This is a genomic window from Martelella limonii (genome assembly GCF_013344475.1).
GTDB classification, from domain to species: Bacteria; Pseudomonadota; Alphaproteobacteria; order Rhizobiales; family Rhizobiaceae; genus Martelella; species Martelella limonii.
In genome coordinates this window covers 173,015-229,034 of record NZ_JABUOU010000008.1, presented here as the reverse complement: position 1 = coordinate 229,034, position 56,020 = coordinate 173,015, and the positions used below count along the sequence as shown (strand labels likewise).

Below are 56,020 nucleotides of genomic sequence, written 5' to 3'. Positions count from 1 at the left end.
CGCGCGAGAACAATGCGCCCCCGGAATGGGAACTCTACGATTGCGACAAGGATCCGATGGAGCTCTTCAACGTCGCAAACGACCCCGCCTATGCTGGGATCTTCAAGGCGATGCTCGAAAAGCTCGACGCCAAGCAGGCCGATATCGGCGATGTGCCGGAGCATGACAGCAAAGAGGTGCTCAAGGGCCTCGTTATCGCGTCCTGAGCCATGAGACCATGGCCGGAACAGCCTGTCCCGGCCTCATGAAAACACATGAGCCGGTCGCGCATTTGCGACCGGGGCGGCTGCATGTTGCCCCTAGCGACTGGCCATCTTTGCAAGGCGGTCTCTTCGGCGCGGTCTCATTCGCGCTACCACAGACCGCAATATGGAGGAGGCGCCCGTGCGGCTTATCTTCGTTCTGTTCGACTCGCTCAACCGCCTCGCCCTTGGCTCCTATGGCGGTGATATCCAAACGCCGAATTTCGACCGGCTCGCCGCCCGCAGCGTGACCTTCGACCGTAATTACGTCGGAAGCCTACCCTGCATCCCGGCGCGACGCGACCTGCAGACCGGCCGGGCAAATTTCTTCCACCGCAGCTGGGGCCCGATGGAACCCTATGACGTTTCCTTCTGCGACCTGCTGCGGGAGAAGGGCATATATACCCATCTCGTGACGGACCATTTCCACTATTTTCAGGATGGCGGAACCGGCTACCACACGAAATACAACAGCTGGGAATTCATCCGTGGCCAGGAATATGACGCCTGGAAGGGGATCGCCGAGCCGCCGCTCGATACCTTCCGGCGGGATTATGACGCGCGCCATTACGATCCGGCGAAAAAGCCCGGCCGGGTCCAGCATATGATCAACAATGTGCATCAGATGCGCGAGGAGGATTTTCCGATCGCGCAATGCTTCGCCTCGGCCTTCGATTTCCTCGACAAAAACCGCGCCGCCGACAACTGGATGCTGCAGCTCGAACTGTTCGATCCGCACGAGCCCTTCCGCGCCCCGGAGCGCTTCCGCCGCGATGGTGACAGCGACTGGCAGGGCGCGGTGTTTAACTGGCCGGACTACAAGCGCGTCAACGAAACCGACGATGAAGTGGCGGAGATCCGGGCGAACTATGCAGCTCTTTTGCGCATGTGCGACGACTATCTCGGCCGCCTTCTCGATTATATGGACGAACAAGACATGTGGAAGGATACCGCGATCGTGCTCGGCACGGATCACGGGTTTCTTCTCGGCGAACATGGCTGGTGGGGCAAGGGCCGGATGCCCTATTACGAGGAGATCGTCCATACGCCACTGATGCTCTGCCATCCTCAGATGCCGGAGCGGGCCGGTGACCGGGTTAGTTCACTGACCCAGACCACGGACATCATGCCGACCATCCTTGAGCTCTTCGGCATCGGGGCGCCATCTCCCGTCACCGGTCGCTCCCTTCTTGCCGATCCCGAGCCCGACCGGGTGGTTGCCTTCGGCCTGTTTGCAGGGCCCGTGGGCGTGACCGACGGGCGTTACGTCATGCTGCATTATCCGCCGGACGTCCTCGCCGACGGGCTCCACGAATACACGCTGATGCCCCAGCACATGACCGGGCCGTTCAACGACGAGGAGATCGGCACGGCCACGCTCTCGCCGCCGTTCGACTTCTGTCGAAACATGCCGTTGCTGAAGATCGAAGCGCTTTCAACCGCAAGGCGTCCGCCGAACATCAATGGTACGTTCGAGGATCAGGGCTTCCTGTTGTTCGACCTCGAAAAGGATCCGCAGCAGCAGAAACCGATCCGGAATGCCGCTGTCGAGGCGCGCCTTTATGCCGGCTTGCGGGACTATATGCTGGCCCATGACGCGCCGGCGGAGGCCTATGCCTGGCAGGGGTTGGAGGCCGCAGAGGACAGCCGCGCACGGATCTCGAACATCGGGAGGCCGATGTGACATGATGGCTGAGCTCCACAGGCTGAATCGCGCAGGAAAAGTGATCAAGTCAGGTTATCGCAGGACGCTTTGTTGTGATTGGATCGCATGTGGTCCTGTTGATAGACGTCAATCCAACCAAAGCGCCGACTCAAATCCCCGGCATCTCTCCGCTCTGCAGTGATCTGGCGGGTCCATCAAGAATTGTGTTGCGTCATATCGTCGTTGAACCTGAACCTGTCGATGAAAACCAGTGATCTCCCGTGTCCATACTGTCTGATCTGAATTCTCCGGTGCTCCGCTCCACGCTGCGCGCCACCAATGCCTGGATGCACCTTCTCTCGCCGGTGTTGCGGCTGCGGCTTCTGGTGCGCCGGAGCGAGATATGGCTGGTGGCGATCGCCACCGTCATCGGCGTTGCCGCAGGGCTCGCCCAGGCCGCCATTTCGACCGCGGCCCATGGATTGCAGCGATTGCTTTTCGGACTCGGGCCGGACGAGCGGCTGAGCGCAGCAACGGGCACCTTCGGCCTCTGGGCGCTCGGCGTGCCGCTGGTCGGCGGCCTGTTGCTGGTGCCCGTGGCCTATCTGGTCAAGCGCAAAGGGCGGCGCATGGTTGACCCGATCGAGGCCAATGCGCTGCATGGCGGTCATCTTTCCTTCAAGGACAGCCTTGTCATCACGTTGCAGACCATCATCTCCAACGGTTTCGGCGCGTCTGTAGGGCTGGAGGCGGCCTATGCCCAGATGGGCGGGGCCTTCGGCTCCAAGCTCAGCGCATTTCTGCATGCGCGGCGATCGGACATGCGGCTGCTCCTCGGCTGCGGCGCGGGCGCGGCTATCGCGGCGGCGTTTCAGGCGCCGATCGCCGGCGCTTTCTATGCCTTCGAGCTGGTGATCGGGACCTACACCATCGCCGCGCTCGCGCCCGTCATGGTTGCCTGCATCGCCGCGACCTTCATTTCCGGTTGGCTCACCGACAGTCACGGGAGCCAGCTCGGCGGCTTGCCCAGCATCGACCTCGACATGTTCGTTGCGCTGATGGGGCTTGCCGTGGTGACGGCGATCTGCAGCGTTGCGCTGATGCTGCTGGTCAGTCAAACCGAGAAGTTGTTCGGAAAGCTTAGGATTCCGTCACTCGTCAGACCCATTTTCGGCGGCGCAGTTCTTGCCTTTGCCGTGGCGTTTGCGCCCTTCGTGCTGTCATCCGGTCATGGCGCGATGCAGTCTCTGCTCGAGGACCCGCCGACCTCTCTATGGCTGCTTCTGTTCATGATTGTCGTCAAGATGCTGGCCTCGGCGGTCTCGCTCGGCAGCGGATTTCGCGGCGGCCTGTTCTTTGCTTCCCTGTTCGTCGGCGCACTGATCGGTCTTGCCTATTTCATGGTGCTGGACCGGATCGCGCCGGGCATGATCGCCGACAACCGGATTGCCGCCTTTGCCGGTATGACCGGGCTTGCCGCCGCCGTGGTCGGCGGGCCGCTGACCATGGTATTCCTGACGCTCGAGGATTCCGGTTCCCTGTCGCTGGCGATCACGATGCTGGCGGTGGCCGCCGTATCGTCCGTGCTGATCCGCCAGTTCTTCGGCTATTCCTTCGCGACCTGGCGTTTCCACCAGCGCGGCGAGACCATCCGCAGCGCGCATGATATCGGGCTGATCCGCTCGCTCACGGTCGGGCGGATGATGCGCCGCGACATCCGCACCGCGCGCGTTGGTCTGACGGTCCGCACCTTCCGGCGGGACTTCCCGCTCGGTTCCGCAAAGCAGGTGGTCGTGGTTGATGACGACGGTGCCTATGTGGGTATGGCGCTGATGCCGGAGATATATGCGCTCGATGAGGAAATGCTCGATCAGCCGCTCGAAGACTTCCTCGCCCTGAAGGAGACCGCGCTGACGCCCGAAATGACGGCGCGTCAGGCCGCACAGCAGTTCGAGGACCAGGCCTCCGATGCTCTGGTGGTTGTGACCGACCGGCGTTCCAACCATGTGCTCGGGATATTGAGCGAAAGCTACGTGTTGCGCCGCTATGCCGAGGAATTGGACAAGGTCCGAATGGATATGAGCGGCGTCATCAGGAGACCCGCGCGTTCCGCTGGGCGGCGCTGAGATCAGCGCGTTGACGATCTGGCCGATTAGGGCCTAAGGTCCAGGTCGATCCTCGCCGCTCAACTGGGTCCGGTCCGCACCGGCCCGGCATCGCTGGTCGAGAGCCATTTGCGCAGGTGCCGGCCAAGGATGTCGGCCTTCAGTTTCGGTTCGATGCCGTGCTGCACGAGGTTGTGGAACTCGTGGGGGTCGGCCTGCTGGTCATAGACCTCCATCAGGCCTGCGCTTTCATAGAAGCAGGACTTCCAGCGCCCGTCGAACACCATCACGCCATGCTCGGGCCGGAAGCCGGACTGTGAATCGTTGAACTCCGAAATACAGGTCGCACACAGGCTCGCTCCGCTTCGGATTCAGGTTCTGAGGCTGTCTGACCGCAGGACGGGATGGCGGGTTGTACAGACAGGGCGTTGGAACGGCATGCCGATCGGTGTGGCTCCGGTGATTGATCGGTGAACGCCTTTTTGCGGAAAGGCTTATGGCCAAGTTGGATGAGCCGGGAACGCGCGGGGAGCCGCTCCACTGGCAACGTTTACACTCTACACGTTGGCAGCCGAGCTTATTGCGACAATGTGCCTGTGGTTCCAATCCCTTCAAGACCCTGAAACAGATCATGAGAGTGGACCATGTAGCTGGAGCACAGCGGACGCCCTGCAGTCTGCTTTCCGTTTTCCTATGCCGTTGGTATCTCGAACCTGTTCCTCAGCCGGAAAAGCTCGGCCGTGAAACTGCGGACGAGGCTGGACTTCTGGATGTCGGCGGGAAAGAGAAGGTAGACGCGGAACATCACCTCGGGCTTGAAGGGGCGGAGCGCGATGGTAAGGGTTTCCGTGTCGCCGATCACCAGTGGGTTGACCAGGCCCACGGCATCTCCCTCCTGCGCCAGCGCGCAGATGGTGGCGGCGTTCGGGGTTTCGATCACATATCTCGGCTCGTGGCCTGCGTTCTTCATGGTCTCGTCAAAACGCTTTCTCGCCCGATCCTCCGGGCTGAGGCCGATCAGCGGCCATTCCGCGATCAGATCGGGGGTGACTGCTTTGTGAATGGTCAGCGGATGGGACTTCGGCATGGCGACAAGGCCTGGAAAGCTGCCAAACAACTGGCTGTCGATTCCCGATCGGTCGATTTCGTCCGCCGCGAGCCCGAGATCGTATTGCCCGTCGGTGATGCCGTTCCTGATCGCCGACGACCAAGTGATGTGGAAGGTGATCCTCACGCCAGGATGCTGGTTTCTGAAGGCGCGGATCGCCGCGGGCGCGAGGATGGCACCGGCTGCCGCCAGTGAGGCGATCTTCAGCGTGCCGGCGCCGTAGTCGCGGATACTAGCTGCCGTTGCCTGCAGCCGGTCAAGTCCCTTGAAGCTGATCTCCACCTCCCGAGAGAACAGAGTTCCCTCGGGCGTCGCGATCAACCGACCGCGCACCCGGTCGAACAGCGGAAACCGCACCGCCGCTTCCAGCTCGGCGATCAGACGCGAGACGGCCGGCTGGGTGACGCCCATCAACTCGGCGGCTCTGACGGTCGAACCTGAGATCATGACGGCGTTGAAGGCTTCAAGCTGACGAAAATTCATACCTATAAGGTTTCCGTATAGAATTATGCGCTTTGATCAGTATTTCTGTTGCGATCAAAAGGCAATGATGGCTCCGAAATTTCAGGAGTTCACATGCGCGACGCAACAAGAAGCGTTCATCATCCGAAGATCAGCGAAGAGGGGTATGCCGCCCTCGGCGTTCCGACCCACCGGACCTCCACGATCGTCTTTCCGGATGCGGAGGCCTACGCGACCCGCTCCCAGCGGGATCTCGACGGCTATTCCTACGGCCTGCACGGCACGCCGACCCAGCGCGTGCTGGAGGCGCAGCTTACCGCACTCGAAAACGGGTTGAAGACGGTCATTCTGCCATCCGGTCAGGCTGCGATTGCGGTTGTGCTGCTGTCGTCCTTGAAGCCCGGCGACCATGTTCTGGTGGCCGACAACGCCTATCCGCCCGTCATCGGGCTTTGCCGCAATTTCCTCGAGCCGCGCGGCATCGAATGGTCCGTGTTCGAGCCGGGAATTGGAGCGGGTATCGAGGAGTTCATCCGAGAGAGCACTCGGCTGATCTGGATGGAATCGCCCGGTTCCACGACCATGGAAATCGAGGATGTGCCGGCGATCACGGCGATCGCAAAAACGCGCGGCATCCTGACCGGCATCGACAATACCTGGGCGACGCCGCTTCTGTTCAAGCCGCTCGACCATGGCGTCGACTTCTCGATGCAGGCACTGACCAAATATCCGGGCGGCCACTCCGACCTGCTGATGGGCTCGGTCAGCGTCAACGATCTGGGACTGCGCAAGGCTTTGCGCGACACCATGCGCATGCTCGGCTTCGGCGTTTCGCCTGACGCGGTGCAGTTGGTACTGCGCGGGATGGAAACCATGGCCGTGCGTCTCGCCCATGTCGGGCGCGTGGCCGGCGAGATCGCGACGGAGCTGGAAGGCCGTGATGTTGGGCCGGTGCTGTTTCCGGCCCTTGCCTCTAGCCCCGGACATGCCATCTGGAAACGCGACTTTGCCGGCGCGAGCGGCGTGTTCTCGGTCGTCCTGCCGGCCGATCATGAAGCGCGCCTCGATGCCGCGCTCAATGGCCTGCGCTATTTCGCGATCGGCGCCTCCTGGGGCGGCACCCGCAGCCTGATCGCGCCGATGAGCGTCAAGACATCGCGGCAGATGCCGCACCCCCACAAGGACCGCATCATTCTGCGCGTCAATATCGGCGTGGAAGATCCCTCCGATCTCAGGGAAGACCTCGACGGATTCTTCACTGCGCTCGCGGGCTGACAAGACAAATGCAGCATATAAAATCCAACAAGGAGACGGGAACATGACCTGCAAGACCACATTGACTGCAATGGCGATGATCGCCGCGCTAACTGCACCGGCATTGGCGCAATCGACCTCGACGCTTGAGACCGTGAAGGAGCGGGGGCGGCTGATCTGCGGCTCCAGCCAGGGCACGCCCGGCTTCGGCGCGCCGGATGACAATGGCTATTGGCGCGGCCTCGATGTTGAGACCTGCCGGGCCGTCGCCGTTGCCGTACTTGACGACAAGGATGCGGTCGATTTCGTGCCGCTGTCCGGCCAGCAGCGCATTCCGGCCCTTCAGACGGGCGAGATCGATATGCTGCCGCGCACGCTCACCTGGACGCTGCAGCGCGACGCCAACGGCATCAACTTCACGACGCCGAATTACTATGAATTCACCGGATTCATGATGCCGAGATCGCTCGGCATCACCAGGGTTGAGGACATGGCGGGCGCTTCGGTCTGCGTGCAAACCGGCTCTACCACCGAGGTGGTTGTCAACGATGTCTCGACCAAGAACGATCTCGATCTTCAACCCGTCGTCTTCGACAACACCACCGCCGGCCGTCAGGCCTTCTTCTCCGGCCGCTGCGATGCGCTGATCACCGATGCCGGCGCGCTCGCCTCCGTACGCGCGACGATGGCCGACAATCCGGAAGACTACGTCATCTTTCCGGCAACGCCCTATATGGATGCCCTGACGCCCGCCGTCCGCCATGGCGACGACCAGTGGCTCGATATCGTCACCTGGTCGATCCAGGCGATGATCGCCGCCGAGGCATTCGGGCTTAACAGCTCGAATATCGACGACTATCTCGACAGCGACGATCCGCGCATCCGCCGCTTCCTGGGCACGGATCCGGGCAATGGCGTGGCCCTCGGTCTCAGCGATGACTTCGCCTACCGGATCGTGAAATCTGTAGGGAATTACGCCGAGGTCTATGATCGCAATGTCGGCATGGACAGCCCGCTGAAGCTGGAGCGCGGTTACAATGCACTGTTCAATGACGGCGGGCTGATGTTTCCGCTGGCCTTTCAGTAAAGCCGGTCATGCTGTCGCTCTGGTATTCACAACGGGCCCGTTCCTGGGCTATGCAGATCGCCCTTCTGGGCGGTCTGGTGCTGTTCGTCTGGTGGCTTGCGGGCAATACGCATGAGAACCTTATGGAACGCGGCATCCGCACCGGCTTCGACTATCTCTGGCGGCCGGCACGCTTTCCAATTTCCGAAAGCATTGTTCGCTACGATGCATCGGACAGCTTCTTCTGGGCCTATGTCGTCGGTCTCGCCAATACGCTGTGGCTGTCGTTCCTGTCGATCCTGTTTGCAACGTTGCTCGGGCTGGTGGTCGGGCTTTCGCGCCGCTCGGCCCATCCGTTGCTGTCGCGTTTTGCCGGCACCTATGTCACCGTGCTGCGCAACGTTCCGCTGATCGTCCAGCTTCTCTTCTGGTATGCGATTGCCACGTCGCTGTTTCCGGTTCCGCGCGAGGCGCTCAACCCGCTGCCCGGCGTGTTCCTGTCCATTCGCGGCATCTATGCTCCGGCCCTGACGCTCGGACCGGGCGCCAGCATTCTGCTGATCGTCGCGGCGATTCTTCTGGTCATTGCGTTCGTCGGCGGTTTCAAGCTTTCGGCGGGAAACCGCCTGCCGGTAAAAGCCGCGAGCGTCGGCCTTTCTCTCTGCATCTGGGCGGCAGCCGTCGTCTGGCTTTCGGGACGGTTCGGCCATCCGATCGGCCTTGAGGCTCCGGCCCTGAAGGGTCTCAATTTCAGGGGCGGCATGGTGCTTTCGCCTGAATTCGCCGCGATCATCACCGGCCTGACGATCTACACGTCGGCCTTTATCGGCGAAATCATCCGCGGCGGCATCGACGCCGTCGAAAAGGGGCAGTGGGAAGGCGGCAGGGCGCTGGGGCTCAGCGAACGCCAGATCATGTTCAGGATCATCCTGCCGCAGGCGCTCAGGATCATTGTGCCGCCCATGACCTCGCAATATCTCTCGACCGTGAAGAACACCACGCTTGCCGTCGCGGTCGGCTATCCCGAACTCGGCCTCGTGGTCAACACCGTGATCAACCAGACCGGCCAGGCCATCGAGAGCATCCTGATCATGCTGGCCGTCTTCCTCAGTATTTCGCTCTCTGTTTCCGCTTTCATGAACTGGTACAATGCGCGCGTCGCGCTGGTGGTGCGCTGATGACCGATATAGCTTTCAAGATCGCTGATGCACCGCAGAAACCGCCCAGGGCAAGGCGCAAGCCGCTTCTGAAGCTGTTGTTCGGCGACCTGCTGTCGGCATTCCTCACGGTTCTGGCCGTCCTCATCATTCTCGGCCTCATCCCGGCCTTCAACTGGGCCGTTCTCGATGCCCACTGGGTTGGCGGACCGGCCGCATGCCAGGGGGGCGGGGCCTGCTGGACCTTTATCGGCGCCAAGGCGCGGCTGATCCTGTTCGGCCTCTATCCGCCGCAGGAGCAATGGCGGGCCACCATCGTGATTGTGCTGATCGTCGCCATGGTGCTCGTCTCACTGTCGCCCAAATTGTGGAACGCGCGGCTGCTGCTGGTCTGGGCCGCCGCGATTGCCGCCATGCTGGTGCTGATGGGCGGCGGGGTGCTGGGGCTCGATTACGTGCCGACGTCGAAATGGGGCGGCCTGCCGGTGACACTGCTTCTGGCGGTGCTCTCGCTCGGCCTTGCCTTTCCGCTGGCCGTGCTGCTTGCGCTGGGGCGGCGGGGAAAATTGCCTGTGGCGCGCGCGATCAGCATTTTCGTGATCGAGCTTGTGCGCGGTCTTCCTCTGGTCGGTCTGCTTTTCGTCGCGGCGATCCTGCTGCCGCTGCTCCTGCCGCCGGAATGGACGGTGGACAAGCTGGGGCGGACGCTCGCTGCGCTGACGATCTTCGCGGCTGCCTATCTGGCAGAGGTCATTCGCGGCGGGCTGCAGGGGCTGGATGACGGGCAGGTCGAGGCCGCCGAGGCGCTCGGCATTCCCTACTGGAAAATGATCTGGCACATCGTTTTGCCGCAGGCGATCCAGAACGTGATCCCGCCGCTGACGAACACCGCCATCGTGATGATCAAGAACACCTCGCTGGTGCTGATCGTCGGCGTTTTCGACATGTTGAGCGCGGCCCGCAGCGCCAGCACGGACCCGGCATGGCCCGCGCCATCGACGGAGGCCTATCTGTTCGTCGCCGCGATCTATTTCATCATCTGCTTTTCCATATCCATCTACTCGCGCCATCTAGAACGGGGCGTAGCCGCAAGGAACCACGGATGAAACCTGCGATCGAAATCGATAATATCGACAAATTCTATGGCGATTTTCACGTGCTCAAGGGCGTGTCGATGACGGTTGCGCCCGGTGAGAAGGTCGTCGTCTGTGGCCCATCGGGCTCGGGCAAGTCGACGCTGATCCGCTGCATCAACCGCCTCGAGGAGCATCAGGCGGGCCGGATCGTCGTCAACGGCGTCGAGCTTGGCGACGATCTGCGCAATCTCGATGCGGTCCGCCGCGATGCCGGCATGGTGTTCCAGCACTTCAACCTGTTTCCGCATCTGACGGTGCTCGAAAACTGCGCTCTGCCGCAGATTCTGTCGCGGCGCACGCCGCGCGCGAAAGCGGAGACGGCGGCGGAAACCTTCCTGAAGCGCGTCCGCATTCTCGACCAGGCGCCCAAATTTCCCGGGCAGCTTTCCGGCGGGCAAAAGCAACGCGTCGCCATAGCGCGGGCGCTGTGCATGCGCCCGCGTATCATGCTGTTCGATGAACCGACATCGGCGCTCGATCCGAAGATGATCCGGGAGGTGCTCGACGTGATGGTGGAACTCGCCGATGACGGCATGACCATGGTGGTCGTGACCCACGAAATGGGCTTTGCCCGCCAGGTCGCCGATCGCGTCGTCTATATGGAAGCCGGCGAAATGGTCGAAACCGCCGCTCCCGATCAATTCTTCGATGCGCCGAAAGACGCTAGAACACGCCGCTTTCTTTCCAGCATCCGCACGATGACCAACTGAAGGGTCGCGTCGCGAGCCGATATCTTTGTGCGAGGCAGTTTGACGCGGTGACCTGCCCCCCGCATAGTCCCGCTTTTGATGTAGAGTTTGCTCAATCATATGGAGCAGATTTATGCGAAAGAGCCGTTTCACCGAGGCTCAGATTATTGGGATGATCAAGGAACAGAAGGGCGGTCTTCCTACATCCGAGATTTGCCGCAAGCACGGCCTCAGCCCTGCAAGTATTTATAAGTTCAAGGTCAAATATGGTGGCATGGAGGTTTCCGAGGCGGCCCGGCTCAAAGCTTTGGAAGACGAGAACGCCAAGCTCAAGCGGCTACTGGCTGACACGATGCTCGACAATGTCGTGCTGAAGGACCTCCTGGGAAACAATTGACGACATTGAACAAGCGGCGAGATGCCGCGCTGCGTGCGATGCGGGATCACGACATCTCGCAACGCCGCGGCCGCTTCTGGCCGATTGAGCGGGTTCCCGACCCGCCCGTCGGCGAAGCTCAGCGTCGTTTGGCTTCGGCGTGAAGCCTTGCGGGCCGCACTGAACGACGATGGCAATCAGCGGGCCGTCAGCCGCTTTCGCCTTCCACCAACGTCATCGGCCATATCCGGCGGTTGACGATATCGGGGTATAAGTCGCAATAGGCGGGCATTGAGCCAAGCAGGGTTTCCGCAAGGGCAATGCCGAGATCGCGCAGCGACAGGTCGAATGAGGTCAGGCTCGGGGACAGGAAATTCGTCTGCGGGCTGTGCCGGCCGATGATAGCGAGGTCTCTGCCGGGCTTCAGGCCGACCTCCGAGAGCCCCCGGTAAAGACCCATGACAATCGCCTCGTTGACGAGCACGATGGCCGTCGGCGGCTCCTCGCATGCCTTGATGTCGCGCGCGATCTGATAGCCGCCATCCTCGTTTGGCGGCCCCTTGAAAATATAGGCGTCGGGCAGGGGCAGGCCATGATGGGCCAGCGTCTCGCGGATCCGGTCGACGAAGATATAGGCGAGGTTGTAATCGCCGTGCGGCCAGATGATGCCGATGCGCCGATGTCCGTTTGCGACGAGGCGGTTGATCGCCGTCTCGGCCATGCCCTCGAAATCGAGGTCGATCCAGGGCTGGCCGACATCGGTCAGGCTCCGTCCGAGCGGGATGAAGGGGATCTTGCGGCGCGCCTGAGAACGGCGGTGCAAAAGTCTGCCACGGAAGCGGCGGAATAATTCGTCCGCGGGCGGAGTAAAATCCGGCCACCTATCTTCCTTCTGCATTGAGTGCAGGAGGGACAGAGGATTTACACCGTGGAACTTTATCTGAGGGTTCGCCTGGCTGTCTCGGAAGGGATGAGCCGGCGTCAGGCTGCAAAGCATTTCAACATATCGCGCGACAGCGTGGCCAAGATGGTGGCCTATTCGACGCCGCCTGGTTATCAGCGGCAATCACCGATCCGGCGGCCGAAGCTGGATGCGTTTGTCTCGACTATCGAGCATTGGCTTGATGAGGATCTGAAGGTGCCGCGCAAGCAACGCCATACGGCCAAGCGGGTGTTCGACCGTCTGCGTGACGAGTGCGGGTTCACCGGCGGCTACACGATCATCAAGGATTATATCCGGGAGCGGGATCAGCGTCGCCAGGAAGTGTTTGTGCCTCTGTCGCATCCGGCCGGCCACGCGCAGGCCGATTTCGGCGAGGCGACGGTGGTGATTGGCGGCGTCGAGCAGAAGGCGCGCTTCTTCGTGCTCGATCTTCCGCATAGTGATGCTTGCTATGTCCGGGCCTATCCGGCGGCGGTGGCCGAGGCCTGGGTCGATGGCCACATCCATGCGTTTGCCTTCTTCGAGGCCGTGCCGCAATCGATCGTCTATGACAACGACCGTTGCTTGGTGGCAAAGATCCTGCCCGACGGCACACGCAAGCGGGCGACGTTGTTCAGCGGCTTCCTGTCTCATTACCTGATCCGGGATCGCTATGGCCGTCCGGGGAAGGGCAACGACACGGATGAGATCGAATAGCCCCTTCGACAGAAATTGTGGTATTTTCTTCAGGCCCACGGGCGACCACGTGGTGAACGGTCGGGCATGAGGTTCAAGCCCTGCGGCGGCAGCCAGATCATCGTTGCTCCTCATTTGTGGCGTCCGTGGGTTTTGAGCGGGCCCCTCGTCGTCGCCATCCGTCGGTCATTCGCCGATATGCGCCTTCGGCCTGCTGAGCGCGGTTGCGCTCCTCCCGGCGACGTTGCGTGATGTTGTAGTCGTAGCCGGCACCCTTCTGGCCGCGTCTCGGCGGATGTCCGGCGCGCAGTTCGAGGTCACGAAGTTTCTTGGCATGTAGCGAGGGGCGAACCCAGCTGTAGTCTTCACCTTTGGTCAGCAGGTGCCAGATGATCACTGCCAGCTTACGGGCAACCGCCACTGCGGCAATGTGATTGCCGCGTTTGCTCCGCACGCGCTCGTAGAAGGCACGCAACGGCCCTGGACTTCGCACGGTCTGCCAGGCCGCTTCGACAAGTAGATGGCGGGCATTTGCGCGTCCGCGTTTGGTGATCCGACCATGATGGGCGGGGCCATCACCAGATTGATGGACGCTTGGATTGAGACCGATATAGGCAACCAGCTTGTCGGGGTTGTCAAAACGTTCGATTTTGCCGATCGCCGCCATCAGTCCGACAGCAACCACCATGTCGATGCCCGGGATCGTCATCAATCGTGTCACGTTCGGATCGGACAAGGCGGCGCGTGCAATGTCACGTTCCACTCCCTTGAGTGCATCGGACTGACGGTCGTATTCCTCGACGTGCCGTTCGATGGCCTCCCGCTCGTCGTCCGGTAGATACTGGGCCCGCAGCCAGATCCGACCCTTGCCGCCGAAGAGATCGGCAAATGGGCAGGGTGGAATCAGGTTCGCGTGCAGGATCGACTGGACGATCGATTTTAGACGGGTCCGTTGCCGGACAAGTTGCGTGCGGCGCGTCACCTGACGTCGGCGAGCCAAGGTTGCCGCGTCCGGAATCCAGACCTCCGGCAAGAAGCCGGCGGCGTAGAGTTGCGCCAGGACGCGCGCGTCGATCGCGTCAGTCTTGATCTTCGCCTTGGCGATCAGATGGACCTGCAACGGATTTGCCACGGCCACCCTTGCCACGCGCGGAGCGAGAATCTCCACAACTGCGGTCGCATTGCCGGTCGCTTCCACCACGACATGATCCGACGGCAGAAGTGTTCTGGCAAAGTCTTCCAGATGCTCCCGCGTCATGCCGATCCGGCCAAGTCGCTTGGTTTCTCCATCTTCAAGGGCCACCGCTTCGGCGAAGACGCGGTGGATATCCATGCCGATGATGCGCATATCTACCTCTTTTGCTATGTCATCCCTTTTCTCAGGAGCTGGCGGGCTACACGGCAACTACGGATCCGCGCTCGCAGCGCATTCGGGTAAGCCGCAGGGGCGACCATATAAAGGCTCGGGCTCGCAGCCCATGTCTTTCGCTCGGCCTGCCCGCACTCGCGTGCTCCCGACGCCCCACATCCCGAATGGTCTCACCATAGCGCCTGCCACCGAAGTGCGACAAAGATATCGAGGCGTCAGCGTGATCATGCCAGATAAGGGGAATGTCGAAGGTCTTGTCGGCTATGCCCGACGTAACTTCATGGTGCCGATCCCGCAGTTTCCGACGTGGGATGCCTTTAACGCCTTTCTGGAAGAGCAATGCCGCAAGCGTCAGCGCGACAAGCTGCGCGGCGAGAGCGAGACGATCGGCGAGCGGCTTCAGCGCGATCTGGCTGCCATGCGCCCCTTGCCGGCATCGCCCTTCGACGCCTGCGACCAGGCCAGCGCCATTGTGACGGCTCAGTCGCTGGTGCGCTACAAGACGAACGACTATTCCGTGCCGGTTGCCTACGGCCACCAGGATGTTTGGGTTCGGGGCTATGTCAATGAGGTGGTGATCGGCTGCCGCGGCGAGATCATTGCTCGTCATCCCAGAAGCTGGGAACGGGAAGATGTCATCTTCGATCCCGTTCATTACCTGCCGCTGATCGAGCAGAAGATCAATTCTCTGGATCAGGCAGCTCCGTTGCAGGGCTGGGATCTGCCGGACGAGTTCGCGACGCTGCGCCGGCTGATGGAAGGCCGCATGGCCAAGCATGGCCGGCGGGAATACGTGCAGGTGCTCCGTCTTCTGGAGAGCTTCGACTTTGCGGACCTGCATGCGGCGGTGAAGCAGGCGATCCAGCTCGGCGCGATCGGCTTTGATGCAGTCAAGCATCTGATCCTGTGCCGGGTCGAGCGCCGGCCACCGCGACTGGACCTGTCGATCTATCCCTACCTGCCGAGGGCGACGGTCGAGAAGACCTCGGCGAAAGCCTACATGCGCCTTTTGTCGTCTGATGCGGGAGAAGCGGCATGAGCACAGAAGCACCAGAGATCCTGCTCGCACACTATCTCAAGACCCTGAAGCTGCCGACCTTCCAGCGCGAGCACCAGAAGCTGGCTCGGCTGTGTGCCACCGAAAGCATTGATCATGTCGGTTTCCTGTTCCGGCTTGCCGAGCGGGAGATGATCGAACGGGACCGCCGCAAGGTCGAACGTCGGATCAAGGCGGCCAAATTCCCCGTCGTCAAAAGCCTCGACAGCTTCGACTTCGCCGCCATCCCCAAGCTCAACAGGATGCAGGTGCTGGAACTGGCCCGCTGCGAATGGATAGAGCGGCGCGAGAATGTCATTGCTCTTGGTCCCAGCGGCACTGGCAAGACGCACATAGCGCTCGCCCTTGGCCTGGCCGCCTGCCAGAAGGGCCTGACCGTCGGCTTCACCACAGCAGCGGCCATGGTCAGCGAGATGATGGAGGCCCGTGACGAACGGCGCCTCTTGCGTTTCCAGAAGCAGATGGCCGCCTACAAGCTGCTGATCATCGACGAACTCGGCTTCGTGCCGTTGTCAAAGACCGGCGCGGAGCTGCTGTTCGAGTTGATCTCGCAACGTTATGAGCGGGGCGCCACCCTGATCACCAGCAATCTGCCCTTTGACGAATGGACGGAAACCCTGGGATCGGAGCGGCTCACCGGCGCTCTGCTCGACCGTGTCACCCATCACGTCAACATTCTCGAAATGAACGGCGACAGCTACCGTCTCGCCCAAAGCCGCGCCCGAAAGGCCGACTGAAACCCTTCAGAAAGTCGCAACGCAGGCATGAGACCCCCGCTCGGCTACGCCCTCCCGCGGGTCTCATGTCTGCGTCCAAAGTGGCCGACTTTTGCTCCGCCCCGTGGCCGGTTTTTACGCAGCCGTTGACAGAGGAAGGCACCTTCCAGTTCCTGCCATGGGCGCAGATGGGTGGTGCTACCTATGACAACATCAATACCGAAGGCGCGGTAGAAGCGCTGGCGACGTGGAAAGAGATCATGGACGAGAAGCTCGCTTCTCCCGATACCCTGACCAACAGCCAGTGGAACGCGACGGCGACATTCAACGCCGGCAATGCCGCGATGGCCATTTCCGGTCCGTGGGAAATCGACCGCATGCTTGCGGACGCCGATTTCGACTGGGGCGTGGCGCTGCTGCCCGTTCCGGAAGAAGGCGCCGAGCGGTCTTCGGCCATGGGTGACTATAACTGGGCAATCTTCTCCAGTACCAAGCATCCCGAGGAAGCCTTCGAGGTGCTGGAATATTTCGTCTCTCAGGACGATACGATGTTCGAGAATTATGGCCAGATCCCGGCCCGTTCCGACATCGCGATCCCGCCGACGGGCAATGCCCTGAAGGATGCCGCCCTGGCGACCTTCGTCGAGCAGCTGAAATATGCCCAGCCGCGCGGTCCGCACCCGCAATGGCCGAAGATCTCCAAGGCGATCCAGGACGCCATCCAGGCCACGCTGACGGGACAGATGGATCCTCAGGCTGCGCTGGATCAGGCCGCCGAGAAGATCTCGTCCGTTCCTGACCGGTAATCTTTGTCTGCCCGGCGGCCCTGGTCCTTGTGATGAGCCGCCGGCCCCTTCCCTCCCGGAGAAATCATCCGCGCCGCTCCGGCGGCCGGATGGTTTTGCGGGCAACGCCGGAGGAGATATGAAACGCTTCCTTTCCAGCCTGACCGATGGTCGTGGCTTCGACATCACGCTGGTGGCCGTGCCGCTCGCCTTCCTGTTCCTGCTGTCCGGACTGCCGCTGCTCTACAATGTGCTGATGAGCTTTCAGGAAGTCGACATGTTCAGCATGGGGCAGATCATGCGGCCATTTGTCGGATTCCGGAATTATGTCGATCTGTTTCGTCAGCCGGAAACGCTTGGAATCCTGCTCAATACGGCGATCTTCGTTGTTGCCTCCATCGCCGGTCAATTCATCCTGGGCTTCGGACTTGCCCTGTTCTTCAGCACGCATTTCCCGGGCGCTTCGTGGCTGCGCGGGCTGTTTCTGGTATCCTGGGTGATGCCCGGCCTGGTGGTGGGGGCGATCTGGAACTGGATCCTGTCGGGGGATTACGGCGTCCTGAATTTTCTTCTGACGGCGACCGGCATTACGGACGGCAATATCTATTGGCGCTCGGACCCGTCATACTCGCTCTGGGCGGTCATACTCGCCAACATATGGCTGGGAACATCCTTCAACATGATCCTCCTTTCTGTCGGATTGTCCTCGATCCCGCGCGATCTCTACGAGGCGTCCGAGCTTGACGGCGCCAATATCTTCCAGCGTTTCTGGACCATCACCCTGCCGATGATGCGCTCGACCATCGGAGCCGTTGTCTCGCTCGGCCTGATTTTCACCCTGCAGCAGTTCGATCTTTTTGCCGCCATCACGGACGGTGGACCCAACAACTCCTCCAATGTCGCCCAGTACTGGGCCTGGGACCTGTCGTTCCGCCAGTATGACTTTGCCAAGGGGGCAACCGTTTCGGTCATCATGATCGTGTTCGTGATGTTCGCGTCTCTGGTCTATGTCCGCTCCACACGCCATGAGGTGAGAGGATGAGCGATACGTCACGCAACCGGCTGATGCTCTTCGTCGCCATCATACTGGCAGTCATCTACCTTTTTCCCCTGTTCTGGATGTATGTCACCAGCCTGAAGACCGGTTCGGCGATGTTCGCGACGCCACCGCGCCTGCTGCCGTCCGATCCACAGTGGTCGACCTATGGCGAAGTCTGGCAGAGCCGCAACATGGCGCGCTACCTTTGGAACTCGCTGGTGATTGCCACCGGCTCGGTTGCCCTGATCTCGGTGCTTGGCGTGGGCTGCGCCTATGTACTCGCCCGCTATCGCAGCGGCTGGGTCGACGCCGGCCTGTTTCTTATCCTGCTGTTGCAGGTGCTTCCAGCCTCGCTGATGATCACGCCGATCTTCGTCGGGTTCTCGCAGGTCGGCCTGCTCGACTTCCCGCGCTTCGCCGTGATCCTTGCGATTGCGGCAAAGAGCATGCCGTTCTTCGTCGTCCTCGTCCGCGCAACCTTCATGAGCGTGCCGATCGAGCTAGAGGAGGCGGCGATGGTCGACGGAAACTCCCGGATCGGCGCGTTTTTCAGGATCGTCCTGCCGCTGGCGCGCAATGGCATTCTCGTGAGCGGCATCCTGATCTTCATGCAGGCCTTCGGCGAGTTCGTCTATTCGAAGTCGATGATCCAGGCAGCGGAGCTTCAGCCCGCCAGCGTCGGGCTCAACAGCTTCATGGGCCCGAACACCACCGAGTGGAACAAGATCATGGCCTATTCGACGATCTATGTAACGCCAATCCTCGCCATTTTCGTTCTTCTGCAACGCCGTATTGTGTCCGGCCTCACCTCTGGAGCCCTCAAATGACCTATCACATCCAGTTCGAAGGCGTGAATAAGCATTATGGCGCCTATCACGCCCTGAAAAACATTGAACTCGGCATCCCCAAGGGCACTTTCGTCGCCCTGGTCGGCCCGTCCGGATGCGGCAAGTCGACCCTGCTTCGCTCGCTTGCCGGACTTGAAAAGATCACGAGCGGAAACCTGACCATTGCCGGCGAAACCATGAACAACGTGCCGCCGCGCAAGCGTGATCTGGCCATGGTGTTCCAGTCCTACGCCCTTTATCCGCATATGACGGTCGAGGAAAACCTGACCTACAGCCTGCGTATTCGCGGTATTTCCAGGGCCGAGGCGAAGAAGGCCGCCGAAGAGGTTGCGACGACGACCGGGCTGTCGGAGCTTCTCGGCCGCTATCCGCGCGAATTGTCGGGCGGGCAGCGCCAGCGCGTGGCGATGAGCCGGGCGATCATCCGCCATCCCAAGGCCTTCCTGTTCGATGAGCCGCTCTCCAATCTAGATGCCGCGCTCAGGGTCCAGATGCGCAAGGAAATCCGCGCGCTGCACGACAGGCTGGGCGCGACATCGGTTTATGTGACGCACGACCAGATCGAGGCGATGACCATGGCCGATCATGTGGTCGTCATGCGCGCCGGTATCATCGAGCAGCAGGGCGCGCCGCTTGAGCTGTACGACCGGCCGGTCAACAGGTTCGTTGCAGGTTTCATCGGCTCGCCGGCGATGAATTTCATTGCCGCCATGGTCGGGCCGGGCGGGAAATCGCTGGCGCTTGCCCTCGGCGGTTCCCAGACGATCGCCGTCGATACCGGTCTGCCCGAGGGCCAGTCCGTCACGGTCGGCCTTCGACCGGAGCATCTTCGGATCGTTCCAGCCGGTGAGGCGATGCTGACCTTCCCCGTGGCCACCGTCGAGAGCACCGGCTCCAACACCTATCTCGCCGCTGATGGCGCGGAGGACTTCACCCTTGTCCTGAATGGTCGCACCGATGTGCAGCCGGGCGACAGCGTCGGCGTTGCCTTCGATCTCTGCCAGCTTCACGTCTTCGACGCAAAGACGGAAATACGGCTGCCGCTCTCTGGCGGCTGACCGTTTTTAAGAACCGAACCGCCTCACGAGATGGCTTGGGGCGCAATGCTCCAAGGTGATGGCTTGAGCCGGCAGTCATCGCCACTGTCCCGTCTCAGCACACATCAACACATCAATGGTCTCTATAAAGCTGAGGTCATTAACCGACGTGGCCCTTGGCGAAACTTCGAGGCAGTCGAATTTGCCACGCTCGAATGGGTGGATTGGTTCAACAACCGCCGTCTGCTCGAGCCAATCGGGAATATGCCACCGGCAGAAGCAGAGGCACACTTCTACGCAGCTCTGGAAACTGAAGTCCAAGCCGCGTAACTATTGAAACCAAGCCTCCGGTAAACTCGGAGCGGTTCGTTCGCGGACGGCGCGGGAACCGAGCTGCGGAATACGGATTCGCGGCAGTTCTTCTTCACTTTCCTCCAGGCCCAGCGTGAGGACGCGATTGGAGTATTCGTCAGACAAGGGCCGGACGGCAGACTGCGCGCGACCGGATATCCTGCCCAGCATTCAGGAGACCGCGCTCGATCAGCCTGCCATCTCTATTGAACGGAACCGGATTGACGAAATCGAGATAGGTGCCGGGCTCGATCAGCGCGATGAACATCTCTGCGGAAGACGGATCCCTGATGACCGCCTCCACCTTGGCGACGGCGAAATAGCCGCGCGTGTCGCGCACCTTGCTCGGTTCGTAATAGACGAGCCAGTCATCGACACACGCCTCCACCCGCGCTCGATACTGTGCCGGGAACTGATAGCGCTCGGCCGGACTGTCATCATAGATCGAATCCGAACGGTGGATCAAAACGCCGTAGGTCGTGATTGACGTTAGCAGAGAGCCTGCCTTCGAGAAACGTGTAATCGTTCACATTTCTAAGCGTGTAAAATTTGTTTTTCTTACTATATGCGCCTAAAGATAGAATGAAGGAAACAAACTTGGCCCTCCAACGTACAGCCTATTTATGCTACACAAAGTGCTACGCATTCTGCAACTCATCATTCACTTATCTTATTGAATATAAATGATATGTTATCATTCTTAATTTTTTAAGAAGGACTCTCTGTCCGCCATTCCCCGATTTCAAGGTTATGATTTTATTAATTGTTTTCTTTCCAGGGTTGGTTGGCTTTCCGTTGATCTATAGAAAATCGCTCGCGCGAAGCCCTCGCGCTTTGCCGCCGGCTTCTTGCCATTGATCGATCAGGTGTCATTGTCTATATAATAGCTATTATATAGAGAGGCGGCCGCTATGCAGAGTGTCAAGATTACAACGGTTGGCGCATCGTCCGGCGTCATCCTCACCAAGGAAATAATGGCCCATCTGAAGGTCAAGAAGGGTGATACCCTCTATCTGACGGAAACAGCGGATGGCGGCTATCGCCTGACGCCCTATAATCCGGAGTTCGTCCGCCAGATGGAACTCGCCGATGAAATCATGCATGACGACCGCGAGGTATTGCGCGCGCTGGCCAAATGACGGGTGCCGCAATGAAGAACTGGCGATGGGTGGAACCGGCTGTCATATATGCGGTTCACGACAGGCAATTGTCGGAACATGGCGGCTCCGAGGGCATCCGAAACGCTGACGGGATAGAAAGCGCCTTGGCCCGTCCGCAGAATGTGGCTGCATATGGCACCCCGGACGCGTCAGACCTTGCCGCGGCCTATGCCTTCGGTCTCGCCAAGAACCATGGTTTCATGGATGGCAACAAGCGCACGGCCTGGATCGCGGCGCGTCTTTTCCTTGCCGATAACGGATACCGGCTTCGCTTCCAGCCCGTCGATGCGGTTCAATTGATGGAAGGCGTGGCTGGCGGCGCGATTGGGGAAGACGAACTCGCGCGCTGGTTCAGGGAGCGGCTGGTCGAAGCCTGACGGGAAATCAGGTTATTGCCGGACTTCGGGCGATGCAAATTACGCCGCGCGCAGCAAGGGCTTCGTAATGTTCTTCGATAAGGGCTGTTGTCGAAGGGATGGCAGAAGGCCTGCTGTCGTCCTAGAGTGACCTTGTTGCCGATCCGCTTCACGACCTTGCTACAGATGATAGTTCCTAACGAGTTGATGTTCGCGAAAACCCAGGAGGCTAGCAATGCATTACACGATGGATAAGACGATCTCTGGCATGCCGTTTAATCTGGTTGTCGAAAGAACCCGGGAGGCGCTTGCGCGGCACGGCTTTGGCGTCCTGACAGAAATCGACGTCGCCAGCACCATGAAGAAGAAGCTCGATGTTGACGTTGCCGATTACCTTATTCTGGGAGCCTGCAACCCGAAAATGGCTCATCAGGCCATGCAGATCGAGCCGAAGGTCGGGGCCATGCTTCCCTGCAACGTCATTGTTCGTTCCCTGGGAGATGGCGAGGTGATGATCAGTGCGGTAGATCCAGTCGCCTCGATGCAGGCAATCGACAACGACCGTCTGAAGGACGTCGCTGGAACAGTGCGCTCTATGCTTCACGATGCTGTCGCGGATGTCCAGACGTGAACCGGGCCTAGGGGCTGCCTGACTTTGCCTCCGCACCCGCGGCGCGTTCATATTGGCCGCATCGGGACTGCAGGCTCGTATCCAGCCGATCCTGCCCTGGTCGTGCCTTGCCTTCCAAGACCGCCCGCACCATCGCGATGCCGTGCATCGGGATGGTGCGGGCGGTCTGCGATAAAGTGTCGAACGCTGCGGTTGCTTCACGACCTCACACGGTCGTTCCTGCGTGTGCGCCGATGCGCGGAAGATCAGCGATGCCACTGTGACCGCCTGCCGGATTTCTGTCGCTGACATTCGCATCCTGCTTCGGTGACGTTGGGCCAGAAAATACGATCGCGGTGACGGCATTTGGATCGAGATCAAGCGGACCGCCGCAGATAGCGGTAGAGTGCAATGGCCTAATCTGGAACATCATGGTGTCCTTGGGGCCGGGGGAGACGCAATGAAGCTTCATATCCGAGAGATACTCCGCCGCAAGCACTCCCGGATATTGATCGGATTTGCCGCAACGGGCCTTGTCGCGGGTGGCCTTCTGTCCTGGAGCGAAAATCCGGGTGAAGCTGGTTGGGTCTGGTCTGCGGCCACAGTTCCCGTCCTGCTCGCTCTGTTCGTTCAGATCGCCGTCTCCCTTCGTAGAGGCGATATCGGTCTCGATATCGTAGCAGCACTGTCGATGTCCGCCGCCTTGGCGTTCGGAGAGCCGCTGGCGGCGAATGTCGTGGCGATGATGTATGCGGGCGGGCAGCTTCTTGAGGACTTCGCGCAGGGTCGCGCCAAGAAGGAGATGACGGCGCTGATGGGCCGCGTGGCGCAGACTGCCATGCGCTACAATGGCGACGTGCTGCAACAGGTGCCGATCGCTGATATCAAAGCGGGGGATCGGCTTCTCATTCGTCAGGGCGACGTTCTGCCCGTCGATGGTCGCGTGGCAACCGATGTCGCCGTGCTCGACCTCTCGGCGCTGACAGGCGAATCTCTTCCACAGAACATCATGAAAGGCGGCGAAGCGCTGAGCGGCGCGGCCTCCGCCGGAGCCGCATTCGAGCTTGTCGCAATCCGCCCGGCTGCCGAGAGCACCTATGCGGGCATCGTGCGCCTCGTTGAGGCCGCTCAATCGAGCAAGGCGCCGATGGTGCGCATGGCTGACCGCTATGCGATCGGCTTTCTTGCGCTGACGGTCACAATCGCCGCCGTCACCTGGCTCGTGACACAAGATACCATCCGCGTTCTCTCCGTGCTCGTCGTCGCCACGCCCTGTCCGCTCATCCTCGCCGTTCCTGTCGCGCTGATTTCGGGCATGTCGCGCACGGCCCGGATGGGGGTTCTTGTCAAGGGCGGTGGCGTGCTGGAGGCGCTGTCGCAGGTCCAGACCGTGATTCTCGACAAAACCGGGACCGTGACCCATGGGCAGGCAACAATCACCGAGATCAGGACGCGCGCCGGATTTGCAGAGGCGGATATCCTGAAGGCCGCAGCCAGTCTCGACCAGGCATCAGGCCATGTCGTTGCCACGGCGCTGATCAAGGCCGCCCAGTCCAAAGGCCTTGCCCTATCTGCACCGGTGCAGGTGGTGGAAACGCCCGGGACCGGGATCGAGGGCATTGTGGATGGCCGAAAGGTCGCCGTCGGCGGCAACAGCTTTGTGGCAGAACGGAGCGGCAATGTACGGGCAGACGATCTGCTGCAGGACATCGACCCGGCCGCCATGACGGTGGCGGTTGGCATTGACGGCAACGTGGCCGGCATCATCGTGCTGCAGGACCAGGTCCGCCTTGATGCAAAACCGATGCTGGACGCGTTGCGGCGCGCGGGCGTGAAACGGCTGGTGCTGGCCTCGGGCGACCGAAGCGATATCGCCGAAAAAGTCGGCAAGCAACTCGGCTTCGATCTCGTGCTCGGGGATCTCTCGCCGGATGCCAAGGTTGCTGCCGTGCGCAGCGAGGTCGCCAACGGCCCTGTCATGATGGTGGGCGACGGCGTCAATGACGCGCCGGCGCTTGCTGCGGCCGATGTCGGCGTTGCCATGGGCGCTCACGGAACGGCTTCATCGTCGGAAGCGGCGGGGATCGTGCTGCTGGTGGACGAACTGGCACCGCTGGTGAGGGCCATGGCGGTTGCGCGCCGCAGCCGGATGATCGCGGCGCAAAGTGTTGTCGCGGGCCTTGGACTGTCGGTTGCCGCCATGGGCTTTGCCAGCCTCGGCTTCCTGCCCCCTGTTCAGGGTGCCCTGACGCAGGAGGCAATCGACGTCGCGGTTATCCTGAACGCCCTAAGGGCACTGCGATGAACAAGCGATGCTCAAGGCACATCGCGCTGAGATCGCCTGAACAGGATGGCATCTTGTCAGGGCTGGTGATCAGGGATTTCAAGAGCACGAATGCCCTTTCTCATTCGCGGAAACGTCTTTCCAAAACCTGCCTTGGGTTTTCGCAGACATTGCTGACCTTTAAGATCAGGCCTCCGAGGGCACCGGGGATGAAACCCGACAGCGCCGGGGCCTCTTCGAGAGGAAAAGGCGGCTGGGTTCGCAGTGACAATTACCTGTCTAGCCGAGAAGAAGACGGATCATGCCGCTCTTTATCTCGGAAAGATCCGCCTTTCCTTCACCCGAACGATCAAAGAATGAGTTGTCTTTCAGGATGCTGCGAAAGGTACGCGACAGCAGGCGGGCATCCACCGTTTTTTCTATCGTTCCCTCCTGCTGCCCTCTGTTGATCAGGTCGGCCAGTCGTCCTGTCAGCCTGCTTTCCGCAGCGAGAACGTCGTCATGATCAAAGAACGCCAGAGCGCCGGAAAATGACGGCTCGCCGTCCGGGCCGAATTGGTTGTCGATCGCCCATTCGATCATTGCCCGCGAGGCCTCCCCTGGCGGCATCGCTGCTGCAAATGTCTCAAGCTTCGAAAGGGCTGTTTCCAGACCTGACACGATCACCTTGATTGCCAACGCCTCCTTGCTGGCGAAGTGGCTGTAGAAGGTCGGCTTCGAGATGCCCACAACGCCAATGATGTCATCGATGGTGGTGCGCTCATAACCTTTTGTCGCCAACAGTTGTCCTCCTGCCGTGACAAGAGCCGTCTCGCGTTGACGCAATTGCTGTTGCTTGAACGATGGTTTTTTCGGCGCCGCGCGCTCGCTTGAAGTTTGCAAAACATACACCTTGAAAAAAACTTACTGGCAGTAAGATATATATACTGACGGTAAGAGAAATTCAATGTTCCCGCCGCTCGGTTCAGTCGTCGGCCATCCCGGCCACGTCGTTATAGGGAGTCTGGACATGACATCTCAACGGTTCTGGAATTCACTTCTCCTCTCTGGCCTGATCGTCATCGGCGCGGCGGGCTTTTCTCATGCTGCTTCGCTGTCGAATGCGCCCGCGCCCGCTCCTCTGTCGGCCCCGGCCGGGGTCGGTCCTCTGCTTGATGCCGTCAAGGACCTGCCGATCAAGGCGGACTACGATGTCAATTCATGGTTCGTCACCGGACATTTCACCGCCGAAGGGCATACGATCAGCTGCCTCTACCATGTCATGGTCATGAAGACGCCTGACGGCCAGCGCGTCATTCAATCGGTGGCTTCCATCACCGACGAGACGACCGGTTGGTATAGCGCCGGGGACATGTTGCTGCCGTATACCGGCGAAGGCGAAACGGCGGACGGTATCAATTACAGCCTTCCCAATGGCGCGATGCACATAACGCCCGATGGTATCGAGGCCAAGGCCACGCTCAAGAATGGTTCGCTGGACCTGCAGATGACGCCAGTCAGCCCGACCCTTTATAACGGCGGCACGGGTATCTTCCCGCTGCTGGGCATGACGATCCACGAATACTCCGTCCCCGTGATGAAGACGACCGGCTCCATCACGATGGACGGCAAGACATACAAGATCGACGGCAACGGCTGGTTCGATCGCCAGTGGCAGGATAATGCGCCGGCGGGTTCTCAGGATGCGACGTGGAGCTGGATGGGCTTGCGCCTCGACAATGGCGACTCGATCAGCCTCTGGTCGGCCTTTGATGGCGCGATCGGCAAGGACCGGTCCTGGGCAACGGTGCTTCATCCCGATGGTTCCCAGACCGTCGCAGCCGTGGAACCAAGCCTCGGAGCGGCTGATGAGTGGACCAGCGAAGAAAGCGGCAATACCTATCCGACGCGCTGGTCGGTCAGCATTCCCGCTCTCGATGTTCAGCTCGACGTCCTTCCCGCGCCGCGGCATCAGGAAATCATCTCCGTCGCCCCCTACCTGACCAAATATGAAGGGGCAAGCACTGTCACCGGCTCCTATGGGGGCGAGCCGATCACGGGTTACGGCTACGTCGAACTCGTCGGCGTCTGGAAATAGGCGTGCTGACCCGGCACAGGCACTGAAGCTTGCGCCGGGTCGTCTTGTTCGCCACGCCGCATCATTCCGCCATCTGCCCTCCCTCGGTCTGGGACGGCTTCAGGTCGATCCTTCGTAGTCGACGTGAGCCATCATGCCGCTTGCCATGTGGTACAGGTGATGACAGTGGAACGGCCAGCGTCCGGGATTATCGGCGGTGAACACGATATCGACTGTCGCCATCGGCGGCACATAGACTGTGTCGCGAACCGCTCCGTCCGTTGCGATGCCATTGATGCCCACGACCTGAAAGTGATGGCCGTGCAGATGCATCGGGTGCCCCATCATCGACATGTTGGTCATCGCAAGCCGAACGCGGTCGCCGCGGCGTACGCGCATCTCCTCCGCACTATCGATCCGCCAGTCGTAGCCGGACATGCTGCCGGACAATACGAGGTCGTAGCTCTGGCTTAAGGGGCCGCCCCCGAGGGCGGACAGAGCGCGGAGCCCGGTTTCCAGTTTGAGATCCAGCACCGGCCCGTCTTCCGCGCCGAGGCCGGAAACCCGGGCAATGGCTGCGCCGCGCGTCGCCAGGACGATGCCGGTCCGCTCGCGCGCGCCCTCGCGAAGGGCGAGAACAGGAAAGGCGCCGCCTGTCCCTGGGATGTCGAGCATGATATCGAGGCGCTGTCCCATCGATACGCCGAACCGTTTGCCGGAAAGGGGCTCTACTGGCTGCCCGTCCACGGCCATCAGGCGACCGGGGAGAATGCCGGTGTCGATGGTGAAATTGGTGGCGGTAGCGCCATTGATGATGCGCAACCGCACCCGACAACCCTTTTCGACGGAAAATACCTCAGGATCGTCCAGCGTCCGGTCATTGGCCAGATAGGCATCATACACGATATCGTTCAGGTCCATGGCAGGCATCGCCATGCCGGACATCTCGTGCCCATGCATCATCATGGCGTGCCCGCCCGTCATCCCGCCATGGCCGCCGCCTTTCGTCAGGCCGGCGAGCAACTCCTCGGGGGAGCGGAACGAGAAGTCGTGGAGCAGGACGACGACCTCCTGGACATCGGCGCTTCTGTCTTCTTCCGAAAGGATGATCAGCGGCGCTGCCAGCAGGGTCTGTTCCTGCAGCGTATGGGCGTGCATCCAGTGCGTGCCGCTGTTGCGCAGGGGGAAATAGTAGCTTCGTTCTTCTCCCGGGGCGATCATCGGCGCCGGATTGCCGGGAACCCCGTCCATGTCCCATGGCGGGGTCAGGCCATGCCAGTGAACGAGCGTCGCTTCACGGCTGCTGTTGACGAGCCGGACATCGAAAGGATGTTCCGCATCGAGCGTGAGGCCCGGCTTTCCGTTGGGCCCGACAAGGCCATAGACTGTCGCGGGCCTTCCATTCACTTCGATCGTGCGGTTGGTGATCTCCAGCTTGGCGGGAGGTTGCTGTGCGTGTGAGGAACTGGCCAGGGCGAAAGGCAGGCCGGGTCCGAAGGCTGCCGCGCCAAGTGCGAGCCTCTGCATGAATTGTCGGCGATACATGATCGTTCTCCCGAAGACCGGTCAATGGACCGGATGATGTCACATGAAGGATGGCAGGTGCCGACATGTGCGGCGCCCGGGTTCATGCGACGGTGCGGGGAGGCTCGAAGGCGGGAGAAACAGGGTGGCCTTTCAGGGACGCGGAAAGATCGATGAAGACCAGCGCTCCGGGAATGGGCGCCGCAGCCCCTGATGGCTGTGCGGGCGTGACGCCGGTCTGCAGGCTGCAGTCTGCCAGGCAACAGGCCTTTGCGCCGGGCGTGCCATCCGTGTGGTCCATGCCATGATGCACCGCGGCGTCGGAAGACGGCGCATGGTGGATTGCGACCTGGGGTGATGTTGCGCAAAGAGCGGCGGCACTGCTGACGGTGGGCAAAAGCATGCCGAGCATGATGGCCGTGACAATGCACACCATCTTCATCGCCGTCCGCATTTGCCGCATGGCCGCCATGTTCAATCCATTTTCACATGTCACATCAGGCGTTCTTATGCGCCCTGGTGACGAGGAGACAGTGCGGGCCGATCATGGCCGATCTTTGGCCTTGCCCTCTTATCATCCCGCATTTTCCGAGCCACAAAACCTCCGACAGTTCGGCTCGATCGTCAACCGCTCGCCGGTGGTGATCGGGATTTCGACCGATGGCGCGGCCCCCATTCTGGGCCAGGCGATCCGCCGGCGGGTCGAGACACTGCTCCCGCGCGCGCTTTCCGAATGGGCCCAGCTTGCGGCTCGGCTCAGGGCCCTGGTGGGGGCGCTGCTGGAACCCGGCACGCGCCGCCGCACCTTCTGGGAAGGATTTGTCGACCGTTCCTTCGCCGCCTCCGTAGGACCGGGACACGATGCCGAAGCGGCGATGATCGCCGATCCGGCGACGACGACGATGTTCTACATGGGCGGCCGCACCGCCGGCGACATCGCCGCCCGCCTGATCGCCGAGGGCCTGCCGGCCGAAACCCCGGTCCTGATCGCCGCCAACATCAGCCGCCCCGACGAACGCCACTGGCGCGGGCCGCTTGCAGAGCTTTCAGAGGGGATGCAGGAAATCGGCTACGACAAGCCGGTGTTGTTCGGGGTGGGTGGCGTTTTCGGCGCACTCGTCGCAGAGGAGCGCTCTGTCGCTTCAGAATTAGATTTGAGCCCTGTCACGACGGTGATCGCGAGCAAGGCATCCGCGTATTTCGGGATGCGGAGTGCGGCGGCCCATTGAATCGATGATGTCCTTCATCGTTGAACTTGACCGGCCTGACAGGAGCTAGCCGATCTGCAGACCGTGTCCGGATGGCCCGGCCCTCGGCTACATTTCCAAGCGCATGGACACTAAGCCGCTTCAATTCCTTTCTTGGCAAGAGGAAATGGCATTCCGTCGCGACCGCCAACATGGGGGAAGGTGGGTGAGGGAAGCCTGCCACACGAAAAAGGCCATCGAAGGCAGATGCCTCCCATGGCCTTGATTGTCTGCCTGCTGCCGGGTCAGTCGCTGCCGTTCTGGTAGTCCAGCGAGTAGGCCTGGGTATAATCGAAGCCGGGCTCGAACGTGCCGATCTCCACCAGAAGGTCGTATTGTGCCTTCCAGCGGGCGTTTGTCATTGCACCGTAACCATAGGCTTCGGTGTCCTCGTTTTCGAGGAAGCCATATTGCTTCATCGTGTCATAGGCGTATTGCAGCAAACCGCGAGAGTTCTCAGGGGCGATCTCCTCGATGTAGTCGAAGGTTTTGGTCGGGTCCTCGAGATAGTCGAGCCAGCCCTTGCGGGAGGCGTCCACGAGGCACTTCACCACCTCCGGCTTTTCATCGATCAGATCCTGAGAAACGGTCAGCAGCCCGGAATAGGGCGCATATCCGGTGTCACGCAGGAACATGTGCTTGATTTTAACGTCCGGCGCTTCTTGCTTCATGACATAGGGGCCGTTCGTGACGAAGTCTTGCGTGGCGCTTTCGGGATTTGCGAGGAAGGGCGCGAACTGCCCGGTAAAGCTGCGCAGCTGGTCGTCGGTATAGCCATATTTCAGCTTGAGATAGGGCCAGTATGTGTTGCGGTTGCCGGAAGACAGGAAGATCGGATGGCCGACGAGGTCTTCGAAACTGTCGATGCCGCTGTCTTCGTGCACGTCAATCGTCGTCGGCGTGTTCTGGAAGGAGGCGAACACGGCGCGCGCCGGGAACCCTGCCTGAATCATCCGCATGACGCCGTCATTCTGCGACGTCAGCGCTGCGTCCACGGCGTTGGACACAAGAAGGCGCGTCACATCGATACCCGCACCGCCCTGGCGAACTTCCATGTCGATGCCGCATTCGGCATAATAGCCGTTGATGGAGGCATTCCAGAAGCCGCCTTGTTCGGCCTGTGCGCGCCATCCCATGATCATGGTCATCGGATAGTTTTCTGCCGCTGCAGAGGTTGCGAGAGCGGAGGCGATAACGGCCCCGCCAACCAGCGCCTTATAGAGGGAAGTGCGTTTCACGTATGCGTCCTTTCCTGATCCTGTTCGAAGGTTAGAAAGCGTTCATTGATCATCTGCTTCGGCCAGACCCGGGAGCAGGTTCTGCCCGGAGGTTTGGCTGGAATTCTGTCAAAAGCTATCCGGCCACCAGCGCTGGCCGGCAATCAAGCGACCGGAATGTCGCGCCTTGCGGGTTCAAACCGACAATGCCGAGAAGGAAGGATAGTCGTTTTCGTTTCAGGCATATTTTAGAAGTCATTGCAGCATGTTCCCGGCTCTTTTGTTTTGCTGCATGTCGCCCGGTCGGATCGACATGCGTTGAATGAGCGCGAGATCAGCTAATCATCGAAATAATAGATACAAAAGCATCGTTTTTAGACTTAAGCGTTGCCTTTTTTGCAACCGCCCTGAAAAGCGACCATCGTCTTTTCATTCGGTGCGCGCTCCCGCACCGATGCCTGCAAGCACAAGCCCGGGTGGATACAACCGGCAGGCGCGCTGTTTTAGGACTTTGTCAAAATGTTCTGCAGGCCCTCGAAATACACATTCGCCAGCGCATTTGGATAGCGTTCCGAACGGACGACCATCAGCCTTTGCGAATGTTCGATCAATTCCTGCACAGGCACATATTTCAGCGTGTCGTTCTGCAATTCACGTTCGACATCGAACTTGGTCAGAAACGTGATCCCTTCGCTTCCGATCGCCATCGAGCGCATGATCTCGATCGAATTGGTTTCCATCATCACCTGCGGATGACCGCGCAATTGTGCGATTGCCCTGTCGAGATAGGGCCGGATCACCAAGGTCTCATCTGCGAGAATGAGCGGAAAATCGAGGCACTCGCTCAGCCGCACGCTCGATCTTTGCGACAGCGGGTGCGATGCGCTCATGATCGCGCCCAATTGCGCCAGCGCTGTGCTCATGACCCGCATGCCGAAGCGTTCCGGAAAATCGAAGCCGATCCCGAAATCGGCGTCGCCCGAGGCAACGCTATCAAGGATCGCCTCATCCGTCGGAAGCAGCTTGACCTTCAGTTCGGCCCGCGGATTGGCCTTGCGGAATGCGATCAGGCTGCGCGGAACGATGTTGCCCGCCAGTCCGCTCATGATCGCGAGTGATACCGAGCCGCGCCGAAGTCCCTTGAGATCTTCGATCTGCGCGCGCGTGCGGGATTCCTCGCGCAATGTCTGACGGACATGAACCAGCAACAATTCCCCGGCCGAGGTCAGCGTCAGGTCCCTGGAGCCCCTGTTGAAAACGGGTGTCCCGAGCTCGTCTTCGAGCGCCTTGATCTGCCGGCTGATCGCAGACGGAGCGACATGGAGCTTTTCCGAGGCGGCACGAATGGAACCCGACCGGACGACTTCGTTCAGATACCGGATAACACGTGCATGCATTTTCGAGTGTTGCCTTTTATGAAACGGTGAACTCTATAAAAGGTGCTTTTATTTCATGCGTCAACCTTCATTATGAAGGGCGCCAGCGTGGAATCTGCCACGCCACTATCCGCAGGAGCAGCAAGCATGAAGAGCACGTTTTCCTTCGAAACACTTCGGAAGGCGGAAGTTTTCCGAATTTCTCCGGCTGACACCAATTACTTCGCAATCCTGTTCGATCCTGCGAACTCTTCGACCAATTCCATCTTCGTGATCGAAATATTCACCGTTGGCGGCGCGACGCCACCCAACAGTCATTCCGCCGCGCATGAGTTCTTCTATGTGCTTCATGGTGAAGGAGAGGCCTTCTCCGATGGCGAGGGCATGAAGATCAAGAAGGGCGATGCTCTGCTGCTGGAGCCAGGGTCCGAGCACATCGTTAAAAACACTGGCGGCTCCAAGCTCTACACGCTCACGGTGATGGTGCCGGACCAGGAATTCTCGAACCTGATCCGCTCGGGTGAAAAGATCGCGCTGGATGAAGAAGACATCGCCGTTCTGACGGGTGCCGCCTGATGATGAACGGGAATTTCAAACCCGATCTGCTGTCTCTTGGTAGCTTCGGGCAGACCGCGTGGCAGGTGAATGGCGAACATGTCAATCTGGCGCGTGAGCGCAACATTGCCAGACCGGTTACCCTCAAGGATCGCGACCTCAAGGTTACGCTCGATCTGGGCCGGACGGCGATCATCGTCGTCGATATGCAGAATGACTTCTGTCATCCCGATGGCTGGCTGGCGCATATCGGCGTCGACGTGACCCCATGCCGTGCGCCGATTGCGCCGCTTGTGGAATTGCTGCCCACGCTGCGCGCAGCCGGCGTGCCGGTGATCTGGCTCAACTGGGGCAATCGCGCCGATCGCGCCAATCTGCCGCCCTCGGTGCTGCATGTCTATGATCCGGATGGCCGGTCGACCGGCATAGGAAAGCCCTTGCCCGGGCACGGTGCGCATGTGCTCGAGGAAGGCAGCTGGTCGGCGAAGGTGGTTGATGAACTGACACCCGAAGACGGGGATATCGCGGTCTCGAAATACCGCATGACCGGCTTTACCGATACCGAACTCGAAGCAATCCTGCGCAATCTCGATGTCTCCACACTGCTTTTTGCCGGCGTGAACGTGGATCAATGCGTGATGAACACCCTCACCGATGCGGTGGCCAGAGGGTTTGACGCCATCCTTCTTCAGGATTGCGCCGCGACGAGCTCTCCGGCTTATTGCCTTGAGGCGACCCTCTACAATGTCCGCCAATGCTACGGCTTCGTTTGCGATGGCACAGAACTGAAAGCCGCGCTGGAGGCAGAAAAGTGACCCGCGAGATCAACCTCGAACAGCCATTGTCCGAGCTTACAGCTGCCTGCGATGCCTATGAGGCTGCTCTGATGGACAATGATCTTGATGCGATGGACGCGCTGTTCTGGAACAGTGCGCAAACGTTGCGATACGGCGTCGGAGAGAACCTCTACGGCATCGATGAGATCCGCGCCTTTCGCAAGGGCCGCTCGGGCGGCTCCCCGCAGCGCAGCGTTCTGCGGCGCGAGATCGTAACCTATGGCGATGACATGGGGACGTGCAATCTCGAATTTCAACGCGATGGCAGCTCGGTGAAGGGGCGTCAGAGTCAGACATGGCTCAAGACCGCCGCCGGCTGGAAGGTCGTCGCGGCGCATGTCTCTCTCCTGGCTGATCGGAGCTGATCCATGTCTCTTGAAACCTTCCTCGCCGCAATCCCCGCAATCGACCAGACCACGGAGCCAGGGCGGGTCAAGGCGCGAAGCCGCGACTGGTACTTCATCAGCCCGCTTCTGACGAAAACGCTTGAGGGCAAGGTTGCCGAGGCAGTCGTGACCCCGGGGTCCGCGCTAGAGGTCGTTCAAGTCGCCGCCGCCGCATGGGCGCACGACATGCCGCTGACCCCGCGCGGCAGGGGAACCGCCAATTATGGCCAGAGCGTTCCGCTGAATGGCGGCGTCATGCTCGATCTGTCGAAGCTGACCGGCATTATCGAGATCAGGGAAGGTATTGTCCGGGCCTATGCCGGCACGACCATGGCCGATATCGAGCAGGCGGCAGCGGCAACCGGTCAGGAGTTGCGGATTTTTCCGTCGACCCGTAAACAGGCCACGATCGGCGGTTTCGTGACCGGCGGTACCGGCGGCGTTGGCTCGATTACCTACGGCGTTCTTCGCGATCCCGGAAACATCCGCGCCTGCAAGGTGGTGACGGTTGAAGAACATCCGCGCGAACTGGAACTCACCGGAAGCGAAACCCAGATCGTCCAGCACAGCTACGGCACGCTTGGCATCGTGACCGAGGTCGAGATGCCGCTTGTTCCGAAACGGAACTGGCAGGAATGTCTTGTTGCGCTGCCGGATTACCGCGCTGCTGTCGGGCTCGCCGTTCAGGTCGGCAGGGAACCGGGTCTTGAGAAGAAACTCTCCTCTGCCTACGAATGGCCGATCGGCAAATGGCTGCAGCCATTCGCGCCGTTCGTGCCGGAAGGGCATTCGATCGTCATTGCGATGATCGAAGCCGCGTCGATGCCGCTGTTTGCCGAGATGGTGGCAAAGGCAGGCGGGGCGATCGTCGCCGGCGGTTCGGAAGGCAAGGCCCCCTATGGACGCCCGATCTGGGAATTTGCCTTTGGCCACACCACCCTGCAGGCGCAGAAGACGAGGCCCGACATCACGGAAGTAGAGGGCTTTTTCAACGCGCCTGACCTGCCCGGCCTCATCGAGAAGGTGCATGCCAGGATCAGGAACACCGGTCCAATGCGCATGGAGATCCGGCGCTGGGGCGCCGATCTGGTGGGCTCGGGTTCAAGCTTCGTAACCTTTACGGATGAGGCTGCCGTCAACGAAGTCGTCGAAGCGATGCGATCATTGGGCCTCAAGGTTGCCAACCCGCACGCGTCGAATGTGCGCGGCGTCGGCAAGAAGGAGATTGGCCCGCGCGAGATCGCGTTCAAGCGCGCCGTCGATCCGAAGGGTTTGCTCAATCCCGGTCGGTTCGAGGCGGACGCGTCCAGGGATAGGGTCATCGATCGGCATCTTGCGACGGATGGCTGGCTTGCACATCAGGATCAATAACGTCAACAGGATGAAATCAGGTAGTCTCACATGACGCATGACGTAGCACGTTTCTACCCGCTCGATGAACTCATCACAGCGATTGACGGCATTGACTTTACCGTTGATCAGCGGCGCGTCAGGGTGAAAAGCACCGATCGGTTCAACATGAGCCCGATGCTCTCAAGTGAACTGCAGGGCCGGATCGCCGACATTGTGATCACGCCCGGAAATGTGGGAGACCTGCGTCGTGTTCTCTCCGCCGCCGCCCGGCTCCGGATCCCGCTGGTGCCGCGTACGGCTGGCTCTTGCAATTATGGACAAAGCGTGCCGCTCAAGGGCGGGATCATTCTTGATGTGACGCGGCTTTCCGGCATCATCGAGCAAAGCAACGAGCGCGTGCGCGTGCTTGCCGGCACGGTCATGGCCAAGCTGGACAAGGAGCTTCGCAAATCCGGCAAGGAACTGCGCTTCATCCCCTCAACCGCCAAGGTGGCAACTGTCGGCGGGAATTTCGGCGGCGGGATCGGCGGGATCGGATCGCTCGAATACGGCTGCTGGTCAGATCCGGGAAACCTGATCTCCTGCAAGGTCATGACCATGGAAGAGGAGCCGCGGGAAATCGAGCTGTCCGGGCTCGACGTATTGCGGCCGTTCCACACCTACGGCACGACGGGTGTGCTGACAGAAATGGAGCTGCCGCTTGCGCCTGCCTGGGACTGGCAGGAGGCGCTCGTCGCATTCGATGATTTCAAGACCGCTGCGAAGTTTGCGGAAGCGCTTGCGCGCTCCTATTCGATTACCCGAAAGCTTGCCTCCGTGCAGGAATGGCCCATCGGCCGGGATGTGAGCCTTTTTTCCGATCTGGTGCCGGAGGGCAAGTCGATCCTGCTGACGATGATCGCCGATCACAGCTGGTCCGCATTCGAGCAGTGGGTGGGCGAGAGCGGCGGCACTGTTCTTGCACGGGCGCAAGAGGGGCAGGGGCCCTGGCGTTTGCCGATGTGGGAGTTCGCGTTCGGTCATCTGATCCAGAACGTCCAGAAGGTACATCCCGATGCGGCTGTCATGGAAGGCTTCGTCAGCGGCTCCGACATGAGCAGCAAAATCGCGCTTGCGCACGATCTGTGCGGCGAATTCGGACCCATGTTCGTGGAGTTCCTGCGCATCGACGGACAGCTTCAGGGACTGATATCGCCATTCTTCCGTTTTGCAGGCGACGCCCAGGCCGCCAAGGTCACGGAGGCGCTGCGGGCGGCCGAGATCCTGGTGAGAAATCCGCACACCACCACCGTTCGCGCCGTCGGCAAGAAGCGTATCACTGAAAAGGATATTGCCTTCAAGCGCGCGACCGACCCCCATGGACTTATGAACCCGGGCCGGTTCGAGCCGGACGAGGCTGATGATGCGAATGTGAACGACAATCTTCAGACCGACCGTTTCGATCGGGGACATGGATAATATCCGCCCGATTTGGAACGCAGCCAGCCCTCTCGTCCGCGAGCATTGCGACCGGCGCTGGCAAGCCGACAGACAGAAGTAAAGAAAGACACGACATGCATCTCAAATCTCACTGGTGGTCCGATCTGACCGCCCGCGATTTTCGAAACCTCGATATGTCCGGCGTTGTCGCCGTGTTTCCTGTCGGAGCGATCGAACAGCACGGGCCTCATCTTCCCGTGAAGGTTGATGCCGCGATCGCCGAAGAGATCTGCAAGAGTGCCGTGGCGCAAATGGCACATGAGTTTCCCGCTTTGGTGCTGCCGACAAGCTTTGTTGGGAAATCCGACGAGCATCTCGCATTTCCGGGAACGCTCACCATTCCCGGCGCGCTTCTGGGCGAATACTGGTTCGAGATCGCGCGGTCGGTCCATCGGGCAGGCTGCCGCCGCATTCTGTTCCTGAATGCCCACGGCGGACAGCCGCAGGTGATGGAAATGGTCTGCCGTCGGCTGCGCGTCGAGCTCGGCATGCTCGCAGTCTCTTCGATGTGGTCGCGCTTCACCGACATGACCGATCTGTTCTCCGCCCATGAACGCAAGCACGGCATCCATGCCGGCGAAGTCGAGACATCCGTCATGCTGCATCTGTTTCCGGATCTGATCGAGATGGGCGAGGCGCGCGATTTCGTGCCGCTGTCCGTCGAGATCGAGCAACGCGAGGGCATTCTTACGCCCGAGGGGGCGGTCGGGTTCGGCTGGCAGGCGCAGGATCTGCACCCCTCCGGGGCAAGCGGAAATGCCGCAAGTGCGGACGCAGAACGCGGCAAGGTCGCTTTCGAGCGCGCCGTTGCCGGCCTGATGCGCTTGATACAGGAAGTCGCGAATTTTGATCTGGCGGTTTTCGACACGAAACCGTCCTACGAGTGAGTGGAACACCCAATGAACGAGATCAGCGCGCCCGCCTATCCGCTTGAGGCCTTCTGCGACGCGATTGCGGGTATCGAGCATACCACCGATCCCAAACGGATCCGCGTCAAGAGCAGGGACCGCTATGCCGTCAGTCCGATCCTGAAAGAGGCGCTGGCTGGCAAGGTCGCCGATGTCGTCGTCTCGCCGAAGGACGATGATGAATTGCGCCGGGTCATCGCTGCGGCCACCCGTCATCGCATACCCGTGACCGTGCGTGCCGCAGGCTCTGCAAATTATGGCCAGTCGGTTCCTCTTAAGGGCGGGATTGTCCTCGACGTACTCGCGCTCTCCGGCATTCGCGAGATCAGAGACGATCGCGTCCGCGTGGCTGGCGGCACCAATGTCGCCAAGCTTGAGGCGAAACTGCGCGAGCATGGCAAGGAGCTGCGCTTTCCGCCGACGACCGCGCGCATTGCGACCGTTGCCGGCCATTTCGCCGGCGGACAGGGCGGGCCCGGCTCGACCGTCTACGGGACGTGGCGCGATCCCGGCAACATCATTTCCTGTACGGTCATGACCATGGAGGAAGAGCCCCGTCTCCTTGAACTGCGCGGGCTTGATGCGCAGCTTGCCCATCACACCTACGGTGCGACCGGCATCATTACCGAAATGGAACTGCCGCTGGCGCCTGCCTGGGCCTGGAACGAGGCGATCGTCGCCTTCGGCGACTACATGGATGCCGTTCGTTTTGGCGTGATGCTGGCGGATTGCGCGAGCCTTACCCGCAAATTTGTCTCCGTCCATGAATGGCCGACGCCGTCTTTCGTCACCGGCTTTCAAAACCTCGTGCCGGACGGCAAATCGATCGTGATGACGATGATTGCCGACCAAAGTTGGGAAACATTCGCGCAGCTCGTCGAGCGGGCGGGCGGCACGATCGTCTCGCAGGCGCGCGAGGGCGAGGGACCCTACGGCCGGCCTCTCTGGGAGTTCATCTTCGGCCACATGCTGTTCCAAATTCAGCGCAACCACCCGGAGCGCACCAATATCGAGGGCTTCTTCCGCTCCGACGACCTGGTTGGGCTGATCGAACGCGTGCACGGCAAGGTCTCGCACTACGGTCCTCTCCGAATGGAGCTTTTGCGCATTGGCGGCCAGATCGTCGGCTCCGGCTCACCCTATTTCGTCTTCGAAAGCGCCGAGCAGATGGCGCAGATGGTCCTGGAGATGCAGGAAGCCGGTGCCGTCGTTTCCAATTCCCATAGATCCAATGTCCGCGCTGTCGGCAAGAAGGAAATCACCGAGGTTGATATCGCGTTCAAGCGCGAAGTCGACCCTTACGGTCTTCTGAACCCTGGCCGTTTCGAGGTTGATGAGGAAAACGACGCCGCCGTCGCGGTGGCGCTGCCGACGGACAAATGGGACAAGAGGCTGGGATGACCACGATGACAGCCGCCTCCGGTTTCGACCCGCATTCCCCTCCCTTCGAACTCCCCGATATCGCCGGCGTTCGGCCGCCCGAAACCTTGTCGATGACCACGGCGGACGGCATCCGTCTGGATGCCGATATCTGGCGACCCGAGGGGGACGGACCCTGGCCTGTCCTGCTGCAGCGCCAGGCCTATGGCCGCAGGATCGGCTGCACCATCTGCTATGCGCATCCGGCATGGTATGCGGCGCAGGGCTATCTCGTCGTCGTGCAGGATGTGCGCGGGCGTGGCACGTCCGAAGGGCGTTTCTGGCCAGGCAGGCATGAGGCGAGCGACGGTGCCGAGGCGGTCGAGTGGGCGGCGAAGCTTCAAGGCTCCGACGGCCGCGTCGCGATGTACGGCTTTTCCTATCAGGCCTATGATCAGCTGCTGGCGGCCACCGGCGACTGCCCGTCTCTGGCAGCGCTCATTCCGGCCATGGGTCCCTGGGATCCCGCCCGGACATGGATATACGAGAACGGCGCCTTTCGGCTGGCGCAAATGGCCGGCTGGGGCACCCAGGTCACCGTTGAAGGTGCCCGCCGGCTTGGAAATTTTAAGGCCTACGCCCGGCTGAAGGCAGCGCAGTCCTCCCTGTTTGAAAGCGAAGTCGCAGCCCGCCCCGCCGAACTCATGGCGTCTGGAGAGATCGGTCACTATGTCGACTGGGTGAACCGGCCCGTCGATGACCCGGAATGGGAGCGGATCTCGCCCGCAGCATCCGTGGAAAAACTGCGCGCGCGCGGCCTGCCGATGTTCTTCATCGGTGGCTGGTTCGACAGCCATCTGAACTCCACGCTCGAGGCGTTCCGCGCGCTTGACCGCGACAGCGATCCGAACATGCGGCTCTGGATCGGCCCGTGGGTGCACTTCCCCTGGGAGCGCCGCGCGGCAGGCGCGGATTTCGGTCCCGAGGCAATCGCCGATACCGACCGGGCACAAATTGCCTTTCTCGATGCGGTGCTGAAAGGAAAGGGACTGCTGAAGGCCGAAGATCGCGTCAGGCTCTTCGACATGGGTGAAAAATCCTGGAAGGGCAGCGCCGCATTTCCGCAGGCCGAACGAAAGGTCTACCTCACCGGAGGTGGACGCGCTGCCACCAAAATCGGCGATGGCGGCCTGTCGTTTTCGCCTGGCGCCGGGACCGAACTCATGGTGCATGATCCCTGGCGCACCGCGCCGGCTGCCGGTCCCTGCTATGGTCCCGTGGCTGGGCCGCAGGACAGGCGCCTCGTTGATGAACGCAGCGATGTCATGACCTTCACGGCCGCGCCCCAGTCCGCCCCCCTGGTGATTGAGGGCCCGATCGGCCTTCGCCTTGTCGTGAGCGCGGACCGCGCCAGCTTCGACGTCAGCACCACGCTGTCCGTTGTGAAGCCGGACGGGCGGGTGCTTCCGTTTGCGGCAGGCTATTGCCATCTCAGAATGCGCCCGCAAGCCCCCATCGAGCTTGATCTTGGAGCCACCAGCTTGACCCTTCTCGAGGGAGAAGCCCTTCGTCTTTCCGTCGCGGCGTCCGACTTCCCTGCCCATCCCGTCAATCCGGGGACCGGGGAAGATCCCGTCCGCGCAGGACAGGCATCGGCCCTTGTCACCACCTTGCATGTAACCCTCGGGGAAGAGAGCTTTATCCGCCTTCCCGTCGCCGAAGAAGGAGGTCACCTTGCATAATACGCCGCAACAGACTGCAACGCCGCAGGACAGGACTGTCATCAGGCAGTCAGGCGTCCGGCAAGGTACGGAACAGAAAACCCGGTTCGGCAAGGCGCTGCGCGAAGCGGCTCCGACGGTTGCCGCCGGCCTCATCTTCCTGATTCTCTGGGAATTCCTGGTACGCGCGCTGAAAATATCAAAATTCATCCTGCCGCCGCCATCGATGATCATCGAGAGCATCATCGCGAATTTCCCCTATCTGATGCACGCGCTCGCCTATACGGCGCTGATCACGCTCGTCGCTTTCGTTGCAGCCGTGGTCTCCGGCATTCTCGGAGGCTTGCTGCTGACGCAGCACAGAGACATCGAGCGCATGCTGTGGCCGTATGCCATCGCCCTCCAGGTTACGCCGATGGTTGCCATCGCGCCGCTGGTGATCATCTGGGTCGGTCTCGACCGGGTATGGTTGAGCCTGATGGTACTCGCCTGGCTGGTGGCGTTCTTCCCGATGCTTGCGAACACTGTGACCGGCATGAAATCGGCGGATCGCGGCCTTCAGGACGTGATGACGCTCTATCAGGCCAGCCGCTGGCAACGTTTCCGCCACCTTCAGCTTCCCGCCGCTCTGCCCTACATCCTGACGGGCGCGCGCATTTCCTCGAGCCTTGCCGTCATTGGCGGCGTGGTCGCGGAATTCGTCGCGGGCTCGGGTGCCTCGACGGGCCTTGCCTGGGTGATCGTGGAGAGCGGAACCCTGCTCGACGTCCCGCGCATGTTTGCCGCTCTGTTCATCCTCTCCATCTTCGGCCTGCTGATCTGGTGGGCGACGTCCGTGGTGCAGGCGAGGCTGCTGAGCCGCTGGCACGAGAGTGAACTCGAAGGGGGCCACTGAGATGGCTGAAACCACCACTCTCGCACCCGTGATGCGGATGCAGAATCTCGACAAGGTGTATCCGAACGGAACGGAAGCGCTGCGTCAGCTCTATCTCGACGTCTATCCGGGCGAGTTCGTGTCGCTGCTTGGTCCGTCGGGGTGCGGCAAGTCGACGGCGCTCAAGATCGCGGCGGGGCTCGCCGAACACACGGCGGGCCGCATCCAGCGGCCGGGTGAAGACGAGATCAACGGCGTGCGTGCGAAAGCGGGCGATATCGGCTTCGTGTTTCAGGAGCCCAACCTGATGCCCTGGCTTTCGGTGTTCGACAATGTCTACCTGCCGTTGAAGCTGTCGGGCGTCTCCCGAAAGGATGCAGGCGGCGATGTCGCGGCCATCCTCGATACCGTCGGTCTCGGCGGGTTTCATGAAAGCTACCCGCGCGAGCTTTCGGGCGGGATGAAGATGCGCGTCTCGATCGCGCGCGCCCTGGTTACAAGACCGCGCCTTCTCCTTATGGACGAACCCTTTGCCGCGCTCGATGAAATCACCCGAAACAAGCTGTCCCAGGACCTGCTCCAGCTCTGGAAGAAGACCCAATCGACCGTGATCTTTGTGACCCATTCGGTGTTCGAAAGCGTGTATCTTTCAAACCGAATCGTGGTCATGGCCGCGCGCCCGGGCCGGATTATCGGTGAGATCGCCATCGACGAGCCCTATCCGCGGGATGCGTCCTTCCGCCTCTCTCCCGTCTATTCCGAGCACTGCCGCAACGTCAGTGGACTGCTCGCCCGTGCCATGGAAAGCTGACATGTCCATATTCCCCTTCATCGAAACTGAGGTTTCGCAGGCAACTGCCGCACCCGACTGCCCTGTTGAAGGTCCTCTTGCCGGCCTGACGCTTGCGATCAAGGACAATTTCGATCTGAAGGGCGTCGTCACCGGTTGCGGACATCCCCTGTGGAAGGCAGCGCACCTGCCTGCAACGCGAAATGCCGCCGTCGTCGATGCCATGATTGCCGCAGGCGCGCGACCCGTCGGCAAGACGCATATGGATGAACTTGCCTATTCGCTGATGGGCGAAAACGCCCATTACGGCACCCCGCTCAATCCTGCAGCGCCGGATCGCGTCCCCGGCGGGTCCTCGTCCGGATCGGCATCGGCAGTCGCGCAGGGACTGGCCGATATCGGCCTCGGGACCGATACCGGGGGGTCGGTGCGCATTCCCGCCTCTTTCTGTGGCCTTTGGGGTTGGCGCCCATCTCATGGACTTCTCTCCGCCGAAGGTTTGCAGGCCCTTGCTGCTGACTATGACGTGCCCGGGCTGTTGACGCGCGATGGCGCAACGCTGCTGCGCGCGGCGAGGGTGCTGTTGTTGTCAGCAGAGACATTCGCCCCGCGGTTCCTGGCACCATCGGACATCTGGAACCAGGTTCCCGCCGCCACAGCCGATATTCTTCGTCCCCTGTTGCCGGCATGTGATCCGACACCGCTTTTCGAGCCGGAAATCATCGGCCGTCTTCAGCCCGTTTTCGGCATTGTCCAGGGCGCCCAGGTTGCCGCGACCTTTGGCGACTGGATCCGCGAAAAAACGCCTGCCTTCGGCCCGGGCGTCCGCGAGCGCTTCGAAGGCGCGATTGCGCTGGATCCGGCCGCGATTGCGCAGGCGCGCGACGAGCGCGCAAGAATCAGCCGACACGTCCGCGAGGTGCTCGGCAAGGATGGCGTTCTTCTTCTGCCCACGGCACCGGGGGCTGCGCCGCTCCTGAATACCACCGGCGCCGAAATGGATCGCTACCGCAACACTGCGCTGAGGTTGCTTTCGATCGCGGGTCATGCAGGATTGCCGCAACTGAGCGTTCCCGCCGCCAAGATCGACGGCGCTCCTCTCGGCCTGTCCCTGATCGGACCGGCCGAGAGCGATCTAGCCTTGATCGAGATCGCGATGACACGGTTCGAAACCGGTACCTGGTGAAACAAGCCTGATGGCGGGATGCGTGCCATTGCGTCCTGGATGTGAAAAAGATGCTGCATTCTGCACTTGGATATAAAGGGGCAATGTCCGCCCCTCATCGCGCTGCCGCTCTGGCGGGTCGCGACATACTCGAGAAGGGCGGCACGGCGATAGAAGCCATGATCGCCGCGGCCGCGACGATCGCTGTCACCTATCCGCATATGAACGGTATCGGCGGTGACGGGTTCTGGCTGATCCACAGGCCTGGCGAGGCGCCCGTCGGCATCTCTGCCTGCGGGCAGGCGGCGGCGCTGGCAAGCCCGGACTGGTATGCGCAACGCGTTCATGGAGACAGTCTTCCAACGCGCGGCGGTCTGGCCGCGCTGACCGTGCCCGGCACGATCGGGGGCTGGAGCAAGGCGCTGTCACTCGTGCCGCAAAGGCGCCGCCTGCCATTGCCGGCCCTGCTGGCCGCCGCCATCGACTATGCCGAAAACGGTATCGCCGTGACCGGCAACCAGGCGCAAACGACGGCCGATAAGCTCGATGGCCTGCGCGATGTTCCGGGATTTGCCGAGGTGTTTCTGACGGAAGGCGCGCCGCCCCCCGCTGGCTATCGCCTGCGGCAGAAGGCGCTCGCGCAGACCTTCAGGTCGCTTGCGGAAAACGGGCTCGAGAGCTTCTATCGGGGCGCACTCGCAAAAAACCATGCGCGGATGCTTGAAGCCTGCGGAAGTCCGCTGCGTTTTGATGACTTCGTCGACTATGAGCCCGAAATCGTCGCGCCGCTCAGGCTCGATACGTCTCATGGCAGGCTCTACAACATGGTGGCGCCCACCCAGGGCGTCGCTTCGCTGATGATCCTCGGGATGTTCGACAGGCTCAACGTGCGCGAGGGCGAAAGTTATGCGCATATCCACGGGCTGGTGGAAGCAACGAAACAGGCTTTCATCAAACGCAATCGCGAACTTGGCGATCCGCGCACCATGGAAAGCCCCGCTCAGAGCTGGCTTGAGCCTGGTTGCCTTGACGCTATGGCCGCGCACATCGATCCCCATCGCGCCCTTGACTGGCCATATGAGCCGAAACAGGGCGACACGATCTGGATGGGCGCGGCCGATGCCGATGGCACGGTCGTGAGTTTTATCCAGAGCGTCTATTGGGAATTCGGCTCCGGCGTGACCTCGCCCGAAACCGGCGTCTACTTCCAGAACCGGGGCGCGGGCTTTTCGCTGCTGCCCGGGCCCAACCAGCTCGCCCCGGGCAAACGCCCGTTCCATACGCTCAATCCGGCGCTTGCGGTCCTGTCGGACGGGCGTGTGCTTGCCTATGGCACGATGGGCGGTGAAGGCCAGCCCCAGACCCAATCAGCCATCTTCACCCGCTATGTGCAGTTCGGCATGGATCTTCAGCAGGCGATCACCGCCCCGCGATGGCTCCTGGGCCGGACCTGGGGCGACGAGGCAACATCGCTGAAACTCGAAGATCGCTTTGATCCTGCGGTGATCGAAGCACTTCAGGCGGCCGGACATGATGTGGAGCGGATCGCGCCGTTTTCCGATCTTGCAGGGCATGCCGGCGCCGTCCTGCGCCATCCCGACGGGCTGTTCGAAGCGGCCAGCGACCCACGCGCCGACGGCGCCGCACTCGCTTATTGAGAGAATGACAGACATCCCGTCGAGCGCTCCGGCTGACGGGGCCGCGATCGGTGGTGAAGCCCTGCAAACTCAGTGGCATACCGGTGCCGCGAAAGCCACAGTCGGGGGCGCGGCGGAGGTCAGCCGGGTTGCTGCAGAAAGCTGTCGGCGAAGTCCGACGCCGACAGCGGGCGGCCGTAATAGAAGCCCTGCAGCACATCCGCCCCGTAGCTCTCGCAGAATATGCTCTGATCCCGCTCTTCAATTCCCTCGCAGGTGACGGACAGGCCGAGACTGTGCGCCAGGGTGATCAGCGCCTTCAGCAGTCGGCGTTCCTCTTCGCTGACCGGGACATTTTTGACAAAGGCGCGATCCAGCTTCACCGTGTCGGCGGGCAGGCGTCTGAGGTATGACAGCGAGGAATACCCCGTCCCGAAGTCGTCAATGGCAATGTCGATGCCGCGCTCACGCAGGCGAAGCAACTGGCAGGCTGCGTGTTCGAAATTCGCTATCAGGTCCGTCTCGGTGATCTCGAGACGCAGCAGCGTTGGCGGCGCCCCGCTTGCAGCGACATCTTCGAGAAGCGCGTCCGCGAAGGCGTCCTGTCGCAATGTTGCTGCGCAGGCATTGAACGACATGCGGAAGGTCCTGCCGACCTGTCCCTTGCGATGCCATTCGGAAACCTGATTGCAGGCGGCCCTGTGCACCCAGCCGTCGACCTTCTTCATGAGGCCCGCGGCCTGGGCGGTCGGCAGGAACGCGCCAGGCGCCAGCAGCCCGTGAACGGGATGCTGCCAGCGTACCAGTGCTTCCGCGCCGCAAAGCGTTTTGGAGGATGCCTCGAACAGCGGCTGGTAATGCAGCGCGAGCTGACTGGTGAAGTCGGGCTTCTGCATGTCATAGGCGAGCTCTGCATGACGAACGGCCTCCTCGCGCATGTCGGACGAGAAATGCTTGAAACCGTTCTTGCCCTCCTTTTTCGCGGATCTGAGAGCGATGCTCGCCGCCTTCAGCAGGTCGTTTGTCGCAGGTGCTATCGCTGTCAGTTTGGCGATCCCCGCCGAGATGCCGATCACGATGGAGTTGTGGCCGAGCGAAAATGGTTTTTCGAAAAGGCTCTGGAGCCTCACGGCGAAGGCGTCGAGCTGTTCGCAGGCAAAGTTGCCAGGCACAATGATGGCGAATTCGTCACCGCCGAGCCTGCAGACAACGTTGGAAGGGGCCGTCCGATCTGCCAGCCGCTCGGCGGTTTCCATCAGCAGTGCATCGCCCGCGTGATGGCCGAAGCTGTCATTCACGAGCTTGAAATTGTCGATATCGATCAGAAACAGGGCACAGCCGGCGCCGTCGCCCTTGCGGAGCGCTTCGGTTTCTGCCGCCAGTGCCTGTTCGAAACGGTAGCGGTTGCCGAGGCCTGTCAGCGTGTCCGTTTCCGCCATTTGCTGCAATTGGCTCCGGCTGTCGCGCAGGCGCTGTTCCAGCATGAGCCTTATGCGGCTGTGCATCATGGCGCGCCTGAGGCGCTGCGCGTTGACCTCGCTTTTCGGGACGAAGTCCTGCGCGCCAGCTTCGATGCACTGTCGTTCCTGCTCTTCGTCCGTCATGCCGGTCAGCATGATGATTGCCATGCCGCGCGCGTTTTCCGCCTGAATGGTTTTCAGGACATCCATGCCGTCCATGTCAGGCAGCCGATAGTCGAGAAGGACGGTATCGAAACTGTCATGCCCGATCAGGTCCAGCGCTTCGGCCGCGGTTTTTGCGACGACAATCTCGATGTCCTGCCTTTCTGTGGCCAGCAGGCGCATCACCGTCCGGCGATCGACTTCATCATCGTCGACAAGCAGTATCCTCATGACGAACTGTCGCCAGGCAGTTCGACCAGACGCCAATAATGTTCGATCAATCCGATAAGGTTCAGGAAGTCCTCTCCCACCCGCTGTTTCAGCATATAGCCGGCAACGTGGTCGCGGTAGGCGGCCGTGATATCCTCATCCGCCTGCGATGTCGTCAGTACGAAAACGATCGCGTTGGTGAGGACAGGATCCTCACGCAGGATGCGCAGAAACTCCAGCCCGCCGAGCCGTGGCATGTTCAGGTCGAGCAGAATGATATAGGGCGCCTGCACCCTGCCATCCCGCAGCATGTCGAGCGCCTCCTGCCCGTCCCGTGCCCTGACGATGGGGTTCAGAAGCCGCAGTTTCTTGAGGCTCCGGCGGATCGACGTCACATCGATATCATCATCGTCTACGACGAAAATGGAGGCATGCCGAAAGGCCTGTGGCTCTGCCGGAGAGGTCGGATTCTGATCTTCACTCATGCTTTGTCCTTCGTCTCAATCTCAACAGGCCACGTAAAATGCACCGCACAGCCCTGTCCCGCTTCGGATACGATCCAAACCGTTCCGCCAAAGGTGGTGACGATCTTGCGGATCAGCGCAAGCCCCATGCCGCTCCCTTCGACTTCATCGCGCGGGCGCAGCGTCTGGAACATTCCGAACACGCGTTCATGATATTGCGGGTCGATTCCGGGCCCGTCATCCTTGACGCAGAATTCGAAAAACGCGCGCGATGCCTGCTGGCAAGAGAGCGTGATGTTGCCTTCCGCTGCGCGGTCGTGGTGCTTGATCGCGTTGGAGAAAAGGTTGTGAATGATCTGCTCCAGCGGCGTGCGAAGGGTCTGGAAGGTCGGCAGGTCGCCATCGAGGCTGAGCCTCATGCCTTCCGGCGGCGAGAGCAGCTCGAAGATGTCCCGCCCCACCACCGCGATGGACACCTCGCCCATGCCGCCGGCAGAACGGCCGGCACGGGAATAGGCGAGGAGATCGTTCAGAAGCCGCTCCATCCGGGCGATGCGGCTGCGCAGCAGCCTGATATGATCGGAAACCGCTTCCCGGTCGTCCATATCCTCTTCGATCCATTGTGAAATCTGCGCGATGCCCCGCAGCGGCGATTTCAGGTCATGGGAAGCGACATAGGCAAAGGTCGTGAGCTCCTCGACCGTGCGCTCGAGATCGACCTGCTGCCGGTTCAGCCGTTCCTCGGTTTCGACCCGCTGGGAAATATCGGTCACGATCGCCAGAACCTGCTTTCCGGTGGGCACGGCAACGGCGCTGATGCCGACCTCAACCGGTATTTCACTGCCATCCTTGCGCCGCAGGGTCAGATCGCGACCATTGCCCATGAGCCTTGGAACAGGCTTCCTGAAATATTCATGCCGGTGCCCGGCATGGGCCGCGCGATGCTTGTCCGGCACCAGTTGCTCGACCTTCATTCCCTTCAGCTCCCTGCGGGGATAGGCGGACATCACCTCGAAATGCCTGTTCACCAGGTCGATCGTGCCGGCTTCATCGACCACCAGAACACCGGTCGGTATGGTCTCGAGAATTGCCACCAGGCGATCCTGCATGCTGCGGCGAAAGGCGAGGTTTTCAAGGATTGCAGTATAGCCGGGAGTGCGTGTGCCTTCCGTGACGATCGGTGCGACGGAGGCGCAAATGTCGATGAAACAGCCGTCCTTGTGCAGGCACGGGAATTCGAAATTCGCGCCATCGGAAGACAGCTGTGACAGGCTCAGATGCTTGATGAAGCCGGTTTCGTAACGCGAGGGAACGAGACGCTCGAAAAGGTTTCTTCCGACGATCTCATCTGAAGAGTAACCGAGCAGTTGCTCGGCGGCGCCGCTCCAGTATGAAATTACGCCCTCCGGCGTGATGTTCATGGCTGCTTTCCCGTAGGAATTTCCGCCGTCTCGCACCGATTGCATCGAGCACCTGTTTTTTTTGATTTTTGCTAACTTACAATTAGGAACCTCTCTAAATCAATCGACAATTCCTTAACCCGCCTTCTGTGCCACCGGTTCAATTTTTCCTATGGCCTGCTTCGACGGATCGCCGCTACCGCGCGGTGCTGCCGTCTTTCATAATCGCCTCAGAACATGATTGGGGTGAAGGACCGTCTGCGTGAAATCTTTGTTGGAACTAAACCGATCCCCCAACCTTGCGGCAGGTAACAGCCTCGGGGGCGATCAGTCATGCAGGGCGATGCTGGACGACCTTGAGGGCAGGGGTGAACTCCTCGTCGTCGAAAAGCCCGTGAGCGCCAAGTTCGACGTTTCCGCCATGCTCTCGCTTGCCGATGACCGCGCCGCGGTGCGCTTCGAGCGGGTGGAGGGATCGCAGATAAGGTTGTTCGGCAATCTGCTGACGAGCCGCGCGCGGATCGCCATGGCGCTGGGCGTTGATGTCCACGAGATCCAGGCGACGCTGACGGATGCCGTACGCCAGCCCATCAAGCCGGAGGTCGTGCAGGATGCGCCGGTCCAGCAGGTTGTCGTGCGCGAAAATGTCCTGTCTGGCCTGCCGGTCCCGTACTTCTTCGAGCGCGAAACCGCGCCCTATATCACCGCCGGCATGATCATCGCGAAGGATCCGGAAGCCGGGCTTGGCAATGCGTCCTATGCGCGCCTCAAGGTTCTCGGCGGCAGCGAGGCGATGATCGGGATTGCGCCGAACCACCATCTGGCGATCATGGCGCGCAAGGCCGCGGCTATGGGCAGGCCGCTTCCCTTTGCCGTGGTCCTCGGCGCGCATCCGGCCATTCAGCTTGCCGCGTGCCTCTATCTCGGCCTTGGCGATGACGAGATGGAGAATGCCGGCGCGCTCCTCGGTGCCCCGGTGCGCATGACCAAGACGATCACGTCCGATCTGCTGGTGCCGGCCGAAGCCGAGATCGTGCTCGAAGGCCTGATCCATTCCGATCGGGCTCATGTCGAAGGGCCGGTATCGGAATATCACGGCATGTATGAAGATTACGGCAGCGGTCTGATCTGCACCTTCCAGGCGCGCACCAATCGTACCGATGCCATGTTCCAGGTGATCGAGCCCGGCTACCACGCCGAGCATATCTACATCGCCGCCGTGCCGATCGCGGCATCGCTCAAAGCCCAGCTCTCGCGATCGCTGCAGAATGTCGGCGAGGTGGCCGTCACCGCATCGGGATCGGGCAGAAATGATGTGATCGTGCAGCTCCGCTCGCCCCGGCCCGGACAGGCGCGGCGCGCCATGGCGATCTGCTGGGGCGCGGTCAGCATCATCAAGAATGTCACCATCGTCGACGATGATGTCGACCCCTGGGACCTCGCCGCGGTCGAGCTCGCCAAGATGACCCGCATGCGGGCCGAGCGCGATGTCCTGATTGTCGACGGCCTGCCGGCCGACCGCTCGGAAGCGCAGGAGGATGGCGGCGTGGTTGCCAAGATCGGCTACGACGCCACGATGAAGGCCGGTGATCGGCGCCAGGGCTACGACAGGGCGCTTCCACCGTTGGAGGCCTATCAGCGCATGCAGGATCTGCTTGCCGAAATCCGTCCGGATCTCCTGCCATGAAAACATCTGCAGCCACTCCCGGATTTTCCGGCAACAGCGCACGGAACGCGTGCTGCGGGAGAGACCATTGCGCCGATTGATCGTCGCCATCACCGGGGCTTCCGGCACGTGTTACGGCATTCGCGCACTCGAAATGTTGCGCGCGATCGAGGACGTCGAGACCCATCTGGTGATATCGCCGTCTGCGATCCGTACGGCGCAGGAAGAGGGCATCGACATGAGCGCCGACGACATCCGCGCGCTTGCCGATCGCACCTACAGCCACCGCGATATCGGGGCGGCGATCGCCTCCGGGTCGTTCCGCTCGGACGGCATGCTGGTCGCGCCCTGCTCGGTGAAGACGATGAGCGGAATCGCCCATTGCTATGCCGACGATCTGATCACCCGGGCTGCCGATGTGTGCCTCAAGGAACGGCGCCGGCTGGTGCTGATGCTGCGCGAGACGCCCTTTCATGCCGGGCACATCGCGCTGATGGATCAGGTAACGCGCAGCGGTGGGATCATCATGCCGCCGGTTCCGGGCTTCTATACCAAGCCGAAGACCATCGACGACATCATCAGCCAGAGTGTCGGCCGGGCACTCGACCTCTTCGATATCACCCATCCGGCCGTCAGAAGATGGAGGGACGAGGCCGGCGAAAGCCAGTAAAATCAAGTGCATGAACGGCGGGTGATTCACGCCGCATATAAAATAACAACGGGAACAAATATCCGTTCTGTTCAAGGGCGGAGAGATTGGAGAAACAGGCAATGCAATTCAACTCAAAGCGCCTTAGCGGCACTTTCCTGAGCTCGGGCCGGGTGGCCATGATCGCACTCGCGCTTGCCGCGGCAGTCCCTGCGATTTCAGGAGCGACCAGGGCCTTGGCGGACGACCAGCAGCCGATTTCCGGCGGCGAGATGACCATCATCAACGGTTCGGATATCACCAGTTGGGACCCTGCGCTCATCAACGGCACCTATCCGGGCGGCCCCATGGACGTTCGTGATGCCATCTATGGCGTGCTCGTCTATCTCGACGTCGACGGCAAGATCCAGGGCGGCATGGCCGAGAACCTCACCAGCGACGATGCAAAGACCTGGACCCTCAAGCTGCGCCCGGACGTCACCTTCACCGACGGCGAGCCCTACGATGCCGAAGCCGTGAAATACAACTGGGACCGGATGGCCGATCCGGAAACCATGGCGCCGACCCAATCCTTCGTTTCGTCCTGGAACAAGAGTGTCGAGATCGTCGATCCGCTCACGCTGACCATCACGCTTGATCAACCCAACCGCAATTTCGGCTCGCAGCTTGCCCAGCAGGCGCCTTTCATCGGTTCCCCCAAGGTGCTGGCTGCGGCGAAGCAGCCATCGGACATCAAGCCTGTCGGCGCCGGCGCGTTCATCTTCGACAGCTGGGACCAGGGCATTTCGATGACGCTGAAGCGCAACCCGGAATACTGGGATCAGCCGCGGCCCTATCTCGATACGCTGAATTTCAAGATCATTCCGGAAACCAATAGCCGCATTGCAACGGTCGTGCAGGGCGGGGCGACGATGATGGCGGGTTACCCCTATCAGTTCGGCTCCAATGCCGATGCGGAAGGCGTTGCCACCCACGAAATCCCGATTCCGGGTCTCTACCGCGCCTTCTTCAACCAGAAGACCGGCGTGTTCACCGATGTGCGCGCCCGCAAGGCCTTCTACGAGGCGATCGACCGTGCCCGCCTGATGAAGGCCTATACCCAGTCCGACGGCTATGTCACGCCGATCAATTACTTCACCGAGACCTCGCCTTACTATCAGACGGCATACACGCTGCCGGACTACAATCCCGAAGACGCGCAGAAGATTTTCGACGCGCTGGCCGAGGAGGGCAAGCCCTTCGAAATGACGCTGGTGACCTATTCCAACTCGGACCTGAAACGCCTTGCCTCCTACGTCCAGCAGGTCATGAGCGCGTACAAGAACGTCAAGATCGATGTGAACATCGTCGATCAGGCGATGCTGACGCAGACCTGCAAGGAGCAGATGAACTTCGACCTCTGCGTCGACGGCGGCGTTCTGGTTGCCAATGGGGCGGAACCGACCATTTCCGGTCATCTGGCTTCCGACGGCATCTACAACTGGGGCCAGTACGATAATCCGAAGATGGATGAGGAGCTGAAGGCCGCCAGCGCCACGATGGACGAGGCTGAGGTAAAGGCCGACTATGACGAGGTCCAGAAGATGGTGGCGGAAGACCTGCCACTTTACATCTTCGGCTCCGAAACCCGCTTCCTGCTTCTGCGCGACAACACCGGCGGCATCGTTCCTTCCGATGGCGGCATGCTGCAGAAACAGTATCTCTATGTCTGCGACGACGCCTGCGCGGCATCGAAGTAAACACGACTGAAACCGCGATCCGCCTTCCCGGCGGATCGCTGCCGGCCCGTCCGGTGCAACCAACGATTTCCTGCAAAGGCCAGCACACATGTTCGACAAGCGACCCAGAACCACTTTCCGCGAGCTCTTCGCCCGCGAACAGGTCTTCACCCCTTGCGTCTGGGACTGCTATTCGGCCAAGGCCGCCGAAATGGCCGGCTTCAAGGCCATTCTGCTTTCCGGCGCATCCCTCGGCTTCTCCATGTCCGGCGTGCCCGATCTGGGTTTGCACAATCAGGAGGAGCTGGTCTGGGCAACCGACCGGATCGCCGACTACTCGCCGCTCCCGCTGATCATCGACGCCGATGACGGCTTCGGCGATGTCGCACAGGCCTATCGCACCTGCAAGCGCCTCGCCAAGGCGGGCGCCGCCGCCATCCTGATCGAGGACACGCCGAACGAGCGCGGCTATGCCCGGTTCGGCCGGGCCATGGAAGAGGCGACGCTTGCCGGCAAGCTCGACGGCAACGTCACCCACGAGGTCGTCCCTCAGGATCTCTGGCTCGCCAAGATCAAGGCCGGCATCGAGGCCTGCGAGGGCACGGACTGCGTTGTGATCGCGCGCTCCGAATCCAAGCTCGAAAAGGGCCTCGATGATGCGATCGAGCGGTGCGTGCGCGCGCAAGAGCTCGGCGCCGAAATGACCTATGTCCACGGCCTGCGCACGCTGGAAGAATGCCGGAAGGTCGCCAAGGTTCTGCCGGGCTGGAAGATGTTCGGCGACGTCGCGACCGTCAACGGCAAGCCGTTCGTGACGCTCGAGGAAATCGCCGAGCTCGGCTTCAACCTCGTCACCATGCACTACCTCGAAAAGGCATCGATGTTCGGCATGATGGACTACGGCCGTCGCGTCTTTGCCGAGCAGTCGACCCGGTATGCCGACGAGCACGACATGGGCGGCTATTCGAAGGCCGAGCAGAAGCAGTTGCTGGAGCGCGACAGCGGCTGGCTTGATGCCGAAGCCGAGTGGAAGAGAGTCTGAGGATTTCATCTTGAACCGGCCGGGCACAAACGGAAAAGCAAGAGGATTGGCGCGTTGAGACATGGCTTGCTGCTTTATGGAAAGGCGATCGGCATGCGGCTGGCCGCTGGTGTGCCGGTGTTCTTCCTCGTCACCTTTGCGGCGACCGCGCTTGCGAACCTGTCGCCTGGATCGCCGGCCCAACTGATCCTCGGGGAAAATGCCACCTCGGAACAGATCGCCAGGCTCAATGCCGAATATGGCTATGACCTGCCGGTTTTCGAGCGCTACCTGCACTGGCTTGGCGGCGTTTTCCATGGCGATTTCGGCGTGACCCTGTTTTCGCAGCAGCCGGTCTTGCAACTGATGCTGGAACGCGCCGCGGTTACCTTCGAGATCGCCATTCTGGCACAGCTCATTTCCTTCCTCATCGGCGTGCCGCTGGCAATGTACACGGCAAGCCATCCCGGCAAGCTGACGGATACGGCGATGCGGTCGGTCTCATCGCTTTTGCTGGCCGTGCCGACCTTCGTCATCGTCGTGCTTCTGTCCTATGTCTTCGCGCTGATCCTGCGCTGGCTGCCCGCCACCGGCTGGGTCTCGTTTTCGGACGATCCACTGGCCAATCTCTGGTATGTCTGTCTGCCCGTCATGTGCCTCTCGGCCCATCAATGCGCCTATCTCTACCGCGTCGCGCGCAATGAATTCGTGAGCGCGCTGCAGGAGGATTTCGTTCAGGTTGCGCGGGTGAAGGGGCTTTCGCTCGGCTATATCCTGTTTCGCCATGTGCTGAGGCCGGCGCTGCCCCAGATCATCACGGTCGTGGGCATGTCGATGACCTATCTGCTCGCCGGCTCCTTCGTCGTGGAGGCCTACTTCGCGGTTCCGGGCATCGGCTGGACCGTTCTTTCCGCGGTCAAGAGCCACGACCTTGCCCTGGTGCAGGGCATCCTCTCGCTCACCGTCATCATCTTCGTCGTGATCTTCATTCTCGTCGATCTCTGCTACGCCATCATCGATCCCAGGGTGGATGTGGCATGAACCAGTCGTCCCATGTTCCGACCGGCCTGCCTGAAGAAGGCGAGAAGGCGACGCTTGCGGCGATCGTTGAAGCGGCCATGCCAAGGACCCGACATCTGCGATTTGTCGATGCCTCGGCCTTCGAACTGCTGTCTGCGGTATTCCTGATCATTCTGGTCCTGGCCGCAGCCTTCGTGAACTCTATTCCCGGCCTCGTCAGCCCGATCTTTCCCTACGGCGATTTTTCGCAGCCGCCGGAATGGACGCTGAACGGATTGTTTGGAACCGATGAAATCGGACGCAGCATTTTCTCGCGCGTCATCTGGGGCGCGCGGGCGTCGCTCACCATCGTCCTGTTCGCCACCTTGATCTCGGCAGGCTTCGGGCTGATGCTCGGCCTTCTGGCGGGCTTCTACCGCGGCATGGTGGAGCGCATCGTCGACCTCTATGCCAACACGATGTCGTCGCTGCCGTCGATCCTCGTGGTCCTCGCCTTTGTCGCCGTGACCGGCTCCTCGGTCTTGACCATCACGCTCGTGCTTGGCCTTCTCGATATCGGCACCTATGCCCGCGTTGCCAAGGGCGGTGTGATCTCGCAGTCGAGCCGCGACTATGTGCTGGCCGCACGCGCCATGGGCGCCTCTGACCGGCGCATTCTTCTGAAGGAAATCCTGCCGAACCTGGTGCCGGCGCTGACGGCGATCATGCCGACACTGATGGCCGGCCTGATCGTGACGGAAGGCTCGCTGTCCTTCCTGGGCTACGGCGTTCCCGCGCCGGCGCCCTCCTGGGGCGGGATGATCGCCGCTTCGACGGACCTGATCAGCCGCTTTCCGCTGCTGATCCTCGGACCGATCCTTGCGATCGTGCTGACGGTCTATTCGCTGAACACGGTCGGCGACTATTTCGCCAAGCGGCTCAACAGCCGCGATCGGAGCGCGTGACATGTTGGACAATCAGAACGAAACTCCGCTGCTGAGGGTCGACCATATTGCCTGCACGCTGGATACGGACAGCGGGCCGATCCGCGTGCTTGAGGGCATCGATTTCAGACTGAGGCCCAGAACCGCGCTCGGGATCGTCGGCGAAAGCGGGGCCGGGAAATCCATGCTGATCAAGGCGATCATGGGCATCACCCCGAACGGCATGCGCGTCGACGGCCGGATCGTGTTCGACGGCGAGGATTTGCTCGGCCTGCCGCGCCAGAAGCGTTCCGAACTGCTCGTACGGCGGGTCGGCATGGTGTTCCAGAACCCGATGACGTCGCTCAATCCGTTCGTCCGCGTCGGCCGCCAGA

General features: G+C 61.2%; 48 protein-coding genes and 7 pseudogenes (1 of these 55 only partly in view). 42 read left to right on the top strand and 13 right to left on the bottom strand.

What is annotated here, in order from left to right; translation table 11 throughout:
• From HPQ62_RS16455 to HPQ62_RS16445, 3 genes are all read left to right on the top strand, one after another.
• Nucleotides 1-206, top strand: a 206-nt coding sequence (locus HPQ62_RS16455) for a sulfatase/phosphatase domain-containing protein (protein ID WP_174803650.1), incomplete at its 5' end; no start/stop codon positions are given.
• Nucleotides 207-384: 178 nt separating this feature from the next.
• Nucleotides 385-1,926 carry a sulfatase-like hydrolase/transferase gene (locus HPQ62_RS16450; protein WP_174803649.1) on the top strand — a complete coding sequence of 514 codons (1,542 nt, stop codon included), beginning with the start codon at nucleotides 385-387 and terminating at the stop codon, nucleotides 1,924-1,926.
• 242 nt (nucleotides 1,927-2,168) lie between these two features.
• Nucleotides 2,169-4,013: a chloride channel protein gene (locus HPQ62_RS16445; RefSeq protein WP_174803648.1), complete on the top strand. Its 1,845-nt coding sequence runs from the start codon at nucleotides 2,169-2,171 to the stop codon at nucleotides 4,011-4,013.
• 59 nt (nucleotides 4,014-4,072) lie between these two features.
• On the opposite strand, the gene HPQ62_RS16440 is transcribed toward HPQ62_RS16445, so the two are convergent.
• Nucleotides 4,073-4,282 (bottom strand): hypothetical protein, encoded by a 210-nt coding sequence (locus HPQ62_RS16440; protein ID WP_174803647.1) that lies wholly within the window; start codon nucleotides 4,280-4,282, stop codon nucleotides 4,073-4,075.
• A 401-nt stretch (nucleotides 4,283-4,683) separates the two neighbouring features.
• Nucleotides 4,684-5,583 (bottom strand): LysR substrate-binding domain-containing protein, encoded by a 900-nt coding sequence (locus tag HPQ62_RS16435; protein WP_174803646.1) that lies wholly within the window; start codon nucleotides 5,581-5,583, stop codon nucleotides 4,684-4,686.
• 93 nt (nucleotides 5,584-5,676) lie between these two features.
• On the opposite strand from HPQ62_RS16435, the gene HPQ62_RS16430 reads away from it, so the two are divergent.
• The 6 genes and pseudogenes from HPQ62_RS16430 to HPQ62_RS16405 all read left to right on the top strand — a co-directional run.
• Nucleotides 5,677-6,837: a trans-sulfuration enzyme family protein gene (locus HPQ62_RS16430; RefSeq protein WP_174803645.1), complete on the top strand. Its 1,161-nt coding sequence runs from the start codon at nucleotides 5,677-5,679 to the stop codon at nucleotides 6,835-6,837.
• Nucleotides 6,838-6,880: 43 nt separating this feature from the next.
• Nucleotides 6,881-7,903: an amino acid ABC transporter substrate-binding protein gene (locus tag HPQ62_RS16425; RefSeq protein WP_174803644.1), complete on the top strand. Its 1,023-nt coding sequence runs from the start codon at nucleotides 6,881-6,883 to the stop codon at nucleotides 7,901-7,903.
• An 8-nt stretch (nucleotides 7,904-7,911) separates the two neighbouring features.
• Nucleotides 7,912-9,060 carry an amino acid ABC transporter permease gene (locus HPQ62_RS16420; protein WP_244629739.1) on the top strand — a complete coding sequence of 383 codons (1,149 nt, stop codon included), beginning with the start codon at nucleotides 7,912-7,914 and terminating at the stop codon, nucleotides 9,058-9,060.
• A complete protein-coding gene (locus HPQ62_RS16415) occupies nucleotides 9,060-10,145 on the top strand; it encodes an amino acid ABC transporter permease (protein ID WP_174803643.1) in 1,086 nt (361 codons plus the stop codon). The genes HPQ62_RS16420 and HPQ62_RS16415 overlap by 1 nt, the downstream gene beginning before the upstream one ends.
• Nucleotides 10,142-10,885 (top strand): amino acid ABC transporter ATP-binding protein, encoded by a 744-nt coding sequence (locus tag HPQ62_RS16410; RefSeq protein ID WP_174803642.1) that lies wholly within the window; start codon nucleotides 10,142-10,144, stop codon nucleotides 10,883-10,885. The genes HPQ62_RS16415 and HPQ62_RS16410 overlap by 4 nt, the downstream gene beginning before the upstream one ends.
• Before the next feature lie 112 nt (nucleotides 10,886-10,997).
• Nucleotides 10,998-11,329: pseudogene (locus tag HPQ62_RS16405) on the top strand (transposase); the annotation flags it as partial.
• 119 nt (nucleotides 11,330-11,448) lie between these two features.
• Here HPQ62_RS16405 and HPQ62_RS16400 read toward each other — a convergent pair.
• Nucleotides 11,449-12,045, bottom strand: a pseudogene (locus tag HPQ62_RS16400) (substrate-binding domain-containing protein); the annotation flags it as partial.
• A 123-nt stretch (nucleotides 12,046-12,168) separates the two neighbouring features.
• On the opposite strand from HPQ62_RS16400, the pseudogene istA reads away from it, so the two are divergent.
• Nucleotides 12,169-12,876, top strand: a pseudogene (istA, locus tag HPQ62_RS16395) (IS21 family transposase); the annotation flags it as partial.
• Nucleotides 12,877-12,976: 100 nt separating this feature from the next.
• Here the strand turns inward: istA and HPQ62_RS16390 are convergent.
• Entirely contained in the window at nucleotides 12,977-14,206 is a 1,230-nt protein-coding gene (locus tag HPQ62_RS16390; RefSeq protein WP_194246364.1) for an IS110 family RNA-guided transposase, read from the bottom strand.
• A gap of 253 nt (nucleotides 14,207-14,459) precedes the next feature.
• On the opposite strand from HPQ62_RS16390, the pseudogene HPQ62_RS16385 reads away from it, so the two are divergent.
• The 7 genes and pseudogenes from HPQ62_RS16385 to HPQ62_RS16355 form a co-directional block, all read left to right on the top strand.
• Nucleotides 14,460-15,266: pseudogene (locus HPQ62_RS16385) on the top strand (Mu transposase domain-containing protein); the annotation flags it as partial.
• Nucleotides 15,263-16,021, top strand: coding sequence for an IS21-like element helper ATPase IstB (istB, locus tag HPQ62_RS16380; protein ID WP_174803641.1), 759 nt, complete (start codon nucleotides 15,263-15,265; stop codon nucleotides 16,019-16,021). The pseudogene HPQ62_RS16385 and the gene istB, both read left to right, overlap by 4 nt.
• Before the next feature lie 128 nt (nucleotides 16,022-16,149).
• Nucleotides 16,150-16,806, top strand: a pseudogene (locus HPQ62_RS16375) (sugar ABC transporter substrate-binding protein); the annotation flags it as partial.
• A gap of 118 nt (nucleotides 16,807-16,924) precedes the next feature.
• Nucleotides 16,925-17,827: a carbohydrate ABC transporter permease gene (locus tag HPQ62_RS16370; RefSeq protein ID WP_174803640.1), complete on the top strand. Its 903-nt coding sequence runs from the start codon at nucleotides 16,925-16,927 to the stop codon at nucleotides 17,825-17,827.
• Nucleotides 17,824-18,651, top strand: a complete 828-nt coding sequence (locus HPQ62_RS16365) for a carbohydrate ABC transporter permease (protein ID WP_174803639.1) — start codon at nucleotides 17,824-17,826, stop codon at nucleotides 18,649-18,651. The genes HPQ62_RS16370 and HPQ62_RS16365 overlap by 4 nt, the downstream gene beginning before the upstream one ends.
• On the top strand, nucleotides 18,648-19,730 hold the full coding sequence (locus tag HPQ62_RS16360; protein WP_174803638.1) for an ABC transporter ATP-binding protein: 1,083 nt from the start codon (nucleotides 18,648-18,650) through the stop codon (nucleotides 19,728-19,730). The genes HPQ62_RS16365 and HPQ62_RS16360 overlap by 4 nt, the downstream gene beginning before the upstream one ends.
• Before the next feature lie 111 nt (nucleotides 19,731-19,841).
• Nucleotides 19,842-20,039, top strand: a pseudogene (locus HPQ62_RS16355) (IS3 family transposase); the annotation flags it as partial.
• Between the two features lie 36 nt (nucleotides 20,040-20,075).
• Here HPQ62_RS16355 and HPQ62_RS16350 read toward each other — a convergent pair.
• Nucleotides 20,076-20,544 (bottom strand): annotated as a pseudogene (locus HPQ62_RS16350) (hypothetical protein); the annotation flags it as partial.
• Between the two features lie 427 nt (nucleotides 20,545-20,971).
• Here HPQ62_RS16350 and HPQ62_RS16345 point away from each other — a divergent pair.
• From HPQ62_RS16345 to HPQ62_RS16330, 4 genes are all read left to right on the top strand, one after another.
• The gene (locus tag HPQ62_RS16345; RefSeq protein ID WP_106308240.1) at nucleotides 20,972-21,199 is read left to right on the top strand and encodes an AbrB/MazE/SpoVT family DNA-binding domain-containing protein; all 228 of its coding nucleotides are present in this window, start codon (nucleotides 20,972-20,974) and stop codon (nucleotides 21,197-21,199) included.
• A gap of 11 nt (nucleotides 21,200-21,210) precedes the next feature.
• Nucleotides 21,211-21,597 carry a type II toxin-antitoxin system death-on-curing family toxin gene (locus tag HPQ62_RS16340; RefSeq protein ID WP_174803636.1) on the top strand — a complete coding sequence of 129 codons (387 nt, stop codon included), beginning with the start codon at nucleotides 21,211-21,213 and terminating at the stop codon, nucleotides 21,595-21,597.
• Nucleotides 21,598-21,811: 214 nt separating this feature from the next.
• Nucleotides 21,812-22,207 carry a DUF302 domain-containing protein gene (locus HPQ62_RS16335; RefSeq protein ID WP_174803635.1) on the top strand — a complete coding sequence of 132 codons (396 nt, stop codon included), beginning with the start codon at nucleotides 21,812-21,814 and terminating at the stop codon, nucleotides 22,205-22,207.
• A 439-nt stretch (nucleotides 22,208-22,646) separates the two neighbouring features.
• Nucleotides 22,647-24,491 carry a heavy metal translocating P-type ATPase gene (locus tag HPQ62_RS16330; protein ID WP_174803634.1) on the top strand — a complete coding sequence of 615 codons (1,845 nt, stop codon included), beginning with the start codon at nucleotides 22,647-22,649 and terminating at the stop codon, nucleotides 24,489-24,491.
• Between the two features lie 258 nt (nucleotides 24,492-24,749).
• On the opposite strand, the gene HPQ62_RS16325 is transcribed toward HPQ62_RS16330, so the two are convergent.
• Nucleotides 24,750-25,352 (bottom strand): TetR/AcrR family transcriptional regulator, encoded by a 603-nt coding sequence (locus tag HPQ62_RS16325; protein ID WP_174803633.1) that lies wholly within the window; start codon nucleotides 25,350-25,352, stop codon nucleotides 24,750-24,752.
• 64 nt (nucleotides 25,353-25,416) lie between these two features.
• On the opposite strand from HPQ62_RS16325, the gene HPQ62_RS16320 reads away from it, so the two are divergent.
• Nucleotides 25,417-26,547, top strand: a complete 1,131-nt coding sequence (locus tag HPQ62_RS16320; protein WP_174803632.1) for a lipocalin family protein — start codon at nucleotides 25,417-25,419, stop codon at nucleotides 26,545-26,547.
• 99 nt (nucleotides 26,548-26,646) lie between these two features.
• Here the strand turns inward: HPQ62_RS16320 and HPQ62_RS16315 are convergent, their stop codons facing one another.
• Both HPQ62_RS16315 and HPQ62_RS16310 read right to left on the bottom strand, forming a co-directional pair.
• Complete coding sequence (locus HPQ62_RS16315) at nucleotides 26,647-28,071, bottom strand: multicopper oxidase family protein (RefSeq protein ID WP_174803631.1); 1,425 nt, start codon at nucleotides 28,069-28,071, stop codon at nucleotides 26,647-26,649.
• 82 nt (nucleotides 28,072-28,153) lie between these two features.
• Entirely contained in the window at nucleotides 28,154-28,486 is a 333-nt protein-coding gene (locus HPQ62_RS16310) for a hypothetical protein (protein WP_174803480.1), read from the bottom strand.
• A gap of 127 nt (nucleotides 28,487-28,613) precedes the next feature.
• On the opposite strand from HPQ62_RS16310, the gene HPQ62_RS16305 reads away from it, so the two are divergent.
• Nucleotides 28,614-29,279 (top strand): precorrin-2 dehydrogenase/sirohydrochlorin ferrochelatase family protein, encoded by a 666-nt coding sequence (locus tag HPQ62_RS16305; protein WP_425312639.1) that lies wholly within the window; start codon nucleotides 28,614-28,616, stop codon nucleotides 29,277-29,279.
• 263 nt (nucleotides 29,280-29,542) lie between these two features.
• Here HPQ62_RS16305 and HPQ62_RS16300 read toward each other — a convergent pair whose 3' ends face one another.
• Together HPQ62_RS16300 and HPQ62_RS16295 are read right to left on the bottom strand one after the other, a co-directional pair.
• A complete protein-coding gene (locus HPQ62_RS16300) occupies nucleotides 29,543-30,535 on the bottom strand; it encodes an ABC transporter substrate-binding protein (protein WP_174803629.1) in 993 nt (330 codons plus the stop codon).
• A 482-nt stretch (nucleotides 30,536-31,017) separates the two neighbouring features.
• A complete protein-coding gene (locus HPQ62_RS16295) occupies nucleotides 31,018-31,911 on the bottom strand; it encodes a LysR family transcriptional regulator (protein WP_174803628.1) in 894 nt (297 codons plus the stop codon).
• A gap of 126 nt (nucleotides 31,912-32,037) precedes the next feature.
• On the opposite strand from HPQ62_RS16295, the gene HPQ62_RS16290 reads away from it, so the two are divergent.
• From HPQ62_RS16290 to HPQ62_RS16235, 12 genes are all read left to right on the top strand, one after another.
• On the top strand, nucleotides 32,038-32,466 hold the full coding sequence (locus HPQ62_RS16290) for a cupin domain-containing protein (RefSeq protein ID WP_174803627.1): 429 nt from the start codon (nucleotides 32,038-32,040) through the stop codon (nucleotides 32,464-32,466).
• Nucleotides 32,466-33,260 carry a cysteine hydrolase family protein gene (locus tag HPQ62_RS16285; RefSeq protein ID WP_244629738.1) on the top strand — a complete coding sequence of 265 codons (795 nt, stop codon included), beginning with the start codon at nucleotides 32,466-32,468 and terminating at the stop codon, nucleotides 33,258-33,260. The genes HPQ62_RS16290 and HPQ62_RS16285 overlap by 1 nt, the downstream gene beginning before the upstream one ends.
• Nucleotides 33,257-33,646: an oxalurate catabolism protein HpxZ gene (hpxZ, locus tag HPQ62_RS16280; protein WP_342343724.1), complete on the top strand. Its 390-nt coding sequence runs from the start codon at nucleotides 33,257-33,259 to the stop codon at nucleotides 33,644-33,646. Before HPQ62_RS16285 ends, hpxZ begins: the two co-directional genes overlap by 4 nt.
• 3 nt (nucleotides 33,647-33,649) lie before the next feature.
• Complete coding sequence (locus tag HPQ62_RS16275; protein WP_174803625.1) at nucleotides 33,650-35,038, top strand: FAD-binding oxidoreductase; 1,389 nt, start codon at nucleotides 33,650-33,652, stop codon at nucleotides 35,036-35,038.
• 30 nt (nucleotides 35,039-35,068) lie between these two features.
• Entirely contained in the window at nucleotides 35,069-36,478 is a 1,410-nt protein-coding gene (locus HPQ62_RS16270) for an FAD-binding oxidoreductase (protein ID WP_174803624.1), read from the top strand.
• A 95-nt stretch (nucleotides 36,479-36,573) separates the two neighbouring features.
• On the top strand, nucleotides 36,574-37,386 hold the full coding sequence (locus HPQ62_RS16265) for a creatininase family protein (protein WP_174803623.1): 813 nt from the start codon (nucleotides 36,574-36,576) through the stop codon (nucleotides 37,384-37,386).
• A gap of 12 nt (nucleotides 37,387-37,398) precedes the next feature.
• Complete coding sequence (locus tag HPQ62_RS16260) at nucleotides 37,399-38,808, top strand: FAD-binding oxidoreductase (RefSeq protein WP_174803622.1); 1,410 nt, start codon at nucleotides 37,399-37,401, stop codon at nucleotides 38,806-38,808.
• On the top strand, nucleotides 38,805-40,508 hold the full coding sequence (locus HPQ62_RS16255; RefSeq protein WP_174803621.1) for a CocE/NonD family hydrolase: 1,704 nt from the start codon (nucleotides 38,805-38,807) through the stop codon (nucleotides 40,506-40,508). The genes HPQ62_RS16260 and HPQ62_RS16255 overlap by 4 nt, the downstream gene beginning before the upstream one ends.
• Nucleotides 40,501-41,382 (top strand): ABC transporter permease, encoded by an 882-nt coding sequence (locus HPQ62_RS16250; protein ID WP_244629737.1) that lies wholly within the window; start codon nucleotides 40,501-40,503, stop codon nucleotides 41,380-41,382. The genes HPQ62_RS16255 and HPQ62_RS16250 overlap by 8 nt, the downstream gene beginning before the upstream one ends.
• Nucleotide 41,383: 1 nt before the next feature.
• Complete coding sequence (locus HPQ62_RS16245; RefSeq protein ID WP_174803620.1) at nucleotides 41,384-42,172, top strand: ABC transporter ATP-binding protein; 789 nt, start codon at nucleotides 41,384-41,386, stop codon at nucleotides 42,170-42,172.
• A gap of 1 nt (nucleotide 42,173) precedes the next feature.
• Nucleotides 42,174-43,337 (top strand): amidase, encoded by a 1,164-nt coding sequence (locus HPQ62_RS16240; RefSeq protein ID WP_174803619.1) that lies wholly within the window; start codon nucleotides 42,174-42,176, stop codon nucleotides 43,335-43,337.
• A gap of 83 nt (nucleotides 43,338-43,420) precedes the next feature.
• Nucleotides 43,421-44,974 carry a gamma-glutamyltransferase family protein gene (locus HPQ62_RS16235; protein ID WP_342343723.1) on the top strand — a complete coding sequence of 518 codons (1,554 nt, stop codon included), beginning with the start codon at nucleotides 43,421-43,423 and terminating at the stop codon, nucleotides 44,972-44,974.
• Nucleotides 44,975-45,093: 119 nt separating this feature from the next.
• On the opposite strand, the gene HPQ62_RS16230 is transcribed toward HPQ62_RS16235, so the two are convergent.
• Genes HPQ62_RS16230 through HPQ62_RS16220 form a run of 3 tightly spaced genes read right to left on the bottom strand, consistent with a single transcriptional unit; the run spans nucleotide 45,094 to nucleotide 48,670 of the window.
• Entirely contained in the window at nucleotides 45,094-46,806 is a 1,713-nt protein-coding gene (locus tag HPQ62_RS16230; protein ID WP_174803617.1) for a putative bifunctional diguanylate cyclase/phosphodiesterase, read from the bottom strand.
• The gene (locus tag HPQ62_RS16225; RefSeq protein WP_174803616.1) at nucleotides 46,803-47,270 is read right to left on the bottom strand and encodes a response regulator; all 468 of its coding nucleotides are present in this window, start codon (nucleotides 47,268-47,270) and stop codon (nucleotides 46,803-46,805) included. Before HPQ62_RS16225 ends, HPQ62_RS16230 begins: the two co-directional genes overlap by 4 nt.
• The gene (locus tag HPQ62_RS16220) at nucleotides 47,267-48,670 is read right to left on the bottom strand and encodes a PAS domain S-box protein (protein ID WP_174803615.1); all 1,404 of its coding nucleotides are present in this window, start codon (nucleotides 48,668-48,670) and stop codon (nucleotides 47,267-47,269) included. Before HPQ62_RS16220 ends, HPQ62_RS16225 begins: the two co-directional genes overlap by 4 nt.
• Before the next feature lie 322 nt (nucleotides 48,671-48,992).
• On the opposite strand from HPQ62_RS16220, the gene HPQ62_RS16215 reads away from it, so the two are divergent.
• From HPQ62_RS16215 to HPQ62_RS16185, 7 genes are all read left to right on the top strand, one after another.
• Nucleotides 48,993-50,336: a UbiD family decarboxylase gene (locus HPQ62_RS16215; protein ID WP_174803614.1), complete on the top strand. Its 1,344-nt coding sequence runs from the start codon at nucleotides 48,993-48,995 to the stop codon at nucleotides 50,334-50,336.
• A 67-nt stretch (nucleotides 50,337-50,403) separates the two neighbouring features.
• Nucleotides 50,404-50,985: a UbiX family flavin prenyltransferase gene (locus HPQ62_RS16210; RefSeq protein WP_174803613.1), complete on the top strand. Its 582-nt coding sequence runs from the start codon at nucleotides 50,404-50,406 to the stop codon at nucleotides 50,983-50,985.
• Nucleotides 50,986-51,086: 101 nt separating this feature from the next.
• Nucleotides 51,087-52,703 carry an ABC transporter substrate-binding protein gene (locus HPQ62_RS16205; RefSeq protein WP_174803612.1) on the top strand — a complete coding sequence of 539 codons (1,617 nt, stop codon included), beginning with the start codon at nucleotides 51,087-51,089 and terminating at the stop codon, nucleotides 52,701-52,703.
• An 88-nt stretch (nucleotides 52,704-52,791) separates the two neighbouring features.
• Nucleotides 52,792-53,724, top strand: coding sequence for an isocitrate lyase/PEP mutase family protein (locus HPQ62_RS16200; protein WP_174803611.1), 933 nt, complete (start codon nucleotides 52,792-52,794; stop codon nucleotides 53,722-53,724).
• 93 nt (nucleotides 53,725-53,817) lie between these two features.
• Complete coding sequence (locus HPQ62_RS16195) at nucleotides 53,818-54,744, top strand: ABC transporter permease (protein WP_174803662.1); 927 nt, start codon at nucleotides 53,818-53,820, stop codon at nucleotides 54,742-54,744.
• Complete coding sequence (locus tag HPQ62_RS16190) at nucleotides 54,741-55,667, top strand: ABC transporter permease (RefSeq protein WP_244629735.1); 927 nt, start codon at nucleotides 54,741-54,743, stop codon at nucleotides 55,665-55,667. Before HPQ62_RS16195 ends, HPQ62_RS16190 begins: the two co-directional genes overlap by 4 nt.
• A 1-nt stretch (nucleotide 55,668) precedes the next feature.
• Nucleotides 55,669-56,020, top strand: the 5' end (the start) of a protein-coding gene (locus tag HPQ62_RS16185; protein WP_174803610.1) for an ABC transporter ATP-binding protein. The gene runs 683 nt beyond the window's last position; only the first 352 of its 1,035 coding nucleotides appear in the window; its start codon is at nucleotides 55,669-55,671; its stop codon lies beyond the right edge, outside the window.

What these genes read in the sequence shown, in the direction of transcription:
- HPQ62_RS16435 (WP_174803646.1), bottom strand. Translation starts at nt 5,583, where the DNA reads ATGAATTTTCGTCAGCTTGAAGCCTTCAACGCCGTCATGATCTCAGGT.
- HPQ62_RS16430 (WP_174803645.1), top strand. Translation starts at nt 5,677, where the DNA reads ATGCGCGACGCAACAAGAAGCGTTCATCATCCGAAGATCAGCGAAGAG.
- HPQ62_RS16425 (WP_174803644.1), top strand. Translation starts at nt 6,881, where the DNA reads ATGACCTGCAAGACCACATTGACTGCAATGGCGATGATCGCCGCGCTA.
- HPQ62_RS16420 (WP_244629739.1), top strand. Translation starts at nt 7,912, where the DNA reads ATGCTGTCGCTCTGGTATTCACAACGGGCCCGTTCCTGGGCTATGCAG.
- HPQ62_RS16415 (WP_174803643.1), top strand. Translation starts at nt 9,060, where the DNA reads ATGACCGATATAGCTTTCAAGATCGCTGATGCACCGCAGAAACCGCCC.
- HPQ62_RS16410 (WP_174803642.1), top strand. Translation starts at nt 10,142, where the DNA reads ATGAAACCTGCGATCGAAATCGATAATATCGACAAATTCTATGGCGAT.
- HPQ62_RS16390 (WP_194246364.1), bottom strand. Translation starts at nt 14,206, where the DNA reads ATGCGCATCATCGGCATGGATATCCACCGCGTCTTCGCCGAAGCGGTG.
- istB (WP_174803641.1), top strand. Translation starts at nt 15,263, where the DNA reads ATGAGCACAGAAGCACCAGAGATCCTGCTCGCACACTATCTCAAGACC.
- HPQ62_RS16370 (WP_174803640.1), top strand. Translation starts at nt 16,925, where the DNA reads ATGAAACGCTTCCTTTCCAGCCTGACCGATGGTCGTGGCTTCGACATC.
- HPQ62_RS16365 (WP_174803639.1), top strand. Translation starts at nt 17,824, where the DNA reads ATGAGCGATACGTCACGCAACCGGCTGATGCTCTTCGTCGCCATCATA.
- HPQ62_RS16360 (WP_174803638.1), top strand. Translation starts at nt 18,648, where the DNA reads ATGACCTATCACATCCAGTTCGAAGGCGTGAATAAGCATTATGGCGCC.
- HPQ62_RS16345 (WP_106308240.1), top strand. Translation starts at nt 20,972, where the DNA reads ATGCAGAGTGTCAAGATTACAACGGTTGGCGCATCGTCCGGCGTCATC.
- HPQ62_RS16340 (WP_174803636.1), top strand. Translation starts at nt 21,211, where the DNA reads ATGAAGAACTGGCGATGGGTGGAACCGGCTGTCATATATGCGGTTCAC.
- HPQ62_RS16335 (WP_174803635.1), top strand. Translation starts at nt 21,812, where the DNA reads ATGCATTACACGATGGATAAGACGATCTCTGGCATGCCGTTTAATCTG.
- HPQ62_RS16330 (WP_174803634.1), top strand. Translation starts at nt 22,647, where the DNA reads ATGAAGCTTCATATCCGAGAGATACTCCGCCGCAAGCACTCCCGGATA.
- HPQ62_RS16320 (WP_174803632.1), top strand. Translation starts at nt 25,417, where the DNA reads ATGTTCCCGCCGCTCGGTTCAGTCGTCGGCCATCCCGGCCACGTCGTT.
- HPQ62_RS16315 (WP_174803631.1), bottom strand. Translation starts at nt 28,071, where the DNA reads ATGTATCGCCGACAATTCATGCAGAGGCTCGCACTTGGCGCGGCAGCC.
- HPQ62_RS16310 (WP_174803480.1), bottom strand. Translation starts at nt 28,486, where the DNA reads ATGGTGTGCATTGTCACGGCCATCATGCTCGGCATGCTTTTGCCCACC.
- HPQ62_RS16295 (WP_174803628.1), bottom strand. Translation starts at nt 31,911, where the DNA reads ATGCATGCACGTGTTATCCGGTATCTGAACGAAGTCGTCCGGTCGGGT.
- HPQ62_RS16290 (WP_174803627.1), top strand. Translation starts at nt 32,038, where the DNA reads ATGAAGAGCACGTTTTCCTTCGAAACACTTCGGAAGGCGGAAGTTTTC.
- HPQ62_RS16285 (WP_244629738.1), top strand. Translation starts at nt 32,466, where the DNA reads ATGATGAACGGGAATTTCAAACCCGATCTGCTGTCTCTTGGTAGCTTC.
- HPQ62_RS16275 (WP_174803625.1), top strand. Translation starts at nt 33,650, where the DNA reads ATGTCTCTTGAAACCTTCCTCGCCGCAATCCCCGCAATCGACCAGACC.
- HPQ62_RS16270 (WP_174803624.1), top strand. Translation starts at nt 35,069, where the DNA reads ATGACGCATGACGTAGCACGTTTCTACCCGCTCGATGAACTCATCACA.
- HPQ62_RS16265 (WP_174803623.1), top strand. Translation starts at nt 36,574, where the DNA reads ATGCATCTCAAATCTCACTGGTGGTCCGATCTGACCGCCCGCGATTTT.
- HPQ62_RS16260 (WP_174803622.1), top strand. Translation starts at nt 37,399, where the DNA reads ATGAACGAGATCAGCGCGCCCGCCTATCCGCTTGAGGCCTTCTGCGAC.
- HPQ62_RS16255 (WP_174803621.1), top strand. Translation starts at nt 38,805, where the DNA reads ATGACCACGATGACAGCCGCCTCCGGTTTCGACCCGCATTCCCCTCCC.
- HPQ62_RS16245 (WP_174803620.1), top strand. Translation starts at nt 41,384, where the DNA reads ATGGCTGAAACCACCACTCTCGCACCCGTGATGCGGATGCAGAATCTC.
- HPQ62_RS16240 (WP_174803619.1), top strand. Translation starts at nt 42,174, where the DNA reads ATGTCCATATTCCCCTTCATCGAAACTGAGGTTTCGCAGGCAACTGCC.
- HPQ62_RS16235 (WP_342343723.1), top strand. Translation starts at nt 43,421, where the DNA reads ATGTCCGCCCCTCATCGCGCTGCCGCTCTGGCGGGTCGCGACATACTC.
- HPQ62_RS16230 (WP_174803617.1), bottom strand. Translation starts at nt 46,806, where the DNA reads ATGAGGATACTGCTTGTCGACGATGATGAAGTCGATCGCCGGACGGTG.
- HPQ62_RS16225 (WP_174803616.1), bottom strand. Translation starts at nt 47,270, where the DNA reads ATGAGTGAAGATCAGAATCCGACCTCTCCGGCAGAGCCACAGGCCTTT.
- HPQ62_RS16220 (WP_174803615.1), bottom strand. Translation starts at nt 48,670, where the DNA reads ATGAACATCACGCCGGAGGGCGTAATTTCATACTGGAGCGGCGCCGCC.
- HPQ62_RS16215 (WP_174803614.1), top strand. Translation starts at nt 48,993, where the DNA reads ATGCTGGACGACCTTGAGGGCAGGGGTGAACTCCTCGTCGTCGAAAAG.
- HPQ62_RS16205 (WP_174803612.1), top strand. Translation starts at nt 51,087, where the DNA reads ATGCAATTCAACTCAAAGCGCCTTAGCGGCACTTTCCTGAGCTCGGGC.
- HPQ62_RS16200 (WP_174803611.1), top strand. Translation starts at nt 52,792, where the DNA reads ATGTTCGACAAGCGACCCAGAACCACTTTCCGCGAGCTCTTCGCCCGC.
- HPQ62_RS16195 (WP_174803662.1), top strand. Translation starts at nt 53,818, where the DNA reads ATGCGGCTGGCCGCTGGTGTGCCGGTGTTCTTCCTCGTCACCTTTGCG.
- HPQ62_RS16190 (WP_244629735.1), top strand. Translation starts at nt 54,741, where the DNA reads ATGAACCAGTCGTCCCATGTTCCGACCGGCCTGCCTGAAGAAGGCGAG.